Genomic DNA, 54,360 nt, shown 5'->3' on the forward strand with positions numbered 1-54,360 from the left:
GCTGTGGCGGGCCCGCGCCCGCCGCTGTCGATGCCTGCTGCGTCAGGGATGCGGACGCCAAGGCAGCCGGCGCATCGGGCTGCGGCTGCGCCACCGCGCCGGCCACCGAGACGCGAGAGAATATGGCGGCCGGCGTCGATGCCTGAACGATCCGTCCTGCGCAAGGCAATCTGGGCGCTTGGGCTGACCCAGATCATCGGCTACGGCACGCTCTATTACAGCTTCTCGATCCTGGCGCCGGCAATGGCTGGGGAGTTCGGGCTCACGGAAGGCTGGGTGTTCGGCGCGCTGTCGGCCTCGCTGTTTGCCGGCAGCCTGTTCGCGCCGACTGCCGGGCGGTGGGCCGACCGCTTCGGCGCCGGCCGCATCATGACCGTCGGCTCGGTGGCGGCAGCCGTGGCGCTGGCGCTGTGCGCCGTCGCGCCCGACCGCGTGAGCTTCGTTCTGGCATTGCTGGCAATGGAACTGGCCTCCAGCTTTGTCCTCTACAGCGCTGCCTTCGTCGCGATCGTGCAGATCGGGGTTCCCCGGCCGCAACGCAGCATCACCCATCTGACGCTGATCGCCGGGTTTGCCTCGACCCTGTTCTGGCCACTGACCTCGGCGCTGCATGCGCATCTGACATGGCGCGAGGTCTATCTCTTGTTCGCCGCTCTCAATCTCGGGCTCTGCCTGCCGATCCACGCCTGGCTGATGCGCCTGTCCCGCCGCCACGCAACGGCCAGAAGCCAAGAGCGCGAGCCGATCCCTGAAGCGGGCGCGCCGCTCGATCCGCGGCGTGGCCGGGCCGTGTTCCTGCTCATGCTGGCGGGGTTCGCCACCGAGGGCTTCGTGCTGTCGGCGATCCTCATCCACATGGTGCCGCTGACGGCGGCGCTGGGGCTCGGAACAGCAGGCCTCTTCGTCTCGACCCTGTTCGGACCGGCGCAGGTCGCCAGCCGGCTGATCAACATGCTGTTTGGCGGCCGCCTGCAGCAGACGCACCTCGCCGTCATCGCCGCATCGCTGATCACAGCCGGGCTGTGCGCACTGCTGCTGACCACGCCATGGCTGCCCGGCGCCTTCCTGTTCGTGTTGCTGTTCGGCCTCGGCTCCGGCCTCACCAGCATCGTCGGCGGCACCTTGCCACTCGAACTCTTCGGCCGCGAAGGCTATGGTGCGCGGCTCGGATGGGCAAGTGCTGCCCGTCAGTTCACCTCTGCCTTCGCGCCGTTTGCGCTTGCCTTCATGATGGCGCGGGCGTCCGTCGCCAATTCCCTGTGGGTGCTGGTGGTCGTCGCCGCGAGCGGCGTCATCGCCTTCCTCGCCATCGTGTTGCTGAGGCGCCGCGGCCGGGTTGCGTTCGCCATTGGCGGCAATCCGGAAGAGGCGGCCTGACCGCGCCTCAATGTCTGAGAATCTTGCTCAGAAAAGCGCGGCTGCGGTCGGTCTTGGGGTGCGAGAAGAACTCGTCCGGCGTGCCGCTTTCGACGATGGCGCCGGCGTCCATGAACACCACGCGCTGGGCTACCTTGCGGGCAAAGCCCATCTCGTGCGTCACCACCATCATGGTCATGCCTTCCTCGGCGACCGCCACCATCACGTCGAGCACTTCGGAAATCATCTCCGGGTCGAGTGCCGAGGTCGGCTCGTCGAACAGCATGATCTTGGGTCGCATGCCAAGGCAACGCGCGATCGCCACGCGCTGCTGCTGGCCGCCGGAGAGCTGTGCGGGATAGGCATTGACCTTATCGGCGAGTCCAACCTTGGCCAGCAATTCGCGGCCTGCTTTTTCAGCCTCGGCGCGCGGGATCTTGCGGACATGGATTGGGGCGAGCGTGACGTTTTCGAGTGCCGTCTTATGCGGGTAGAGGTTGAACGACTGGAAGACGAAGCCGATCTCGGTGCGCAGCTGCGTCATGTTGGTGGCGGGGTCGCCCAGGCGTTGGCCGTCGACAACGAGGTCGCCGTCCTTGATCGCCTCCAGGCCGTTGACGCAGCGGATCAGCGTGCTCTTGCCCGAGCCGCTCGGGCCGCAGACGACGACCACTTCGCGCGGCTCGACGCTGAGCGTGATATCCTTGAGCACATTGAGCGTGCCGAACCATTTGTTGACGTCGCGAAAGTCGATCATGCCGGTTTTGGCAAGGCCCGTTTTGGTCATGTTTTCTGGACCTTTGGGGTTGGAAGTCACAACTGCACCTCGCCATGCGCCGCGCCCATGCGCTGCTCCAGCCGGCGGGCCAGCATGATCAGCGGATAGCAGACGATGAAATAGCCGACGCCGACGAGGAAGAAGACCAGCAGGCCGTTGGGCACACGCTGCACCACCAGCCAGCCAACCCGGGTGAGGTCGGTGAGCCCGATCGCCGAGACGACGGAAGAATCCTTGATCAGCAGCACATACTGCCCGACCAGCGGCGGCAGCACGATGCGCATCGCCTGTGGGAGGACCACCTGGCGCATGCGCTGCAAGCGCGACAGGCCGGACGCCAGCGCCGCCTCGACCTGACCTGTCGGCACCGAGCGGATGCCGGCGACGACGATCTCGCAGATGAAGCAGGCGGCGAGGTTGGTCAGCGCGATGATGCCGGCGGTGAAGGCATCGAGTTCGATGCCGAACTCAGGCAAGATGAAGAAGATCAGGAAGATCTGCACCAGGAACGGCGTGCCGCGGATCAGGTCGACCCAGGCCCCGATCAAGCCCGAGATCAGCTGGTTGCCGCCGGTCCGCAGAATGCCGAGGCCGAAGCCAAGCAGGGTGCCGAGCACCAGGCTGATCAGTGACAGCATCACGGTCATGCCGAGGCCGCGCAGGGCCAGCGGATAGGAGCCGGCGAGGCTTTGCAGTTGTTGCCAGATCATGTCCGCGCCCCCGCCGTACCGAGCCAGCGGCTGGAGACGCCAGCCAGTCCTTTCAGGCCGTAATAGAGCAGCAGATAGAAGGCGGCGATGGTGAGGAAACCTTCGGCCGGCATGAAGCGGTCGGAGGCGAGCAACTGACCGGCGCGGGTCAGTTCGGAAACCGAAATCAGCGACAGAAGGGCGGAATCCTTGACCAGCACGATCGCCTGGCCAAGCAGCGGCGGGATCGTCACCTTGAAGGCCTGCGGCAGGACGACCAGGCGCATGCGCTGGACATAGGTCATGCCCGAGGCGACGCTGGCTTCGACCTGGCCGCGCGGGATCGACAGGATGCCGGCGCGAATGATTTCAGCGATATAGGCGCCGCTGTTGAGCGACAGCGCGAGAATGCCGACGACCAGCTCAGGCAGGACGAAGCCGAGCCGGGGCAGGCCGAAATAGAGGAAATAGAGCTGCGCCAGCAAGGGTGTGGCGCGTACGGCGTCGATATAGGCCTTGGCCGGCACGCGAAACAGCCAGCCGCGCTGCAGGTTCATGGCGCACAGCACGATGCCGACGATCAGTGCGCCGACAAAGGACAGCGCCGACAGCCAGACGGTCGTGATCAGGCCCTGTCCGAACAGCGGCAGATATTCGACGATGGTGCGGAAACTGAAATTTTCGAGCATCGTTGGGTGCAATCCCCAGAGTGCAGGAAGGGCGAGTAGCGAGTAGCGAATAGCGAGTAGAGAATTGCGAGCAGCAAAAAGCATGGCCGGAACGGCCATTCCCTATTCGCTACTCCCTATTCGCTACTCGCTACTCGCTACTCGCTATTTCAATTCCTCAGTGGTCTTTCTTCCAGGCGTCGGAATTGACCCAGTAGTCGAGGTTCTTCTGCAGGCGTCCGTCGATGGTGACCTGGTTGAGGAACAGGTTCATCCAGACCAGCAGGTCCGGCTCGTCATAGCGGGTGGCGAAGGCAAGCGGCTCCTTCGACAACAGGTCCGGCATGATGGTGAAGCTGCCGGCCGGATAGGCGGTCGACTGGCCCTTGACCGCCGAGACGTCGTTGACGCCGCAATCGGCCTGGCCGTTGTTGACGGCGTCGAGCAGCAGCGGACCGCCGCCCTTGTAGCTCTTGATGTCGGCGTCGGGGAAGGCTTTCTTGGCTTCCTTCTCGCCGGTGGCGCCGAGCAGCACGGCGATCTTGGTGCCCTTGGCCTTGCAGTCCTCAGTGGTCTTGAACTTGCTGTCGGCCTTGGTGAAGACGGTGCTGCCCGTATACATGTAAGGCGTGGTAAAGGCGACCTTCATGCCGCGCGCGAGCGTCGGTGTCATGTCGGCGACCAGAAGGTCGGCCTTGCCCGACAGCAGTGCCGGGATCAGGCCGTCCCAGTCGAAATCGAGGAAGGTGATCTTGACGCCCATTTCCTTGGCCATCATTTCGGCGAGTTCCACCGAACTGCCGGTGCGTTCGCCGTTGGCGCCGACCAGCGAGAAGGGAGGCCCTTGAGTCTGTACGGCGACGCGCAACTCGCCGCGCTTGGTGATGTCGTCGAGCGTACCGGCACTGGCAGCGGCAGTGAGCCCGGCGAGTGCAAGCCCGGCGATGAACAGTCTGGCAATCTTCATTTCGGTATTCCTCCTTGTCTTATTGTTCCACGTTGTTTTTCACCCTTTGGGGTGCTTTTTGAGCGGCAGCGCCGTTGCCGACGGCAGCCACCGTTCGAAAATCTTCCTGCCTCAGTCCCGTGCCACCGTCTCGGAAACCGTGATGCCACGTTTGGCCAGTTCGTCGAAGAACCTGATGTCGGGCACGTCCAGCAGCGGGTTCAAAAGGCCGGGTCTGGTGATCTCACGCCGCGCGAGCATCTGCGCCACGATGCTGGCGGGATAGCCGACGCCGAGGCTCATGCCGAAGAGGCCGGAAACGAGATCGCGCTCGATGATCAGGTCCGACGTCACGGTCTTGGCGCGGCCGCCTTCGAGGCCGGAAAAGACATTGCGCATCACGCAAAGATCCTTTTCGCCCGGGCCGTATTGCAATTGCGGGCCGAGCAGCCGGCCGAGGAATTCGCGCGGGCTGTTGGAGGTGCCGGGCACCTTGTCCTCAGAGAGGAAACCGAGCTCCTTCAACGGCGCCCAGAAGGCCGACCATCCCGGCCAGCGCAGCGTGTAGCGGCCGGAGCGGCGCAGCGCTTTTGCGGCGTCCAGCATCTCGACATAATGCAGCGCATCGCCATTGGGGAAGGCTTCGAGCTTGCCCAGACCCGCAACCTCGATTTCATGGATGAACGGATTGTCGTGCTGCTGGCCGGCCGGCACTGCGACGCGTTTCCCGTCCTCGATCATCACGCTGTCGCGGTTCTGGCTGACCAGGACCATGTCGAAATTCCAGCTCACCTTGTAGCACAGCGGCTTGGCCATCGCCTTCGGCTCGGGGATGCCGCCGCAATAGGAATCGATCGAGGAAATCGAATCGAACTGCCTGGCGGCGCGCGCGTACAGCACGAGGTCGATGCCGGGGTCGAGCCCGCATTCGGTCATGATCGAGACGCCGGCCTGTTCGGCGGCTGGCGCCAGGTCGGCGATCGACTTGGCGTAATTGGTGGTGACCAGCGGCGTGCGCGTGGCGATCGCGGCCTGCACCGCCTGGCGCATCAGCGGCTGCGGCAACAGGTCGATGACGGCGTCGACATCATCAAGCACAGTGGCCAGCGCCGGGCCGATCGCGCCTTCAGGCACCACGAAGCGCACGCGGGCAAGATCGGTCAGGCCGGCAAGCCGGGCCGGGCCATCCGCTGCGGTATCGACGCAGACGATTTCCTCGACGCCGACGCTGGCGACGAGGTCGGCGATTGCCGCCCGGCCTTGCAGGCCGAGGCCGCCTAGTACCGCGATCTTCATGCCGGCTCCTTGCGGTCGTCCGACCAGCAGCCTTCCGGCAGGCTGACCCATTTGTTGCAGGACGCCATGACAACGAAGGTTTCGCTGCGCACGACTTCGCCGGGCTCGCCGGCGCCGGGGATCAGTTCGCTGGTGACGCGGTAGAGATCGGCGACGTCACCGGCCACCGTCACGTCGACGATGATGTCGAAGCGCCCGGTGACCACCGAAGCCGAGTTGACGAAGGGCAGTTCGGAAATGCGCTGTGCCAGTTCGCGGGCCCGGCCGCGCCCCTGGGCATTGATGCCGACAATGGCCGAGATCAGCTCGGGGCGCTCGGTCAGGTTCAGCAGGCCGACGATCTTGAGCAGGTTGCGGTCGAGCAGGTTGCGCAGCCGCGTGCGCACCGTCGGCACCGAAATCGCCAACATCTCGGCGATGCGGTTGATGCCCGGCTGTGCATCCTGCGACAGCTGTTTGACCAGCCGCCGATCGGTCAGATCGAGATGTTCCCGCAAAGTCCCCGTCTTTCACAAAAGGAAAAAACTTTGGCTATTTTTTTGCCAATGTGTAAACAAGCTACGTCACGTATATTTGAAAAGCAAGGCAATGATTCAGCGCTGCTGGGGATAGGTAGTCGCTGTCAGGGCTCAGACCAGCGCTGCCGCCAACAGTTTTGCCTGTGGCGTCAACTCATCGAAGCGGCGGGCACAGAGGTTGAGCTGGCGTGTTGCCCAGTCGTCGGTCAACCGTAGGCTGCGCAGCGTGCGGGCGGAGCGGCGCGCGGCACTTTCGGGCACGATGGCGATGCCGGCGCCCTGGGCGACCAGCCGGCAGACATTGTCGAGGCCGGGCACGCGGATGCGGAAGTGCAGATGGCCGCCAAGGCGGGCGGCCTGACGGGTGATGTGCTCCTGCAAGGGATGGCCGGCGCTCAGGCCGACAAAGGCTTCGCCGAGCAGGTCGCCGAGGTTGGCCGTATTGCCTTCGAGGTCGGGCCAGTCTCGCGCGGCGATCACCATGAGCCTGTCGATGAAGAACGGCTTCTGCTCCAGATGCGAAAGGCCGGCCCAGGTCGCGGCGATGCCGAGATCGGCGGCACCGCTTGCCACCGCCTCTGCGATCTCGTGGCTGGGGCGCTCGTCGAGGTCGATGTCGATGCCGGGATGCGCGACGAGGAAGGCCGGCAGCATGTCGCGCAGCAGCGCGCTGGTGGCGGCCGTGTTGGCCATCAGCCGCACGCGGGCGCGCAAGCCCGTGGCATAGGCGCCGAGGTCGCCGGCCATCGCCTCGATCTGGTTCTGCACCGCCCGCGCATGGTGCAGCAGCGCCTGCCCGGCGGCCGTCGGCACCACGCCGCGCCGCCGCCGCTCTAAAAGCGGCGCGCCGAGGCTTTCCTCCATGCCCTTGATGCGGGCGCTGGCGGAGGCGAGCGCCAGCCCCGCAAGTTCGGCACCATGGGTGATGCTGCCGCGCTCGGCGACCAGCAGGAACAGCCGGAGATCGGTAAGATCGAAGCGCATCTTTCTTCTCCTGCAGGGTTTCAGCCTTCGGCGCAGGCGAAGGCTGACGGCGTAACTTCCACATTGTGGGCGGCCGGCATGTCAGTCAAATCTTTTGCGATGGAGATGCGCGATGAGCGAAAAGGCGACAGGCCGGCATGGACCCGGCATACTTGAAAGCGCGGCGATCGTGCTTGCGATCGCGGTGGCCTCGCTTGCCATGGCGCTAGCGGAGCCCGGCCAGCGCGGTTGCGTGGCGATGGCTGCCCCTGTCCACCATGAAGCAAAACCCGCACCCGACGATGATGCGGCGGACATGCTGTTGCATGACTGATCGAAGCGGCACCCCGAAGGAACGACCGTGCTGAGCGTCGGCGTCATCGCCTGGATCGGCGCGGTCTTCCTTGCCGCGGGCTTCGTCAAGGGTGTCGTCGGCATGGGGCTGCCGACCGTGGCGATGGGGCTGCTGGCGGTAACGATGCCGCCGGCGCAGGCGGCTGCCCTGCTCTTGATCCCGTCGCTGGTCACCAATCTTTGGCAGTTGTTCACCGGCCCATCCTTCGGCGGGCTGTGCAAGCGGTTGTGGACGATGATGGCCGGCGTCGTGCTTGGCACCGTCGCCGGGGCCGGCCTGCTCACCGGCACACACTCTGGCGTTGCCTCGGCCGGGCTCGGTGCGGCGCTGGTGCTTTACGCCATTCTCGGCCTGCTCAAGCTTGGCTTCACCACGCCGGCGCGCCACGAGGCGTTGGTATCACCGCTGGTCGGTGTGGCGACCGGGCTGGTCACCGGCGCCACCGGGGTCTTCGTCATCCCGGCCGTGCCCTATCTGCAATCGCTGCGGCTGGGCCGGGAAGACCTCATCCAAGGCGCTCGGCCTGTCCTTCACCGTGTCGACGGCGGCTCTTGCCCTTGGGTTGTTCAAGGCAGGCGCGTTCGCATCGCCGACAATGCAACTGGCGGGATCGGTCCTGGCGCTTGCGCCGGCGCTCGCCGGCATGTTCGCCGGCCAGGCGCTGCGCCAGGCGATGAGCGTCGAGACGTTTCGCACGGTGTTCTTCGCCGGGCTGCTGATGCTGGGCGGGTATCTGGTCTTGGAGGCCGCGCTCTGGTCTTCGGCATCCTAAGCGGCCGGTGGGGATTGGCGCGGAGCGTGATCATCGGCGTCATGCAGCGTCCCACGGAGGCTTTGTCGTCATGGTGCGGCGCAACCGGTGGTTCGGATGCTGCGGCGCGTCGAGACGTTCCAGAAAAGCGGCGTAGACATCCGGCTCGACAGTAAAGATGTCGCGGTTGAGCAACGTGTCTTCAGTGGCACGCTGCAACGCTTCAAGCATGAAGTCCTTGCGCATGAATGGGCTCCTTCCCTGCGTTAACAGCATAGCATAGCGACGATGTCACTACGATCTGTCGGTCCGGCCGCCCGATGAAAAGTCGCGCCCTCATTCGGCAATCGACCTGATGACGTTGGCCGGGTTTCCCCCGACAAGCGTGTTCGGGGGAACGTTCCTAGTGACCACGGAACCCGCCGCGACAACCGAGTTTTCGCCCACCGTCACGCCGCCGATGACCGTCGCGCCGGCCGCGATCCAGACATTGCGTTCGATCACGATCGGCTTTGCGGTCGTGAAGGCGCGACGCCGCGACGGTTCGAGGGGATGGCCCGAGGTGATGAGGCTGACATTCGGCCCGATCATGACATCGTCGGCGATGTCGAGCCCGCCAAGATCATAAAAGGTGCAGTTCTGATTGATGAAGACATTGCGCCCGACGCGGATATCGGATCCGCCGGTCGTGTAGAAGGGCGGGATCAGCAGGAAGCTGTCGTCGACCTTCCTGCCAATGAGTTCGCTGAACAGGGTCCGGACTTCAGCCGCGTCGTTGAAGGTCAAGCGGTTGAGGCTTGCGGTGGTCGCCATCGCCCGTTTGACGTCGGCCAGCATGGCGGCCGACTGCGGCATTCCGCTGGGAATTATCCTGGTGCGACCCTCGTCCGCCATTCGTCAATTTTCTCCGGCGCGGTCGAACAATGTTGGCGCACGACAGCCGCGCCGGGATGGTCTCCGGCTGTTATTTGAGCATGATTCCGAAAGTCAGTTCCAGCCCGGAAAAACGCCCTATCGCACCACCAGAACCGGGATTTCCGTGTAGGACAGCACTTCCGCCGTCTGGCTGCCGAGAAGCAGCTTGCCCAGTCCGCGGCGGCCGTGCGAAGCCATGACGATCAGGTCGCAGCCCAGGGCCTGCGACAGTTCCAGGATGGCTTCGGCGGGCCGCTTGTCCTCGACATGCACGACCTCCGCGGAGACGCCGACGGCGTTCGCCGACGCCTTGCACTTGTCGAGCACTTCCTTAGCGTGTCGTCCCGCCTCTTCCTTGTAGGCAGCCAGTTCGTTGCCGGCGGCATAGCCGGCCATGGCACCGCCCAAGGCGAAGATCGGGAATGGTTCCGAGACGGTGACGAAGGTGACAGCAGCGCCGAGGCCCTTGGCCAACGTTAGGCCGTGAGTAACGCCCTTGTCGGCCAGTTCCGATCCGTCCGTGGCGATGAGCAGATGTTTGTACATGACGATCTCGACTTGTTGTGCAAGGGCCCGTGCCCTTGTGGTGGCGGGAGCCTTGTGGAGGCCTGGCCTTGATATAGTTGCGGCCTCGGGCCGATCACAGGGCCGGCCCGCCGCCGATCAAGGCCAGGCGACCACGCAGTTTTGTACCAAGCGGATTCCCCTTTGCCGCATCGTTGCGTAAGGTGCTGGCGACACTGAAAGGCATTCCATGAGCAACGCGTATCCCCAAATCCATCTGGTCCGGCATGGTGAGACGGCATGGAGCCTTTCGGGGCAGCATACCGGTCGCACCGACATGCCGTTGACCCCGGTTGGCGAGGCCGCCGCGCGGGGTGTCGCCGATAGGCTCAAGGGGCTGTCTTTTTCGGCCGTATGGTCGAGCCCGTCGCAGCGCGCCTACAACACCAGCGTACTGGCCGGCTTCGACGCGCAGAGCGTCAAGAAGGACGATCTGCAGGAATGGGACTACGGCGCCTATGAGGGGCTGACGACAAAACAGATCCTGGCCGAGCGCCCCGGCTGGAATGTGTTTCGCGATGGTTGTCCAAAGGGCGAGATGGCGGCCGATGTCGGCGCGCGGGCCGACAGGATTATCGCCGGGCTGCGCGAGGCCAATGCCGGCATATTGGTGTTTTCCAGCGCGCATTTCTTGCGCGTGCTGGCGGCGCGCTGGATTGGCCTGCCGCCCGAAGGCGGCGCGCTGCTTGTGCTCGAAACAGCCAGCATCAGCGTGCTCGGCTACGAGCATGATTTGAGCGAGCCGGTCATCCGGAAATGGAACCAGAAGTAGGGCGGCTTTGGCCAGCGGCGCCGCTTCCGCCCTACCTGTCGAATTTCTTGATCGCTTCGGCGGTCACCGGCGTGAAGAAATTCACCAGATTGCCATCGGGGTCGCGAAACAGCAGCGAGCGATTGCCCCAGGGCATTGTGGTTGGCTTCTGCACAGTAACATTCCTGACGAGGTCCGAGAGCCTGGCGAATTCAGCATCGACGTCGCCGACGCGGAACTCGAGGATGACGGTGTGGTTGTCGGCGGGGCGGGCGATGTCGCCGCCAAACAGCATCAAGGTGCGCGTGCTGCCGATCGCCAGCGTGCAGGCCGGTGTCGCCAGTTCTGCGAAGTCTTCCGTGTAGACCGTCACGGGCATGCCCGTGATCTCGCCGTAGAAGCGCACGAGGCGCTGAACGTCCGAAGTGATGATGCGGACAGAGACGAAATTCATTGCTTTGGCTCCTGATCGTTGAAGCCGTGGCCGGCTCCCATCCGACCTATAGGCCAGGCCTCCTGACAGCTTTCCGTCAGGACGGATTGCTGTGAGCCTGCACCAGCGCACGCGCTGCTCACCCCGTCAGCAGCGCCAGTTCCTCCGGTGTCAAACGCCGTGCCGTGCCCTTGGCGAGGTCGCCGAGCGGCAGGCGGCCGATGGCGATGCGGATGAGGCGCAGGACCTCGACGCCGTGCGCGGCGAGCAGGCGACGGATGTGGCGGTTGCGGCCTTCGTCGAGCACGATCTCCAGCCAGGCGGTGCGGCCGCCGCTGCGCAAAAGTTCGATCGAATTCGTGGTCAGGATCTCGCCGTCGACGCTCACGCCCGCGCGCAACGTCTTCAACATCGCCGCGTCCGGCACCGTGCCGACCTGCACGTGATAGGTTTTCGGCAAATGCGAAGCCGGGTCCATCAGCCGGTTGGCAAATCGGGTGTCGTTGGTCATCAGCAGCAGGCCTTCGCTGGCCTTGTCGAGGCGGCCAACCGGCGAGACGAAGGGCAGGTCGAGCCCTTCGAGGCAGGCATAGACGGTGTCGCGCTGCTGCGGGTCGTCGCGGGTGGTGACCAGCCCGCGCGGCTTGTTGAGCATGAGATAGACCTTGCGCTCGGCAACCACCGGCCTGTCGTCGACGACGATGCGGTCGCGGTCGAGGTCGACCCGCAGGGCTGCATTGCGCACGACCTTGCCGCCGACGCGCACGCGGCCCTCCGCGATCAGCACATCCGCCTGCGTGCGCGAGCACAGGCCAAGTTTTGAGAGGGCGCGGTTGAGACTGACGCCTGGCGCCGCCTGCCTGCCGCTCTGCCGTGTCTGCCGTGGTGTCATGCTGCCCGTCTGCGCTGGTGGAGCCGACAGATGCCACGGGCCACGATCGCTTCGCAAGCCGCGCTGCTGCCTTCGCATGCGCCGCACCGCCCGAACGACGATATTGTCGTCGCCGCATCCGCGATAAATTGCAGCGCATGAGTGAGTCTGCCGCACCGATCATCAAGACCGTCGTCATCGCTGCAACGCCTGCCAAGATTTGGCAGGTGCTGACGACGCCCGCGATGATCCCGCAATGGATGTCCGACGAGGCGCTGACCGTCAGCCTCGAGAGACTTGTCGGCGGCGCGATCTTGATACACGGAGTGCTGCACGGAATGCCGTTCGAAAACCACGGAACTATCCGAGCTTTCGCGCAGGAGAGGGCGTTCGCCTACGGTTACTGGAGCACGCTGTCGGCCCCGCGGCTGGCGGACGTGCCCGAAAACCACACGGTGGTCAGCTTCGATCTGGCGCCGGCGGATCAGGGAACGCTGCTGACGCTGACGCTCAGCGATTTTGCCGAACCGGCGATCCGTCCGCATGCCAATCTCTACTGGGGGCCGACCTTGCAGATTCTGAAAGCGGTCTGCGAGCGCGCTTGAGGGCGGGAGTCATTCCCCGCGGACGGGTTATCAGGCCCTTACTCTTTGGGGTGTTGGGCGAGAGCCAGCGCGCGAATACGGTCGGCGACGGCGCTGTCGACCGGGTTGTAGACGGTCAGGCTCAAATCCGGCCGGCCGTCGACCGCGAAGCCCGAATATTCCAGCTCGATATCGCCGAGTTTTGGATGCTTCAGGCGCTTTGTCCCGTCGCCGTGGCTGAGCACGTCGTTTTCGCGCCACAGCGCGTCGAATTCAGGGCTAGCGCTGCAGAGTTCGTCGACGAGTTCGCGCACCTCGGAGACAGCGCCGGCGCGTGCCGCATCGGCACGGAACGAGCCGACCACGAAACGGGCCAGGTTTCGCCAGTCGTGCTGCTTGGCGCGGATGGCGGGGCGCAGGAACATAAAACGCAGGATGTTGCGCTCGCCCTCGGGCAGGGCGCTGTAGTCGGTCAGCACGACCCGCGCGGCGCGGTTCCAGGCAACGACGTCCCACGTAGCGGTCCTGACTATGGCGGGGCTGGCATCGAGCGTGTCGATGAGGCGCTGCAGCCGTGGGCTGACACCCTCGGCACCGGTGTAGCGGACCTCGGGCGGGCGCCCGAGCCCCAGCATGAAAAGATGTTCGCGCTCCGCCTCGGTCAGCAGCAGCCCCTTGGCGATGCGATTGAGGACATCGGCCGAGGGTGCGCCGCCGCGGCCCTGTTCCAGCCACGTGTACCAGGTCGGGCTTATGTTGGCGCGCTGAGCAACCTCTTCCCGGCGCAACCCCGGCGTGCGTCGGCGGCCCGAAAAGCCGAAGGAAGCCGGATCGAGCCGCGTGCGCCGGTCTTTGAGGAACGCTGCCAGCGAGCCGGCGGAATTGGAGGGCATCCTGTTAGCCATTATACCATGATAAGATCACTACTTTAATAGAATAATAGACCAGCAATATTACGCAGGCAACTGTGCAGGAGATTTTGCATGCGTATCTTTCTCACCGGCGCGACCGGTTTCATCGGTTCGGCGCTGGTTCCCGAACTCATCCAGGCGGGCCACCAGGTGGTCGGCGTGACCCGCTCCGACGCCGGCGCCGAGGCGCTGGCTGCTGCTGGTGCCGAGGTGCACCGGGGGACCCTCGAAAATCCCGAGGGGCTGCGCGACGGCGCGGCCAAGGCGGAGGCTGTGATCCACACGGCGTTCGACCACGATTTTTCGCGGTTTGCCGAAAATTGCGAAAAGGACAAGCGCGTCATCGCCGCACTCGGCGCCGCCCTGGCCGGCTCCGACCGGCCGCTGGTGATCACCTCCGGCGTCGGCATGGGCAGCCCTGGGCATGGCGAACTGGCAAGCGAGGACGTCTTCAATGCCAGCCACCCCAATCCGCGCATAGCCTCCGAGCTGGCCGGCAATGCGCTTCTGGAAAACGGCATCAATCTGTCGGTGGTGCGGCTGCCGCAGGTCCACAACCCGGTCAAGCAGGGCCTCATCACGCCGCTCATCGAGATCGCGCGTGAAAAAGGCGTCTCGGCCTATGTCGGCGAAGGCCGCAATCGCTTCTCCGCGGGCCATCTTCTCGACGCGGCGCGGCTTTACCGGCTGGCCGTGGAAAAGCGGCAACCGGGAGCACGCTATCACGCGGTCGGCGAGGAAGGCGTCGAGGTGCGGGCCATCGCCGAGGCGCTTGGCCGGGGCCTGAAATTGCCGGTCGTCTCCATCGCGCCGGAAAGAGCGGCGGAGCATTTCGGCTGGATGGCGATGTTCGCCCCCATGGATCTGCCTGCCTCCAGCGCGCTGACACAGGCACGATTGGGCTGGCATCCGACCGGCCCGACGCTGATCGCCGATCTCGACGCCATGCAATACGCCGTTTGACCGGCTGAAGCGTCGGCGCAGAAGCGGGCCGCCAATCCGGGATAGCCGGGTTGGCGGTCATTTCCGTTCAGCGAGCAACGTCAAGCAGGGGTCACGGCGTAGCGCAGATGGACGAGCCCATGCGCCAAGGCCTCGCAGCTCATCAGGGACAACTGTGTCTTGCCCGCCAGGCCGCTCTCGCCGAATTCGACGAAGGCCTGGTTTGCTGCGCGTCCATCGATCGCGGGCGCGACGAGAAGGCTCAGCTCATCGACGAGTCCGCCTGCGAGGAAGGAGCCGTTGATGCCGGCACCGCCCTCCAACAGCAACCGGCGGATGCCGAGTTCGCTTCCGAGCACCTCAAGCATCGCCGCGAGATCGATGTCCGCCGCTTCCGACACGATATAGGACACGCCGTCGGCGGCAAGCTCGGCCAAATGGCTGTCGGTAACGTCACGCCCAAGCAGCACCACGACGTGGTCGCCGCCGATGTCGGGTTTGGAAAAATGGAGCTTGCCCGAGGCATCGAGCGCCACGGCATAACTGCCCGCATCCCTTTGCGCGAAATGATAGGGCCGGTCGACCTTGCCGACATTGGCTGGTGGGTGCGCGGCGGCTTTGCTCATCTCGGCCATGGTGACGCGGCCGACGATCCAGGCGTCAGCCGCGAGATCACTGTGGATATGCTCGTAGAGGCTCGACCACTCCCCCCGGGTCCCGTCCGGACTTGTCGTGTAGCGGCTTGGATGAAGGCTGCCGTCGAGTGATGCGAGCATATGGCAGATGATTTGCGGCTTCATACGGGTCACGCCGCTTCAAGCGCCATCACTTTTTCAGCGGCCTTTGCGAGAAACCCGGATCGGGTATAGCCATGAGCTTCGGCAAAGGCATCGATCCTTTGGAGAATGTCGTCGGAAAGCGTCACGTTGATACGCACTGTTTTCCTGGTCTGGGTCTGGGCCGAGACCAGGATTGCAACACCGTCGCGATTATCGGCGTCTGCCATCACAGCCTCCAAACTGGAGGGTTCAGGAACAGCCCCGCCATCCTCGACCAACCCTTCGATGTGGAGGGCGAGGGCCTCTTCAGCCATGGACCGGGCGTCATCCAGATCCTTGCCGGCGGTAATCACGCCTGGGAAATCAGGGAAAGACACACCGAAGTCGCTGTCGGCATCCTTATGGATAAGTCCGATATACTGCTTCATGGCCGTCACCTCAGTTTCAGTCCAGATTGTTTTTCGATGCTGCGCAGGGTGCCTATTGGAATATCGCGCTTGGGATGAGGGACGGTGACCCGCCCTAGCCTGTCGCGGTGTTTGAATTGCGCATGACTGCCCCTTCGGGCAACTTCAACCCACCCATCAGCTTCCAACAGGCGGATAATGTCGGCGCTTTTCATGTGTATTTATACACATTTGATGGTGGCCTTTCAATAAGGAATATGAAGTCAGTCAACGCCAAATAGGCCGCAGGAGGCGAAGCGCCGTGTCTATTGTGCTGGGAAGCATGCCCACGATCCAAAAATCCGACAATTCCGATAATTTGCCGAACAGCGCTGTTATATCGAGGTTGCACAAATGGTTGGCCCTGGGTTAGCATCCCTGCGCAGGCGTCGGTGGGAGGCTCTTTTTACAGCGGCGGCCAGCTGGAGCGGCATGCGTTTTCGGGCGCAGGGAGGATGCTCCAACACTTTGAACCGATGCATGATCCTTCCTGAAACCGATCCCGGTTTTCGGGGTCGTGCGTTTTTGTGGAGGAGGATCCCATGAACAGACGTGAATTCCTGCTGTCGTCCGCGGCTTTCGGCGCCATGATGGTCGCCGCGCCCTCGGTGTTTGCGCAGGACAAGCTCACCATCCTTGGCTCGGTGCCCAGTCTCGGCTTTCCGTTCTTCGTGCACATGCTGAACGAGATCAAGGCGGAAGCCGCCACGCAAGGCGTCAGTTTGACCGAAAGCGACGGCCAGAACTCGGCCACAAAGCAGACCGCCGACATCGAGGCCGCCCTGGTGCAGAAGGTCAACGCCATCGTCATCTCCCCGCTCGACGTCAATGCGCTGGCGCCGGCCATCGAGGAAGCGGTCAAGGCCGGCGTTCCCGTGGTGACGATCGACCGCCGTGTCGACGGCGTCGAGGGCATCCTCGCCCATGTCGGCGCCGATAACGTCAAGGGCGGCGAGGCGGAAGCCAACGCCGTGGTGGCTGCGTTCCCCAATGGCGCCAAGCTGTTCCATCTGCAGGGCCAGCCCGGTGCCGGCCCGGCGATCGACCGCAACAAGGGCGTGCACAATGTGCTCGATCCCTTGAAGGACAAGTATCAGATCGTCTTCGAGCAGACCGCCAACTTCGCCCGCGCCGAGGCGCTGTCGGTGACCGAGGCCGGCCTTGCCGCCAACGGCAAGCCGGACGCCATCGTCTGCGCCAATGACGACATGGCGCTGGGCGCCATGGAGGCTTGTGCCGCGCGCAACTTCACCGACGTCAAGATCTACGGCTTCGACGCGCTGCCGGAAGCGTTGGTCGCCGTGCGCGACGGCAAGCTTGCCGGCACCGTCGAGCAGTTTCCCGGCGAGCAGTCGCGCACCGCGGTGCGCATCGCGGTGGCCTTTGCCAAGGACAAGACCGAGCCGAAGGAGAAGCTGGTGCTGCTGACGCCGATCGTCATCGGCAAGGACAATCTCGACAAGGCGGAGCGGATTGGCGAGACGAAGTAGGGGTTTGGCGGGGATCGGCCGATTGGCAAAGCCGGCGGGACAGCGCTCCCCTCTGTCCGGCAGGACAGAGGGGGGCGTTCAAGCGCTGACAGGCGACATCAACTGCATGGAAGGAGCCACCCTTGCCGCCAGCCGCTGAAGCCGCATCGTCCGAACCCATCCTGCTTGCCGTCGAAGGCATCACCAAGCATTTCTCGGGCGTCACCGCGCTCAGCGACGTCTCGCTCGATATCCGCCCCGGCGAGATCCTCGGCCTGCTCGGCGAAAACGGGGCCGGCAAGTCGACGCTCTTGAAAATCCTCTCGGGCGTCATGCCGCCGTCGGGCGGCCGCATCACTTTCGACGGTGCCGATTATCATCCATCCAGCCCGCAGGATGCCAAGCGGCTCGGCATCGTCACCATCTACCAGGAGCTCAGCCTGATCCCGACGCTGACGGTGGCGGAAAACATCTTTATCGGCCGCGCGCCGACCGGTCCGCTCGGGCTGGTCAGTTGGAGGCGGATGGAGCAGGACTCCCGCACGATCATCGCCCGCGTCGGTCTCTCCATAGACCCGATGACGCCGGTGTCGGCGCTGTCGGTGGCCGAACAGCAACTGGTCGAGATCGCCCGCTCCCTGTCGCTGAAAAGCCGGTTGATCATCATGGACGAGCCGACCTCGGCGCTGACCGAGACCGAGGTGCAGCGGTTGCTGTCGATCATGGACCGGCTGCGCAAGGACAAGGTCGCCATCATGTTCGTCACCCACCGGCTGGAGGAAGCCTCCGCCATCTGCGACCGCATGACGGTGCTGCGCGATGGGCGGCTGGCCGGGCATCTCGACCGTGAGGGTGGACCGATCGCCCTGCCCAAAATCATCGAGAAGATGGTTGGCCGCGCGGCGTCCGAGCTCTATGCCCGGCCGGCGCAACGCGCGGTGGCCGGCGATGTCGTGCTGTCGGTGCGCGGCCTGCGCACCGTGCGCGATCCCGAAGCGCCGCACGCCATCGTGCTCGACGGCGTCGACATCGACCTCAAGGCCGGTGAAATCCTTGGCGTTGCCGGGCTTGTCGGGTCGGGCCGCACCGAGCTGGCGCGCGCCATCTTCGGCGCCGACCGTATCGCGGCCGGCACCATCACGCTCGATGGCAAGCCGATCGCCCCGGCATCGCCCGCAGACGCCATTGCGCTCGGCATCGGCCTGCTGCCGGAGGACCGCAAGCACCAGGCGATCTTTGCCGCGCTGGGCATCCTGCCGAATTTCTCCATCGCTTCGCTGGGCAGCTTCAGCAACGGTTTCGGCTTCATGGCCGAGCGGCGCGAGCGCGATGCGCTGTCCGGGTTTCGCAAAATGCTGTCGATCCGCATGGCTTCGGCCGAGCAGGCTATCGAAGGCCTGTCGGGCGGCAACCAGCAGAAGGTGATCCTGGCGCGCTGGCTGGCGCGCGATCCGAAAGTGCTGATCGTCGACGAGCCGACGCGCGGCGTCGATGTCGGCGCCAAGACCGAGGTGCACCAGATCCTGGTGCAGCTTGCGGCGCGCGGCATTGCGGTGATGATGATTTCGTCCGAGCTGCCCGAGGTGCTTGCAGTGTCGGACCGCATCGTCACCATGCGCCGGGGCCGCATCACCGGCCAGATGCCGGGCGTCGAGGCAAACGAGGAAAGACTGATGGAACTGATGGCACTCGACCGCAAGGAGACACTATGAGCGTGGCGGGGGAACAGGATCAGCGCGGCGGCATCAACTTCGCGCGGCTTTTGATGAGCTTCGGGCCGCTGCTGTTCCTGGTGGCGCTGATCATCGTCTTCACCGTGCTGAAGCCGAGCTTCATGGACCCGATCAACCTGTTCAACATCACAAGGCAGATCTCGATCACCGGGCTGATCGCGCTCGGCATGACCTTCGTCATCCTCACCGCCGGCATCGACCTGTCGGTCGGTTCGCTGCTCGCCTTCTGCGGTATGGTCGCCGCCGTGGTCGCCAAGGGTGGCTCCGCCAACACGCTGTCGCTGTCGACGAGCGGCACGCAAGGATTCGGCTGGTTCGCAGCACTCTTGGCCGCCGTCGTTGTGGGCGCTGCTGCCGGCGGGGTGCAAGGGCTTGTCATCACCCGGCTGAAAGTGCCGCCCTTCGTCGTTACGCTGGGCGGGCTGACGGTGTTTCGCGGGCTGACGCTGACCATCTCAAACGGCGGCCCGATCTCGGGCTTCGACGCCTCGATGCGCTGGTTCGGAACCGGGCTGATCGGCCCCGTGCCGGTGCCGGCGCTGATCTTCGCCGCGGCCGCCATCCTGTGCCACATCGTGCTGCGCTACACGCGCTACGGGCGCGCTGTCTATGCCGTCGGCGGCAATGCCGAGGCGGCAAGGCTGTCAGGCCTGCGCGTCGACCGCATCCTGGTCTCAGTCTATGTCATCGTCGGCTTCTTCGCCGGGCTTGCCGCCTTCGTGCTGTCGGCCAGGCTCAACTCCTCGGAAGCGGTAGCCGGCATCGGCTATGAGCTGACGGTCATTTCGGCCGTCGTCATCGGCGGCACCTCGCTGTTCGGCGGCATCGGCTCGGTAGGCGGCACGGTGGTCGGCGCGGCGCTCATCGGCGTGCTGCAGAACGGGCTGCAATTCAACAACGTGTCGTCCTACACGCAAAGCATCGTCATCGGGCTCATCCTGATCCTGGCGGTGGCGTTCGACCGGTGGCTGAAGTCGCGGGTGAGAAGGTGAGGGGGACGGTTCTCCCTTCTCCCCCTGTGGGAGAAGGTGGCCTCGCGAAGCGAGGTCGGATGAGGGATGTTCCAGGGAACGCCAATGGCGCATTCCGTCACGCACCCCTCATCCGTCTCGGCGCTATCGCGCCGATCCACCTTCTCCCACAAGGGGAGAAGGGGAGCCCCCTTTCTTGCAAAACAGCCGTCCTAGAAAGGTTTTGGCGGGTGGCATCGTGAGAGAACCTCATGTTTGCCGATATCATCAGACCGATCACCTTAGGTTTTTCGCTGCTGCGGCGGTTCTGGCCGCAACTCATGGCACTCGTGCTGGCCGGCGTGCTGGTCGGCGATCTCCTCATGCAGCTGGCGGCGAAGGTGGCGCTGGCCAATCACTTCGCCGGGCGCGGCTGACATAGGCGCGCATCGGCTGGACCCGCCAGCGCCCGGCATCGATGACGGCATCGGACGGCAATTGCGGCGGGGCGTGGGCGGGCAGGGCGCCGAAGGCCCCCATCAGGCCGGCCACAAGCAGGGCGGCGATGGTCCCGCGCCGGCCGTTATCCAGGTTTGAAATTTTGAGCGGGCAGTCTTGAACATTCCAAACTATGCACGTCGACGATCAGCCACCCCTGCGCAGTCTAGAAAGAAAAATTGCTGATGGAACCCGCAAATGGCTGGTCCAGCCTCACGCTGCTTCGCGCGCCCATAGAAGATGGCCATGGCGACGAAAATACCGTGCCACCAGCCGTTGTTGCTTGGCCCTGACCAGGTCGGGCAAGCGCCGCTCCTGGCGCCAGCGCGGTATGTTGCGCCAGCAGGCTATGAAGCGGGCTGCGTCCTCTATGGCCTCCTCCGCCGAGAGCGCCGGGCCAATCGCGGCCAGGAACAGCGCCTCCGACGGTTTCAACTCGTCGATCACCGCCTTGCGCCTGACGTGATCCTGACGGGCGTGGGCGATGCCGTTTCGGCGGATGGCTTCGAAGGCTTCAAGTAGGGCCAGGCTGTCGCCGGCGTAACCGCAGGAACGGGCAAAATCGGCGGCAAGGGCGTCCATTATCGCTCCCAGGGCTGATGCAGTGGGCGGGTTCGTGCTCCGACTCACATTGCGTATCCAGTATGAAAGCATAACTCAAATTACCTTAGAAGAAAAACTTCTGGGAAAGTTTGAAAACTGCGACTCGACTCCCGGCGCAAAACACAGGAATATGCGAACAAATCAGGAACAACGATGAGGCAGGGGCGATGGCATTGCCGGGCAGGGAACCAACAATCGCGCATGTCGCCTCGATCTCGGTCGAGTGCGCGGATTGCGGCCGCAACCGTTGGTGGCGACCCGATCAGCTGAAGCGGTTCGGCGTGACGGGGAACACGCCGCTTGCCGCTCTGTCGGGCCGCATCGTCTGCGCGGCCTGCCGTGCCGACGGACTGCCAGGGGCGACCGTTACGATCCAGGCGGCCTTCATCGACGAGCGCCAGCGCGTGCGCAGCGAAGCGCAGATGCTGAGCGATCGCGAGGTGCCGCTGGAGGGAGCGAGGCGGGCTTGAGTCTTGTCGAAGGGTGAACGGCCGGTTCGCGTGAGTGAATTGATCGTGCCAGTGGCACGATCAAAGGCCAGCGAACGCCGGGACGCTGCGAAGCAGCGGGGACCCGGCAGGTGGATCCTGCGCTACCCGGCCCTTCGCGAGCTCAGGGCGTTCAAGGCTCGAAAAGCCAAGCAATTGGCTTTTCGTCCGCTTTGCGGACCGCCTTTCACCCCGCAAGGGGAGAAGGGAAGAAGCGCTCCTCAATACCCCAGCAATTCCTTCAGCGGAATCACGCGCCAGACATGTTTGATGGCGTAGCGGTTGAAGGTCAGCGTCTTCGGCGGATTGTACTGCTCGACCACCAGCTCACCCGCCGTGCGCTTGACCAGCTTCTTGATGAAGGCCTTGCCGTTGCGCTCGTTTTCTTCGGGCAAGGTCTCGATCACCACATGGTCGCCGGGCACCGCGTCGCGGCCGCCGCAATAGATCAGGTCGCCGGGCTCGTAACGCGGCACCATGGAATCCGAGAGCACGTGCAGGGCGAACACCTTCGGCAGGTTGCGCACCCCCGGCGGGCGCTGGACGTAACCCGCCGGCTCGCCGTTGAAGGTGAAATCGCCATCGTCGCCGCCGACGGCCGCGCCCAGCACCTCGATATCCATCGACCCCGCGGGTAGCGGACCGGTATCGGTGACGATCTCCGCATCGGCGACCGGTCCGGCATCGTCGAGAAACACGACCTGCCCTTGACCTAGCGCCACCGGGTCGACGCGCAGGAAGGCGGCGGTCTTCAGGAGGTTCTCGGTCTTGGGCAGATTGCGGCCGGTTTCCCAATTGCCGACGGCGGCGACATCAGTGTCGTTGTGCTCGGCGATGTGGCGCATGACTAGGCCGCGCTGCTTGCGCGCCTTGCGGATCGCCGCCCCGACCTTGATCGACAGTTCCGTTCTTGCCATGGCGACCATGTGAGTGATGAAAGTGGCTCTCGTCTATGAAAGAATGGCTTGCATAAATTTGTGAGTTATGCTTATATACGATTATGCAAAACCTGTCCACCTTTGATGGCGCAATGGCGCCGGCCCCGTGCGCGGTGTGCCCGGCGGCTGTCGCCCCCCTTTCATCCCGGCTGTCCTCCTCCCCGGCCAGGATGAAGCCCGAGGCTCGGTACTTGACTGCACCAGCCCCGGGTCCGGTCCGCCCGTCTCCGGCGACCGGAACGGCCGGAGCCGCCGCTCCCAGCGGCTCCGGCCCCCAATCCGACCGGCATGGCGCCGGCGCTGTTGTTTCGGCTGGCCGCTCCTGCATCCGCACCGAGGACGGCACCGTCATCCTGTTCGACAGGCCAACGGGCAGGGCGGTTTCCGCCCTGGATAGAAACACGGCCGAGGCGCGGCTTCTGCACCTTGCCGGCGGGAAGTCTATCCAATCCGGCTGAGGCTGGTCGGCTGACAGCCGGCTCTTGAAAAACAACCTGACTGCGACCCGGCCACCGGGTCGAACCTTGACGCTGCCCGACGGCGCGCGGCCGAACTTTGGATGGAGCTGGATATGGCAAACTATAGCGACGCGGAATTGCACGAGATCGGCCGCTGGCTGAAGGACGGGCTTTCAGCCTCCAGGATTGCAGTCGCGTTCAGCACGTTGCGCGGTAGCCCGGTGTCGCGCGACGCCATCATCGGCATCGTGCACCGTAACGCCATGCTGGGCGCGATCGGTTTTGCCAATGGCAAGGGGCCGCCGCCGCGAGCCGGACAGGCGGTGGGCAAGCGCGCTGAAAGCAAGCGGGCGACTGGCGCCCCGGGGACTGCGACGCCTGTCGTCGGCAAGATGCATGGCGTGCTTGCCGCCAAGGACATCCCCGCGCGTGAAGTGGCCCGGCCCAGGCGCCATTCGTTCGTGCGCGAGGTGGGCGTGCTGATCGCCGACGGCGTAGCCTATCGCGTGGAGACGCCGGCGCCGCCGCGTACGGCCATCGGCCGGCAGCCGCATGGCGTGGCGATGCGTTTCATCGATTGCCTGTTTTCACGCTGCCGCGCGCCGCTGGATCTGACGGTGGAGGAGGATTCTGAAAACGATCCGCCAAGCAGTCGGCCGGGCGCCGACATGCTGTGCTGCGGCATGCGCACCAGGGCGCTGAAAAGCTATTGCACCTACCATCAGGCGCGGTTTCAGCGCCGCGTATTTGTAGCGGGATGAGCCCGCTCTCCCATTGCTGCGCCAGCCCCCTCATCCGGCCCTTCGGGCCACCTTCTCCCCGCTGGGGAGAAGAGGAGGGCACCGACGGTGCAAGTCTCCCCTCGGGGTCCGAAGGACGGGCGAGACACGTGGCTCGCCCCGGAATGGCCAGCCGAGCGAAGCGGAGGCTGGGTGAGGGGGGCTGCCTCGCACAGAGGTGGAGGATCTGAGATGAATCAAGCCCGAAGCAAAATCGTCAAAACCCTATTTCGGCATCTGCCGGCCCTGCTTGGGCGTGCGGCTCTGCACGCTCCGTGCGTCCATCGCCATGGCCGGGTTGCCTTCGGCGATCAATATGCCGGTCACCCGGGCAAAGCCGGTAAACACTTTCATGGCGTCGGCTTCGGAAATCTGCGCGGCGATCGCCGCGCTGCAGGCGTTCAGCGCACTGCGGTAGACATGGCCGCGTCGCTCAAGCGGCCAACGCTGCAGAAAATCGGCGGCTTCGCTGACGCTGTCGATCTCTTCGATCTCATCTTCCACCCGCACTTTGAGCGGCACTCCGGTTTTCATCGTACCCACGGCGTTCACCTTCGCTTTGCGCGCGGCTCCAACTACCGCATCGATAAACGCGCCCCGCTGGCGGCCGGTTGCATCAATTTTTCGGCCGGCGCGCGATCCTCATGGGCTAGCCACCGCGTCCAGCCAGTCATGGGCGCGGCTTTTGGGCCTGGCCACCAGTATGTTCTGTTGCTTGGCCGCCCTGGTGAAGGCGTCGAACGCAATGCGCTGGCAGCAGGTACCTTCGACGGCGAGCGTAACCAGCCGCGTCGCCTCGAGATAACCAGGTGCTGTCTTGTCGGGCCATTGGTGGCGCAGTGCCTCGGCTGCGCCGGCCACCGAACTGACCAGCATGGTTTTGTTATCGCAAAAGCGCACGGTAACCGGCATGAAGGCTGTCATCGGCGAACCTCACCTTGGCATGGACGCGACATAACGTCGAAAGCTCGCGCCGGTTCCATCAGCCTGGATGCCGGGCGGCAAGGATGCTGGCGCAGCGGCGAGGAGGCGACGACCTCCGGTTCAACGAAGGCCAACCGAACGGCGGCTCTCTCCGCCCTGCCGACCATGTGGGGAGATGCCCAACAGCGCGAAGGATCGCCGCTTTGCCGTTCTCCATCATCCCGAGCCAACCAGGAGCCTCCCATGAGCAAAAGGACCAGACCCGTCAAACCGCAGGCGCCGAAATTGCCGAAGGGCGAGGCCGAGCAGGTGCGCATACGCCGCGAGATCGGCCATGATTTCGCGCTCAGGGATGACGCCTTCGGCCGCAAGCGGCTGGCGGCGGGCACGCTGGAGGCTGCTCGTGTCTACGAGGTGTCGAATGACGGCTACGCCGCCACCGGCGGCATCGTGCGGGTGCGCGCCATCGATGCGCTCGTCGGCATCACCTCGCTGTCGCGCCAGCAGCGCGAGGCAGGTCTGCGCTACCGCGAGGATTTCCGCTGCAGCCAGCAGGCTGATGTCAAGCCGATGCGCTGGACCGAGCGCGTCGACGGCGGCCGCGATGGCGGCGGCATCGCCGACAGTGTGCTCGACGCCGGCAGGGCCTATGCCGCCGCCACAAGAGCGCTAGGCCATTGGGAGGTGGCCGCCGTGGTGCGACAAGTCTGCTGCGCGGACGGTTCCCTCAAGCGCCTGTCCGAGCAGACCGGCGAGGGCCGGAACGTGGTGACAAAGCTGCTGAAGGTGGGGCTGGATTTGTTGGCAGTGCATTACGGGATGATGATGAGGCGGTGAGGGGTGAAATGGATCCGACCGGCGATGCCTGCCGGATCGGTGATCAAGCCCGTTCCACAGATTCGCAATATGTGATGAACAATGCGGACCGGGCGCAGATACCCAGGCGCCTAAAACAGCGCCCGCTCCAGCGGCCCCGCCAGCGTCTCTGCAAAGCCCGTCGCCAGATGGTGCCTGTCACGAAACGCCAGCTTGCCTGATATGACGACGTGGCAGGTGGTCGGGCCGCAGAATTGGTTGGTGAGGTCGATGTAGCGGGTGTCGGGCACGCTGGTCACCACGGCGCGCTCGGCGGCGGCGGTGCTGTCGTTGGCGGCTTCGGCTCTTGGCGTGTCGCAGTGGGGCGAGGGTGCCTCGCGCCACCACAGGGTGCGCGCCACGCAGGAGCCGGCGAAGCTGGCGTTGATCGGCGTGTCGCGGATAACAGCCGTCTCGACACCGGCCCGGCTGAAGGCCTGCAAGGTCGAGCGCAGGCCGGCCTGCCAGCGCGCTACTTCAGCGGTGCGTTCGGCCGCGGGCAGGTCGCGGATCAGATTGCCGATGGAAAATTCGGAGATCACCACCAGGCGCGGCTTGTGGCGGATGATCTCTGATATGGCCTGCTCGCGCCAGGCGTCGCATTCGGTGTAGTCGCGCTTCAGCACCGTGTTGAAGGTGGAGAGCCGCGAGGCGCGGCACGATGATTTGAGATAGGTGATGATCTTTGTGTCGTTGCGCCTGGCTGCTTCGATCAGCGGCGTCGACCACTGGTCGGCGTGCGAATCGCCGAACAGCACGATGGTGCGGGTGGCGTCGGCCGGGCCGAACATGCAGGGTTTCGGCGTCACCGTTTGGAAGTCGGCCAGGCAGTTCTTGTCGACAGCCCGCGCGATGGAAGGTCTTTCGACCGCCTGCTCGATGCCGCGCTGCTCGGGGCCGATGTTGCGCGTGGCCAGATGCGCGTTGGCATAGGCGACCGCCACGCCGGTGCCGGTCAGCATCAGCGCGGGAACCAGCACAAGGCCGGGAAAAGCGCGAAGCGGTTTTGCGCCTGGAATGGCCTTGGGAAAGGCGCGGGCGCCCACCGCCATCCAGGCGCCGCGCCGCGCCGGGTCTTCGATCAAATGATAGGTGAGCACCGACAGCGCGAGCGCCAGCACGCCACAGCCAAGGCGCTGCGGCACGGAAAGCTCCGGCGCCAGCATCCCGGCATAGACGATGACCGGCCAATGCCAGAGATAGAGCGAATAGGAGAGCGTGCCGATCCATTGCAAGGGCGGCAGGGACAAAGCGGTAGCCGGGCCAATGGCTTGCCAGCCGGTCCGCCTATTGCTCTGCGGCCCGCCGACGCCGCTCAGCAGCACCAGCACGGTGCCCGCCACCGGCAGCAACGCGTACCAGCCGGGGAAGGGCAGGTCCTCGCTCAACAGGAGATAGGCGGTCGCGATCAGCGCCAGGCCGAACCAGCCAAGTGCCGCCCGCAGCCAGATGCGATGCTGCAGCAACGCAATGGGGACCAGCGTCGCCAGGCCGCCGGCGGCGAACTCCCAGGCGCGCAGCGGCGAAAAATAGAAGGCCCAGGCCGGCGCCGCGCTGGTCAGCCACTGGCAGGCGGCGAAGGAGGCAAGACCGGCAACGCCGATCACGGCTGCGGCCGTTCGCCGGCCCGGCCGCAGCCAGGCGGCCAGCAGAAGCAGCGCCGGCCAGGCCAGATAGAACTGCTCCTCCACCGACAAAGACCAGAAGTGGATGAAGGGATTGCTGGTGGCGTCGGCGGCGAAATAGTCGAACGACCAGCGCAGCAGCCAGAGATTGATGGCATAGGCGGAGGCGAACATGGCGCCGCGCGAATAGAGCGCCTGCTCCTGCGGCGCCAGGATGAAGTAGCCGGCGGCCAGCGTAACCAGGATGACGAATAAAGCTGCTGGCAGAAGCCGCCGCGCGCGCCTGGCATAGAAGCGCCAAAGGTCGAGCCGGCCGGTCTCGCCGATCTCCTGCATGAGATGGGTTGTTATCAGCCAGCCCGAGATGACGAAGAAGATGTCGACGCCGGCAAAGCCGCCGGGGAGCGCGGTGAGGCCGAAATGGTAGGCGACGACACCGCCGACGGCGAGCGCGCGCAATCCTTGTATGTCCGGCCGGAACGATGCTGCCACGACGGCTCCTTCGTGCAAGGCCCAGCCCCTGCGCAACGTCGGCCGGGCAGGCTGATATCGCAATGCAACAAATTTATCGCAGTGCAACATAGAGCAATTTTATCGCGGTGCAACATAGCAGGAAGGGAAATGGGCCGGCGCGCCGGCCGGGCTTGATCGTTGCGTGGCGGGCTTGTCCGTGCGCTCCGCGGCAGACGCAAAACAGCCCCGCGAAGGGGCTGTTTCTCATCGGGCCGCTGGATTGCTACTTGCTGCCGCCGTTCGCTTTCACGCTGCTGCAGAATTCCGGATGGCTGTTGGCCGCAGTAGCGTCTTTCGCCTCATCCTCGCAGGCCTTCATCATCGCGGTCTGGTCGTCCGGCGTAAGGGCCTTCCAGGCCTTCACGAAATCGTCGTCGCTGACCATCGTCTTCCTGCTGGAGTCGGTGTAGAAGGGCTGCATCTTGGCCGGATCGTCGAGAGCCGACGTGCCGGTGTCGCTCGCGGCAAGCGCCGTACCGGCAACCATCGAGAGCGTCATCGCGCCGAAACAGATCATCTTGATGTTCATGGCGGTACTCCTCCTGTTGCTTTGGGATCGTCGAAGCAACGATCAGCTGGAAAACGACAGGTTTGGGTGAAAGTTCCGGGGTTTTTTGCGCAAAAATCCCGAAACGAAGAAAAATATAGTCGAAAAACTTGAAACTTTCCCCGATTTTTCCCGTAAGAAGCGAGTTTATCGGGTCTCTCGTGCGAGACTGACCACCAGCCGATCGACACTGGGGTCGTCGAGACTGACGATATGGGCCATCTGCAGCGCTCGCCTCATGCTGATCCTGGCGACGTCCTGCCGCATGATGACGGATACAAAGGCCGGCCCTGATCCGGTGAGGGCGATCGCCCTGCCTACCAGAACCGGTTCGGAGATGGGAGCCCACTGCACGGTCATGATTGAGGGCTCGGTGGTCTGGCGCCGGTTGATGCCGGTGAAATAAATCCAGTTCAGGCGCGAGATCGCCACGCCGTAATGGTTGCCGGGTATTCTCGAGCCACCCCGGCCATCGCCCGAAGCCCAGCGCGTCACCCGCCTGAAGGTGACGAGATCGGCCTCGCGCCGCACGAAGGTGACCGAGCGCATCAAAAAGTCGGGTCGGCCGGGCATCGAAAAATAGGTGAAATATGTGCCTCCGGCGATGGCGGGCGACGGCGGCCGCACCATGTTTTCGTACAGGGCCTGGCGCAGCGTTGCGTTGCCGTCGCTCTTGGCTGCCGCGGCGGCCGGCTCACGATACAGCTCATTCTCATCGATCTTGAAATAGTCGCAGATCAGCCTTGCGGTGGCTTTGTTGGGAACCGCCTTGCCTTGCAGATAGCGCTCGAACTGGGTGCGATTGATGCCAAGCTCACGGCACACCGCGCTGACGGAAGCGTGGCGTTGGACCAGCCGCCTGAGATTGGCGGCGAGATTCTCGCGAATTGGCACGACATCTCCCCGACAGACGTACGGACCAGTATTCAAGCGATTGCTTATATACAGTTGCATGCCGTGGCGGCGGCGCGAAGATGGACCTTTGGCCAATAGGCAACGACCCGGTGGCGCGTAGACTGTACGATTCTGACAGTCCGGCTATGCAAGCCGTGTAAATGGGCGTATTTCGATGGCAAGAGCGACCTGAGATCGGCCTCTCGACATCCTGCAATGGAGGGCGGTTTGGATCATACCGGCCTGGTCGAGCTTCTGGACTACACGCAAGCCCAATTGACGAAGATCCGCCAGGCGGTCGCGGCCAGCGATCACGCCGGTGCCATGTTCACCATCGACTGCCTTGTGGGAGCGGCGGCCGAACAGACGAAGTGCAAGCTTGCAAGTCTGGAGCATGCCGGGTTGCCGATAGCCAAGGATGGACCGATCGACGGGGATGGGCCGATTGGCCGGGGCGCATTTGAAGGCGGTGCGGCACCGCCCGGCAAAGCGACATCGGGCAAGCCGGATGCCGGCGGCAACCGCTCCTGATCAGGCCGCGCCGATCTCGCCGATCAGCCTTGCATATTCGGCCTCGGCTTCGCCGTAACTGCCATTGGCGAGTTCCAGCAGCCCGGCGCGGTCGCGAATGACGATCTCGCCCCGACGCGAGCGGATCAACGCGCGGCCTTCAAGCAGTTGGAGGGCGACGGTGACGCCTGGCCGCCTGACACCAAGCATGATGGCCAGGAATTCGTGGGTGATGGCGAGATGTTCGCCGGGCACGCGGTCATCGCACATGAGCAGCCAGCGCGCCAGCCGCTCCTCGAGCTTCAGCCGCGCGTTGACGAGCGCGGTGCAGCCGGCCTGGGTCTGTAGCGCGTTGACGAAGCGCAGCAGGAACATGCGCAAGGTTGCACTTGCCGCCAATGCTGCCTTGAAAGCGCCGGCTTCGATGCGGATCGCTTCGCCTTCGAGTTGGACATAACAGACATGCGGCGCACGGTCGTCGCCCATCACCAGGGCGTATCCGGTCATGCCTTCGAAGCCGATGAAGCCCACTTCGGCCTCTTGGCCGCTCGCGGTGCTGGCGACCACCGAACCGATGCCCTGTTCGATGAAGTAGACGGCCTCGATCGGAATATTCGGGGTCACCAGCATCATACGCAGCGGCAAGTCGCAGCGCTGCATGTGCGGCTCGAGCAACGCCAGATCATCCGCAGGCATGCGCCGCAGCAGCTGATTTTGGTATTGATGGTTTTTGGTGAGATCAGACATGGCGTGGCCCAATGCAGGGCAAGAGCCATCCAATCTCCCAGCCGTCCGTGCCCGTAAAAACGTACGGACGATCGCCTATGTATAGGGGCTCTGAACGAAGAAAGATATCAATGCGATATGAAATTCGAAGCACGGCGCCCCCCAACGCCGTTCGCATATGAAAAGATCGGCCTGAATGTTAGTGTCGGAAACGTACCAAGCGCCACTTGGTACAAAACCGACATATTTCATGAGAGCGCTGAATCACGGTGAGGGTCGATGAAATCCGCCGGCTAATGACAAAGGCGCCATGTCGCGCCGGGCCCGAGAACCGTTCGAAAAGTGGGGCAGAGCGGCGGGAGAATTGTACGATATTTACTGTGATGAAGGCCGATGTTGACTCTTGCTCAGCCCGATTTCATTTTTTGACCCACAGCGTCAAGGAAGTGGTCGCTGCTCCGAAAGGGGCTTCTTATGTCGAGCCTTCATAAGCGCAATCCTGGTTTCCATCCTTCCGATCTGCAACTGTGCCAGCGCGTCTTCGATCGGGTCTGCCTGGAGCGCAAACTCGATCGCATGTCGGGGGAGTCGGACGTGCAGCTTCTGGCGGCCACGGTGTTTTCGCTGTTTCAGAATGGCTGCCGCAATGAAGGCGAGTTGCTTGAGAGTTTCCGGCGGACGCGCCAATGACCAAAGCCAGGATCACGTCCGCGGCACCGGTAGCCGAAAACGAACCTTACGACGCTGCGGTCTTCGCCCGGAAATACGGCATGTCGCGGAAGGCCGCGGAGGTCGTGCTGTCCGCGAACGGACCGTCCAGAACGGCTTGTGACGCTGCCGCCCGCTCTTTTATGGAAGCGGTCGCCCGCAGGGCGAAGAGCAGCCGTGGACACTGAAGCTGCGCCTGGAGCGGCTGCCGTACCGCCCGCCCCGGGTGCGTCCGATGCTAACCTTCATTGGATGCCGCGAGGTGTCAGCCTGCCGGGCCTGTCGGGCCTATTACGCCTGAATTGGCTTGCTGCGCCGTCACGGCGGAGAGTTTCTGCCGTTTGAGCAGCATCGGCTTTTCATAGATATTCTTCATGCGTGGCCTCCCTCCGCAAAGTTCGATTGCGGCAGCGTCATCGCCGGCCGCGCCCTTGTCAAGCCGACCTTGTCGAGGGCCGGCCAACCGGGACGAAAACCCACGCCTCAATTCCTGTCGGCCGGCTTGGAACGCATGCGCGAAACCGTCTCGCGCTCGGCGCGCTTTGAGCGCAGCGGCGGCAGGCCGCGGTCGATCAGGTCCATGTCCTCAAGCACCATATCGCCCATGCGCTTGAAGGCGATGTCGAGCGCGCCGGCGCGGTGAGCCGAGCGCAGAAAGCCGGGCAGGGTGCGCACCGGATGGTCCCGCGCCAGCGGTTCTTCGGGGAAAACGTCGCTGGCGGCGACGATGTGGCCGCTCTTCACCGCCGCCATCAGCGCCGGGAAGTCCACCACGCCGGCGCGGCTGAGCAGGATGAAGGCGGCGCCCTTGCGCATGCCGGCAAAGGCCTCGGCACCGAGAAAACCCTGGTTCTCGCTGGTCACCGAGGCAACGACGAAGATGAAGTCGCTGGTCGACAGCACCTCGTCGAGAGAGGCCGGCTCGACGCCATTGTCGATGAGGATCGATGGCGGCAGCCAGGGATCGAAGACTTTGGTGCGGGTGCGGAAGCCCGACAGCAGCCGGTTGAGCGCCCGGCCGAGATCGCCGAAACCGATGATCCCGACATCCGCGCCGGACAGGAGCCGCGCCGTCTGGTTGCCGTCGCCGCCCCACAGTTCCTGTCCCTGGCGGAAGGCGAGGTCGGCATCGACGATGTCGCGGGCGAGGTTGAGCGCCATGGCAAGGCCAAGCTCTGCGACCGGCTCGGCGAACACCAGGCCGGTGGTGACGACATGGATGCCGCGCGCGAACAAGGTCTCGTAGGGCATGTTGTTGATGAGGTTGGTCTCGACATTGAAGACGCAGCGCAGCGCCTTCATCCGCTCGAGCGTTTCGGGCGATATGGGCGGCTGGCCGATGATATAGCGCGCCTCGGCCAGCACGTCGGCCGGCAGTTTCGCGACGCCGTCAGCGGTCGTCTCGACAATGCGATAGTGAGCCTTGAGCCGCGCCAGCTGCCGGGCTGTGAAGATCAGGTCGAGCGTGCGTGGTTCCGGCGCACTGATAACCAGCGGCAAGGCGCTGTTGGACATGACTATCCCCTCTGTTCCCGATGGCCAAAATACCCTGGATGAAACGATTTACAACATCGCGCGGGGAGGCGAGACGGGGCGCTGTTGCAAGCGCGTTCAGCACAGCCCTTGGGCAGGACCAAGCGGGGCCAGACGGAACACTAGCCGTCTCTAAAAGTTGATGCGTGCGGCAAGTGGTGCCCTCCATCGCCTGCCGAAGATCGAGGCCTCCAATCGGCCCGCGCCTTTCTGCCGAGAGAGCGCGGGCTTACGCCATGCCGGGCACCCGCCGCTGTCCCAAATGCCGGACCTTGCGGCCGATGATCATCAGCCGGCGCGCGGTGTTGTTGCGCAGGCGCCTTGCGCGCCATTCCAGTCCGGTGTCGGCGGTGATCGACTTGGCATAGTAACTCACCCGCATGCCATCCTCATCGGCAGCCACCTTGACCGGGTCGTCATAGAAGGCGTTGATCTTGTCAGCCGCCATGCCTGGTGTTTCGAGCCATCGTGGAATGTGAACCGAATGGAGCTGATCGACATCGGTCATCACCCGGCCGATGCCGACGCCCGGTGTCGGACACGTGGTACAGAAAGCATCGCCGATGAAGATGACCCCGTCGCGGCGATGGCCTTGCGTGGTGCTCAGGCTGATCTGCCTGACCTCGACAGGACTTGCGACTTCGAAGTTGCCGCATCGCGCCGCTATTTCGGGCATCAGTTCGCAGAGCATCTTTTGCGGTTCCTGGCGAAACGCCCGCGTCCACGGCTCGGCCACTTGCCGATAGCCGAACATGTTCGCCCGCATCTTGTCGCCGAGGGGAAAGATGCTGATGTAGGCGATACGGTCGGCAGCCCGCCTGCTGTAGCAGGTGACGGACTGATGACCGAAATCACGCGGGGAGATGGCGAGGTCGAATCCCATCGACAGTGAATGCGCCTTCGATTGCTCGATACGCTCGACGCCGACGGCGCGCCGCACCGCCTCGCCGTGGCCGGTTGCCACCACCAGCAGGCGGGCATCGATGACGGCGCCGTCGGCCAGCACAAGCCGCTGCCGGTCCGGTCCAGTCGAGACCTCGGTCACCTTGCCGACCGTCAGCGGTACTTGCGCAGGCAAGGCGTCGCGCAGGCCATTGATCAACGCGCCATAGGAGAATGTGAATTCAGCCTTCTTCTCATGCGCGAAGAACTGGCCGAGGCGGAAGATATGCGTGTCGGTCGTCGAGGTGACGAGGCTCTTGAGTGTCGCATCGAGGCCGAGCTTTTCGAACAGAAGCATCTGATCCATGCCGATCTTCTCGGCCCGGAATTCCTCGTGGTGGACGCGGTGCGGGTCAATCAGCGCCACCTTGCGCCCGGCTTGTCCCAACAGCATTGCCAAGGTGGTGCCGGCCATTCCGGCGCCGACGATCGCCACATCGACTTGGGCCGGGCCAGCCTCTGAGATACTCATTTTGCTGCCCTTTCTGGTGGCAACTGCACGTTTCACAATCTCCGGTAGAAAATATCTTCCGGAGCTAAATCAACCGCAAGCAACCGGAGCGCGTGCCTGGTAGTAACCAATGTTTAGGTTAATCGCGGGTCCGCTGCTTCCAGCGCGGTGCGATCGCCGAGCCATCGATGAACTCAAAGCCGCCAGCCTCGTTGAGCGTGTGAAGTTTACGCCCGCTCCATAGCGCACCTGGATTTAAGATGGTTTCAACGACCTGCTCCATGCCGATCAAATCAAGGTGAGAAATGCGTGCGATGCCAAGCGCCGCGCCATAGCTCCTGCGGCAGTCCTGCACCGGGCGCAGCAGGTCGTTGCCGCGCCTGACGATGCGGCCGGCCGGCCGCGCCGAGGCAATGTCGATCAGCACGGGATTTTTGGGATGCGGCGTCCAGGGGCCGCGAAAATTCGGCGCCGACCATAGGTGCAGCGCGTCGGAGAAGGCGCCGCCACCGTCGCGGACGGTGGCGAACAGCCACCAGGCGCCGCCATGCTCGACAAGCGTGGCGTCGCTGGCCACGACACCGGACAGAAGCGTCGCCTCCTTGACCCATCCACCGGGGAAGGCGGTGGCCCGGTAGAGATCGACGGTGCCGTTGGCGCAGCTTTCCGGCACCATCCAGACTTCGCCGTCGCGCTCGAAGACGAAGGGGTAGGAGAGATGGTAGGGCAGATCCAGCACCGGTTCAGGTCGTCCGAGCGGGCCTGCCGGGCCGAAGGGCACGGCGGAGATGATGGCTTTGCCGAGCCGGTGAATATAGTCCTCGACGAACAGGGTCAGCTGGCCCTGGTAGAGGATGGGAAACGGATCGGCGTAGAAGCGGCTGCCATCGTCCGGCAGCTCTTGCCAACCCGACGCCGGATGGGCACGCAGGTCGAACAGATCGGAGCCCCCGGTTTGCCGCCAGCCGACCTTCCAATGCGGCGCGTTGTAGCAAAGGTGATAGATCTTCTGGACGATCCGCCGCGCCAGCGCCTTGCCGGCTCTGACCCCAAGCTTGCCGGCCGAGGGCATTGGCGGCGGGCTGCCTGCCTGCGCCGGCTCTGGCAGATCGGGCACCGACTTTGCCGCGCCTGACATGGCAGCGACGATCAGGCTTGCTGTGCGCGCCAGCATATCCTGGAAGGACGCCAGCGCGATGCCGCCATATTCTGTGCCCAGACGCCCGGCCGCGATCGCAACGCCGTTCTCCTCGATGCGGGCAAGTGGCGTGCGGCCGGCGAGGATCGAGGCCAGCAAGGCCGCTTCGCCGCTGGCGCCGTCATAGGTGACGTGCCAGACGCGTGTGCTTTCCAGCCTGACATCGCCGCAGAGGTCGATGACCAGGTCGGGCGAAGCGGGGGACTGCCGATAGGGCGCGAGCGCCGAAAGCGGCACACGCTTGGCCAGTCCATCATGGGCCAGTCCATCATGGGGCAGTCCGTGGATCGCCGTTTCGAGTTGAAACAGGGCTGCGGCGCTGCGCGGAATGCCGCTGCCCGCCGGCCTGACATCGACGGACAGTTCGTCGCCGAGCGCGGCAAGGCGCTCCAGCAGCGTGAGATGAAAGGCGCGGACACAGTCTCCGTCCAGGCGTAGACTTATCTGCATGGTGGAGGCCCGAAAACGCGGTGCCCGGCCTTGCCGGCCAGGCCGGTCCGGTCAAATTGTAACCCCATCTGCATCCGTCTCCGCTCGCCGCGTAACCAACACCTCGATATGTATATTTTTAAGCAAACCGCGTGCCAAAATTCACGTCACCTCTCAACATAATTAACAATGTTTTAACAGTTGGAGGAATAGCTAGGTTAGCGCCGCAACTGACCTTGCCGGCATATGGAGTATTGTCGGAGGCAGCCATGCAATCATCCCTGCCCATGGTTCCTCAGCAACACTCTCCGGATGCGGCACGCGCGGGATCATACGCAGCTTCGACTGTCGAACTGGGCGACCTGAAGCGCATCCTGGTGCGCCGCCGGTTCTGGATCTTCGGCACTGTCGCACTGCTGACGGTGGTCGCCCTTCTCTACGGTCTTTTCACGCCCGCGCTCTACAGCTCGGCGGCGGAAATCCTCATCGATCCGCAGGACCTGCAGGTGGTCACCAACGACGTCAATCCCAGCCGTATCTCGCCCGATGGCGGCATCACGCAGGTCGAGAGCCAGGTCAGCGTGGTCCAGTCGACAGGCGTGCTGATGCGGGCGATCGCGGCGACAAACCTGACGCAGGATCCGGAATTCAACGGGCAGGGCTTGCTGTCGCGCCTGCTCGGTTCGGCATCGGCCGAAGGCGACAGGTCGGTGCAGACACTCGACGCGCTGCGCCGGCGCCTGGCGGTCAAGCGGGCCGACAAGGTCCTGGTCCTCGACGTCATCGTCACCGCCAAGAGCGCCGACAAGGCCGCCCTCCTGGCCAACGCCATCGCGCAGGCCTACCTGGTCGATCAGGCGAGCGCGCGCGCGAAAATGGCCAGGGACGCCTCCGAGTCGATCACCGCCCGGCTGGACGAGCAGCGCAAACGCGTCCAGCAGGCCGAGAATGCCGTCGAGGCCTACAAGTCCGCCAACAACATGGTGATGGCGGCAGGCAACCTGGTCAGCGACCAGGAACTGACCGAGATCAACACGCAGCTTGCGGCGGCGCAGAGCCGCACCGCGGCGCTGAAGGCGCAGGTCGACCAGATGCGTCGGCAGAGCGGCACGGCGGACGCAACCTCGGAGGCGATGCGCTCGGCGGTGATCTCGAGCCTGCGGGCGCAAGAGGCGACGCTGGTCGACCAGGTCTCGCAGCTCGGCACGGAGCTGGGGCCGCGTCATCCTTCGCTGATCGCAGCCCAGCAGCAGCTGCGCGACACGCGCCAGCTGATCGCGCGCGAGCTCGGCCGCATCGCCACCGCCACCGAGACGGACTACGAACGGGCGCTGGCCAACCAGCAGGCGCTGGAAGCCAAGGTCGCCGGCATGAAGAGCAAGTCGCTCGACACCGACCAGGCCTCGGTGCGGCTGCGCGAATTGCAGCGCGATCTCGAGGCGCTGCGTTCCGTCTACTCGAACTATCTCCAGCGCGCCCAGGAGACGCGCGAGCAGATCAATGTCGACAGCACCAATGCGCGCATCATCTCCAATGCCATGCCCGCCTTGAAGAAAAGCTGGCCGCCTTTGCCGCTGCTGTTGCTGGGCGCGATATTCGGCGGCCTCGGGCTCGGCACCGGTCTGGCGCTGATCGCCGAATATTCCTCGCCGACGGTGCTTTCCAGCGCGCAGATGCAGTCGGCCATCGACGCGCCGGTGCTGGGCGTGGTGCCGGCAAATTCAGGCACTGGGTGGCGCTGGTGGCCTTTCGGCGCAAGTTCGGCCGCCGCCTCCAGCCAGAAGACCGACGCCGTTGTCGGCCTTGCGCTGAGGCGCATGTTCAGTTCGGGCCAGCGTCCGGCGGACTGGCCGCTGGTGTCTTCCATCCTGGTGACATCGTCGCCGGGCGAGGGCGCGCAGCGCAGCCGGGTGGCGCGGCTGCTGGCCAATGCCGCGGCGTCCAGGGGCAGCCGGGTGCTGTTCATCGATGCCAATGCCGGCGGCGGCGACCAGAAGGATCCGCAGCCGGGGATCCTCGATGTGCTGCGCGGCGAGTACGCCTTTGAGGCCGTCAGCCATTACGCCGCCGGCAGCAACGTTGCCGTGCTGGGCAGGGGCCGCTCAAAGGCGGTTTTCCAGGAAGCGCATGGCATCTATTTTGCGCAGCAGATGCTGGCCCGGGCCAGCCGGAGCTTCGAACTCGTCGTCATCGACGGCGGCGCGCTGGCCGACAATCTCAATGCCTCGCCGCTGGTTGCCATGGCCGACGAGATCGTACTCGTCGCCACGCTGAACGCCACCCCGATGCGCGACGTCACGACGACCGCGCAGGCGGTTTCCGTCATGGGGCGGTTGCCGACGGCCGCCTTGCTGGTCGACGAGGCCGCCTGATATGGCTGCCAGTTGGAGCGCAAGCGCTTCGAACCATGGTGCTGCCGCACCCCGCGCCGGCACGTCGCTCGATGCGCTGACGCGCTTCGGACTGATCGCGGCGGTAGCGGTGCTGTTCGGCATCTCGGGCGGCATGCTGTGGCTGGTCGGCTACAATTATGATGGCCTGTTCGGCAACCCGGCGACCAAGATCCACCCGTCCACCTATCTCATCGTCCTCTTGTTTGCCTGGCGCTCCTGTGCGTCAGGCAATCCGGTCGGCTATATCGTCCATCTCGCCGACAGGCGGCCGGCCAGCGCGCTGATGGCCGCCATATCGATCGTGCTTTTGTTCGTCGTCATCGCCAGGCAGCGGCCCGGCATGGCTGGCATGATCGATACGTTCGTGGCCGCGGCACTTCTGGTGCTGATGCTCAGCGAGGACGACGAACGGACATTCGCCGGGCTGCAGACCGTCGTTCACGTTGTCATGACGGCGAATGCGCTGCTTGCCCTTTTCGAGTTCGCCACCAAGACGCTTATCTTCCCCTACCGCCTCGACGGCGTGGCGTTTTCCACCGATCTGCGCTCGAGCGCTCTGCAGGGGCATCCGCTCGCCAATGCCATGGTGACGTCGATCTACGTGCTTGCGCTGCTCTCCGGTGCCAGATCCCTGTCGACGCCTGTGCGGATAGGGTTGATCGGCCTGCAATGCGCGGCACTTGTCGCGTTCGGCGGCCGTTCGGCGATGGTGATGACGATTGTGCTGGGCGGTTGCTACCTGCTTTCCAAGGGCATCAGCAAATTGCGCCGGGGACGAGTCAATCTCCTGGGTGCGGCACTCGGCTTCATGCTTGCCGCGCTGCTGCCGGTCGTCATCATCGTGGCGGCATATTATGGCTTTTTCGACGCGCTGCTGGAGCGCTTCGTGTCGGACAGCGGCAGCGCCAATGCCCGCGTCGAGATGTTCGAGCTCTTCAAGCACCTGGAATTACGCGATCTGATCGTGGGGCCGGATGTCGACCTGATCGACAGCCTGCGCCGCATCAACGGTCTCGAACAGGGCATCGAGAACCCGATTATCCGCACCGTCCTCTATCAGGGCGCCTTCTTCACCCTTTTGCTGACGTTCGGCTTCGTGCTGTTCCTGTTCGAGGTGGCGCGCCGCTGCCATCCCGGCATCTGGCTGCCGATGCTGGGCTGGGTCATTCTGATCAACACCTCGGAAAGCGTCGCGTCGAAGACGACGCTGCTGACCAAGTTCGTAGTGCTGGCGCTGGTGCTTTACCGGCCGACGCGGGCAGCGTTCAGGCCGGTCAGTCCGCCGGCATGGTCAGGCCAAGCGCCGCGATGATATCGGGGTCCAGTGCCCGGGTGGTGTCGTCCATCATGCCCATGCCATCGAAGAGATCCCACAGTGCCCAGGCGAAGCCGAGTTCCTCGGCGCTCCGCCTGACATCGGCGATGTAGCGCGCGCGATCCGGATTGGGTGCGGCGACATAGCGGGCGTCGGTGCGCAGCGCGCCGAACTCGCCCATGATGATGCGTTCCGGCGCAAGGCCGTGGCCGTCGGCCCAGTCGCGAACCTGGCGAAGATATTTGTCGACAAACCAGCGGTCGGGCCGGGCATCGAAATAGACTTTCAGCACACGCTCGGTCTCGGCATAGGCTGCCTGCTTGGCGTCTTCAGGGATTTCGGCGTCCTGCGCCATGCGCGCCCTGACCGATGCCAGCGTCTGTTCCAGCGAGCCGGCGGATGCCGGCCACGGCACATTGTTGAGCGACCGGTAGACGGGCTCGCGCATCCAGGGTGCCCCCTGATGGCTGAACAGATAGGGCTCATAGAAGTGGAAGGTGAACAGGATCGGCTCGAACGGGGACAGCGGTGCCGGATCGAGCGCGGTCAGTCCGCTCACCATCGAGCCGCAGCCGCCGGTGACGACCAGCGGCAGGGTCGCGGCCGATGCTCTTGCCGCCGTCAGAAGCGAAAGCTGGATCTGCGACCAGACGTTCGACGCGCAGGCCTGCGCCGGCTCGTTGACCGGCTCGAGCGCCACCCTGCCGGGCTGGAACCGCGCCAGCCTGCCGGCAAGCTCGCCGACCAGCCCGCGGTAGAGATCGAACGCGGGTGCGGCGGTGCTGGAGACCATGCGGTCGGGGTTCCAGTAATGGGTGGCGGCATTGGCCTGGATGTTGACGATGATGCCGAGACCGGCGTGGAGGGTGGCCGTGACGGCGGCATCCAGCATGTCCAGCAACCGGCCGCGCGTGATGGCGTCGGCGGCCAGGAAAGGGCCGGGATCAACAGGCAGTCGGATGAAATCGAGCCCGGTCCTGCGCAGCCGACGCAGGTCGTCCGGGGTCGGCACCGGCCGTTGCGACTGGAAGGGCGGCCAGTCATAGTCGGTGCGCGGAGCGGGAAATTCGCGTGTCAGCGAGAACCAGGGCCAGGCGTTGACGCCGCGCCGAAATCGCGGCCCGGCGGCTGCGCGAGCGATTGGTGCGACCGGGAGCCAGCCGAGAGCCGCCGCGGTGGACAGCGCCGTCCGCAGCACCCGCCGGCGCGACCAGCCTGTCATACGGTTCCTGGCGATGCATGATCCATCGCGGTGGTCTTGGCGGCGGTCATGCCGAGCAAATGATAGGCCTCATTTTCATAGGCAAGCAGGACATCGTCCCAGCGAAAGGCTTCGCGGGCGCGCGCCCTGGCGGCAACGCCGCAGGCCTTGACCAAGGCGTCATCGTCCAGCGCCTGCTGCATCCGCTTGGCGCAACTGTCCTTGTCGGTGAAGTAGATCGCCGCAGCGCCGGCGGTCCATCTGTTGTAGGGATTGTCGTGGGCGATCACCATGTTGCCGGCCGCCAGCGCCTCGACCAGCGAGGGGTTGGTGCCGCCGACCGTGTGGCCATGCAGATAGGCGCGGGCGTGGTATCTGAGCGCCTTGACCGTCGCCTGGTCGTAAATGGCGCCCGGCAGGACCACCGAGCCATTCGCCGCCTTGCGGATGGCGGCATGATAGGGGATGTCGTCGGACAGCGTTCCCAGCACCACCAGCTTCATGTCGCGCTTGGCGGAGCAAAAAGCTTCGACGATCGGCAGGATGTTGTTGTCGGGTTCGATGCGCGCGATCGAGACCAGATAGCGCCCGGGCTCGAGGCCGAGCGCCCGGACCGGCGCCTCGGGCGCTGATGTCACCGGATCGGCGCCATAGGCAATGGTGGCGATGGCGCTGCGCGGCCGGCGCGTCGCCAGGTGATCTGCGATGGCGGGATGATCGGCGACCAGCCGATGCGAGGCCCATGCGCCGATCCATTCGTTGAGCCAGAACCAGGTTCGCGCCGCCATTCCCCATTTGGGGCGGCGCCACTCGATGCCGTCCATGTTGGTGAAGATCTTGCGTCGCTTCAGCCTGAGCCAGGTCAGGAAGACCGCGCCATTGTAGCCGAGCACCAGGCAAACGCCCGGTCGCCGGGCGGCGTCGCGGGCGCATTGCCAGTCGAATTCCAGCGTCGCGCGCGGTCCCTTGGAGGCGACCTGGATGTGAATGAGCTCGATGCCGCGCCAGGTTTCGCTGCGCACCCTCTGGTCGATCCGCTCGACTTCATCCTGGCAGTAGACGCCGACCTTCCAACCGCGCCCGACAAGAAACAGCGCCAGTTTTTCGGCAAAGGTTTCAAAGCCGCCATGGGCCGCGGGTATGCCGCGGGTCCCCAGGATCAGAATGGCGGGCGTTTCTGGTTTCATGGCCGGCGGCACTTTCACATGTCTCATATATTAGATATTGCTTAATTTATAATGAGCAGGTGGCAACTTCCGTGCCACCTCCCGATTTAGGTATCCTGCGAGGGATCATCGCGCGGGGTTGTAAAAAAACGGTGTTGAAGCCGATGGTTGTTTCATTCTCGGTCAACCCTTCTGTGCGTAGCTGTATCGAAACGAAGCAATGCCTGGGGCGTACGGCCGGCAGTCGGGCGTATCGAACCAGGCATGATTCTTGCGGACGGACTTCTGCCACAATCGCCCAGCGCGATGGTTGTAGCACCCGGCGGGATATAAAGATGCGGATTGCCTGCGTTCATCAGGGTTATGAACTCTATGGTTCTGACCGCAGCTTCGCGGAGAGCGTTGCCGCGTTGCGCGCCGCGTTTCCGTCTGCCGACATCGAAGTGGTTTTACCGCGTAGCGGGCCGATCGTGCGGATCCTGGAAGCGCATGCCAGCCGGATCGTCTTCGAACCGCTGTGGGTGCTGAGGCGCCAGGCCATTGCGCGCCTTGCGACCGTCGAGATGGCGCGATTGCCGGTTGCCGTGTTCAGGGCGTGGCGGCGCCTCAAGGAATGCGACCTCGTTTATGTCAACACCTCGATCGTGGCCGACTACGCGCTGGCCGCACGCCTTCTTCCCCAAAAGGCCGTCCTGCACATCCACGAAATCCCCGAAGGCGCCATGCGCAGGATACTCGTCGGCCTGATGCGCTGGAGCCATGCCGATCTGATCTTCAACTCGCGCGCGACGCGCGCCGCTTTCGGCGATCCCATAACCGCGCGCACGCATGTCGTCTACAACGGCGTTGCCGGGCCGGCGGCCGTCGAACCGACCACCTATGACGGCAAGCGCCCATTGCGGGTGCTGCTGCTTGGCCGTATCAACCGGATCAAGGGGCAGGAAATCCTGCTGGAGGCGATCGCCGCGATGCCGGCGGAACTCCAGGCGAGGATCGAGGTGCGGCTGGTCGGCGGCGCCTTCGAAAGCACCGAGCGCGAGCGTGCTTTGGCCGAACTGGTCGAGACGATGGGTCTCACCGGGCGCGTCAATGTCTTGCCCTTCGTGCCTGACCCTTCGGAGCACTACCGCTGGGCCGACATCGTCACCGTGCCGTCCCGGCGTCCCGAGTCGCTGGGCCGCGTCGCCATCGAGGCGATGGCCTATGGCCGGCCGCCGCTTGTGTCGGCGATCGGCGGGCTGGTGGAAGTGGTCAGCGACGGGGAGACCGGCTGGCATGTTCCGCCCGGCGACGCAGCAGCTCTTGGCGCGAAATTGCAGGAGATCATCCTCGCCCCTGAGGCCTGGCGCGGGTTTGTCGCTGCCGGGCGCGCGCGCTACGAGGCAATCTTCAGCGAGCCGGTCGCGGCCGCGGCGATCACCGCGATCGCCGCCGACAAGCTGAAGACGACCATCGCGCGGCCGGGCAGGGTGCCTGCTGCCCGCGAAGCGGAGACGCGGCCGTGAAGCTAGCGTTTCCGAGCCATCTGGTTCGACGCCTCGTGCTGATGATCGGCGGCGAGGCGATGCAGAGCGGCTTTCATTTTGCCCTCAACATCATGCTGTTGCACATGCTGTCGGCGCAGGGCTACGGCCTCTTCGCCATCGGCATGGTGATGGGCGGTGTCGGCCTGTCCTATATCAGGTCGCTCACCGCCGTTCCCGCCAGCATCTGGATGAGCAAGAGCACCAACAGCGCCGGCGTCGATACCTATGACGTGGCGTTCGGAACGGCGGCGCTGATCGTGGCGTTGCTGATGGCCGTCGGCACGGCAGTCCTGATGCATGTCCTTGGCGATCCAAGCGGAATTGCCGCCGGCTGCTTCGTCGGTGCCTGGTCGTTGCGCAGCCATATGCGCACGGCTTTCTTCGCACGGCGCCAGCAGGTTGTCGTCTCCGTCAGCGATGGCGCGTTTACAGTCGCCGGCTGTGTCCTGACCGGGCTGTCGATCTGGTTGGTCCAAGACCCGCTGCAGACCGTGTTCTATGCACTAGCCGCGGCAAATGTATTCGGCATTTTCGTCCTGGTCCGGCTGGCGCGGCGCTCGCTTCGCATCAGCTTCCGCATGCCGACGCGGCGACGCTATGTCAGACTGTGGCCCCAGCTGCGCTGGTCGGCATTCAGCGCGACCACCACCAACATCCAGGGTCAATGTCTGGCGCTGCTGGTCGCCGGCATTGCCGGTCCTGCCGCCTACGCACCGCTGGCGGCGGTTCTGGTGCTGTTTGCCCCGCTGCGCATCATCAGCCTTGCTTTCGTCAACATGACGCAGCCGGATCTCGCCAGGCTGATGCGGAACAATGAAACAGGCCGTGTCTGGACGCAGGCCAAGATCTGGGCGCTCGTCATGGGGTTTGGCGGCCTTGCATATGGATGCGCCATCATGTTCGTCCTGCCGATGATAAAATCCCAGGCTCTCCAGGACGCTTCGACCTGGTTCATCGGACTTTTCGTGATCGCGAATTTTGTCCCGATCATGCTCTATATCATGCCCCGTATCGTGCTTGAGATACTCGGCGATTTTCGGATCGTCGCGTTCACCACGACGGGCGGCGCGGTCGTCGGGCTGGCACTGATCGCGGCCCTGCTGGCAATCGCGTCTCCGCCGTGGGCGTTGTTGGGTTCCGCCGTCTCGGAGATGTTCGTGCTCGTGGCGTCATGGTATTTCGCGCATCACCGCATGTGGAATATCGAGCATCCCGACGAGGCGCGCGACAGCCGGTTGGGCGCGTGGCGGCGCACGCTGTCGTTCGCCACGGCAAAGCGATAGGAAAAAACATGGCAGTCCAGGCGGTGCAAATTGCTGCGGTGACCGGCTCGCCCGATGGCCAGTCCTCCCATCCGGCCATCGTCGTCGCCAACGATGCATACACGGCGCGGCTCCACACCAGCCTGGAAGCGGCCAGGCCGCTCTGGCTGCGCCTCCAGGCGGACGGTGTGTGCACCGCCCACCAGAATTATGCCTGGGCCGAGGGGATCGTAGCGCGGCTGATGCCTGAAGGTGCCGAACTGCTCATCGTGGAGGTAAACGACGCCGTGACGGGCGTGCCGCGAATGCTGGTGCCGTTGATACGGCGACCGGCTTTCCGCCATCGGGTGATCGAGTGGCTGAGCTGTGGCGTTTGCGACTATTCGGCACCGTTGCTGGCCGATGCGAGCCCGTGGACGACGCAGTCGGCGCAGGCCGCGTGGGCCGCGGTGCGCTCCGTGCTGCCGCCGGCGGACCGTATCCAGATCAGGGGAATTCCGCAATCGATCAGCGGTGTCGCCAATCCGCTGGCCCTGCTGGCGGCCACGCGCGATTCCCTGCATACCAGCTTCGGCCTCGCCATCGACGGCGATCCGGAAACCGTCCTCAAGCGCCTATGCCGGCCATCCTTCGTCAAGGCTTTCAACAAGGACTGGCGTCGCCTCGAACGGCTTGGCGGCGTGGAACTGGTCGAAGCCAACACGCCGGCCCTGGTGGAGGTCATCTTCGCCGGCCTGGTCCGGATGCGGCTCAGCCGCTTTCGCGAACTGGGCCGCTTCGACCTGCTGACGCAGGCGGCGGTTGTCGATTTCTATCGAAACGCTGCTCTCGAGGGCCTGTCGGATGGGTCGGTGCGGCTCTTCGGGTTGCGTGTGGGTGAAGCTCTTATCGCGGTCCAATACCTGCTGATCCATCAAGTCACCGTTCATGCTCTGCTGATCTCAATCGATCAGGGCGCGGTGCCCAATGTCTCGCCGGGACTTCTGATCATGGGCAAGTTGATGAACTGGGCGCGCGGGCGCGATTTCAATTATTTCGACCTGTCGGTAGGCAACCAGAGTTATAAGGAACATATGGGTGCCTTGGGTTCGGGTCTGCGCGAGCTTTGCCACGGGATTACGGTGCGAGGCAGCGCCGTGAGCGCAGCCATCGAGATCCGCAACCGGGCCGAGGTGTTCGTGCGCTCCAAACCTCGGCTGCTGAAGAGGCTCCAGGGACTGATGCGGGGTTTGCGGCGCCTGCGCGGGGGATCAGAATGACGGGAGAAGCATGTGGCAAGCTACGCGGCGGGAACGACTCCGATAAAGGATTTGCCCGGTGGGCCGGTTTCCCCGACTGTCGCCAACGTTGATGCAACCCCGCACTTCACGGCTCGGCTGCACACCAGCTTCGACACCGTAAGGCTGCTATGGCTGCTCCTTGAAGCTCACGGCGTCTGCACTGCCCACCAGCATTATGCCTGGGTCGAAGGAATCGCCGCACGGCTGATGCCCAAAGACGCGGATCTGATCCTCGTCGAGGTGAGTGACGCAGTGACCGGCGCGCCGGCCATGCTGTTGCCGCTGATGCGGCGCCGGGCCTTCGGCCACCACGTGATCGAATGGCTGAGCTGTCGCGTGTGCGACTACTCAGTGCCGCTGCTGGCGGATGGGATAGAGTGGACCAGGCAGAGTGCCGACGCCATGTGGGCGGCGGTCCGTGCCGTGCTGCCACCGGCGGATCGCATCCATATCGCGGGAATTCCGCAGCAGGTCCACGGCGTGGCCAATCCGCTGGCATTGCTTTCGGTGGCGCGGGACTCCATCCAGGTCAGCTCCGGCCTCGTCCTGCATGGCGATCCGGAGACGCTCATCAAGCGGATCTGCAAGCCGTCCTTCGCCAAGGCCTTCCGCAAGCATTGTCGCGGCTTCGAACAGCTTGGTGGCCTCGCTCTGATCGAGGCCGACACGCCTGATCTGACCGAGGAGCTCCTGGATGCGCTGTTGGAACTGCGGCTCAAGCGTTTTCGTGAGCTCGGGCGTTTCGACCTCCTGACGCAGGCGCCGGTCGTCGATTTTTACCGCGCCGCGGCGCTGCAAGGTCTGTCCAATGGATCGGTGCGGCTCTTCGGACTACGCGTCGGTGAAGCCTGGCTCGCCTCCATCTATGTGCTGGTCAGAAAAGGCACACTTCACGCCCTCCTGCTCGGCATCGACCAGAATGCGGTCGCCAATGTCTCACCCGGCCTGACGACGATGGGCAAGCTGATGATGTGGGGATGCGAGCGGGGCTTCGACTATTTCGACCTGTCGGTCGGCGGCCAGGGCTACAAGCAACATATCGGTGCCTCGAGCTCGGTACTGGCCGAGATCTGCGAACCGGTGACGGTGCGGGGCAGGGCTGCGAACGCAGCCATTTTGCTGCGCAGCCGGGTCGAAGGCATGACGCGGTCGCGTCCCCGGCTGCTCAAGGCCGTCCAGGGCCTGACGCGCCGCTTGCGGCGATTGAAGGACTGAGGACGAGCGTTTGCCGGTCCTGCGATGCAGAGCACCAAGGCCGGGCAGGCAAGCTTGTTGACAGGGTCGGTTAACTCTATATCTGAAAGCGCGGCTTGACGTTCAGAAATGAGTGTCACGGGCGGATTTTTTTAAGTTGGCGTTTTCGGCAGATCATCTCGATGAATGCAAGTTTAGGAGATGGGATACGTTCCATCCTCATTATCCAAACGAAGTACATTGGAGATGTCGTTCTGACATCTGCTTTGGTTCGCAATCTACGTCTTTCTTATCCACAAGCATCGGTGACCATGCTTTGTGCGCCGGGTCTCAAGGAGTTCATCGTCGCGCAAGGGATCGCCGATGTTGCCGTTGGCTTTGAATCCCGTGGCAGAGGAAGGACTCTGCGCAAGCGTTTGAGCGACTATCGTGGCGTCATCTCTGATCTGCGGCGTCGAAGATTTGATCTTAGCATCGACCTTACCGATTCAAAAACCTCGCGGATCATGCATCGTTTGATCGGCGCTCCACTTCGCGTCGGCTTCGATCCTTCCGAGCATCCGATGAAGTTCTGGGAAATCCAGCTTGCAAACGTTCTCGCCGCGACCTTCGGAGATGGCGGACCGCATTATCTCTACAGGAACCTGTCTCCTCTCCGCGCCCTTGGGCTGGATTGTGAGGATCCAACACCTCGGCTGCAGCCGACCAGTACTGCCCAGGAAGAGTGTGCCAGGCTTCTTGCGGAAAACGCTTTGGCGAAGAAGTCGTACGTGGCAGTGCATGCCGGCGCGAGGTTCGAAGGACGTTGTTGGCCGCCGCAACATTTTGCTGCGGTCATCGACGAAGTATACGCCAAAACCGGGCTGCGATCCCTCCTTGTTGGCGGGCCGGATGAAGGGCTTGCCGCGCAAAGGATCCTTGAAGTGGCAGCATCGCCGGTCGCAAGTGTCGTCGGAAAAGCCTCGCTTGAGGTCCTGACGGCATTGTTGGCCGAAGCGTCGATCTTTCTTGGCAATGAGAGCGGCCCGATGCACATCGCGGCCTCTGTCGGAACTCCAGCGGTGGGGCTGTACGGTCTGACGTCGCCAGAGCAATGGGGCCCGTTCGGTGTTCCCAACCGGACGCTCCAGCCGCCCATGCCTTGCCCATGCATCGCTCCAGGTGTGTGTAAAGAAAACAACGCCGGTGGGGTCTATTGCGTCCAGCGGCTCCAGGTTGCCGATGTTGCGGCGGTGACACTCGATCTCATCGGCACGGAAGTTCAAAAATCTGCTCATTCGGGCATGCCGGCCGCGTAGCAGGGCGGCAGCGACGGGCGATTGTTTGGCGGCGCGCTTCACGTCTTGATTCAGGCCGAGGCTCAAACATCTTCAAAAGATTGGCAAATTTGACCGGGCCGCATCCTGCGCTGTCCGCGAAATTGACAGGACGGCGCGTCTCCGCCATCCTTGACCCCAGTCGTCAGGCTGCCGGCAGCGGCCGCGTTGTGTGTCTGGGGCGACCGAGGGCAGTGTCATGTTCAGTCCCGTCACAGGTCAGAATTCCAAGCGCGCCGCGGTGCGCAAGGCGCTCGATCGTCACAAGGTCTACATCACCGCGCAGCGTTTTTCGGCAGGCACCTACCAGGCCCGGGTTCTGGTCGACGGCGAGGCCTATTGGGTCGACGAATTCCGGCTGAGCCAGCTGCAGCAAGGACTGTCGCCGGCGGAGCTCGAGTTGACGCCGGCTGCTGACGATTGAGCGCGCCTGGCTTGTTCCTGGCCTCCGTGCTTCGACCTTTGCCATGACCACCCCGCCAAAGCTCCAATCCTACCGCGCGAGGCGAGAATTTTCCAAAACGCCGGAACCGGCAGGCGGTCTCATCACGGATGAAGGCAACCGCTTCGTCGTGCACAAGCACCACGCCACCGCAGACCATTATGATCTGCGCCTACAGGTCGGCGATGTCTTGAAAAGCTGGGCGGTGCCGCGCGGCCCTTCGCTCAATCCGGCCGACAAAAGACTGGCGGTCGAGACCGAGGATCATCCGCTCGAATATATCGACTTCGAGGGTGTCATTCCCGAAGGCGAGTATGGCGGCGGGCCGATGATCGTCTGGGATACCGGCAGCTGGGCGCCGATGGACGATGTCGAAAAGAGTTTGCGCACCGGCGCCTTCAAGTTCCGGCTGGCCGGCGACAAGCTCAATGGCGGCTGGATGCTGACCCGGCTGAAGCCGAAACCCGGCGAAGACGAAAACAAGAAGAACTGGCTGCTGTTCAAGGAGCGCGACCTCGCCGCCGACACCGCGCTTGACATCCTCACGGGCCGGCCGGAAAGCGTCAAATCCGGATTGCGCATCGAGGAGCTGGCGGCGCCGGCGAAGCCAGCCGCCAAACCCGCGCCCAGACAGGGATCGCTGAAGCCCGGCACGCTGCCGGGTGCGTTCAAGGCCCCCATGCTTGCCCGTATCGAGCCGCAACTGGCGACGCAGGTGCCAAAACCACCGGATGGCGAGGACACCCAACAGGTCTGGCTGCACGAAATCAAATTCGACGGCTACCGCACCATGGCGCATCTTACTGAGGGCGCGGTCAAGCTGATCACCCGTGGCGGCATCGACTGGACGAAGCGCTATGGCGACCTGCCGCATGCGTTCGCCAAACTGCCGTGCCGCGACGCCATCGTCGACGGCGAGATCGTGGTGCTCGATGCCAAGGGCATCAGCCGTTTCGCGCTGCTGCAGGATGCGCTGGCGCAGGGCGCCGGCAGCATGCTCCATTTCTACGCCTTCGATCTTCTCCATCTCGACGGCTGGGACCTGACCAAGGCGCCGCTGGTCCGGCGCAAGGCGCTGCTGGCGCAGATGCTGTCGGGCCTCGGCGCCAATTCCGCCATCCAGTTCTCCGACCATGTCGAGGGCTCGGGGCAGGGGCTCTACGACCAGGCGGCGGAACTGGGGCTGGAGGGTGTCGTCTCCAAGCGCGCCACGGCCATCTATCAGAGCGGCCGAAGCAAAAGCTGGACCAAGACCAAGGCGTTGCTGTCGGACGACTTCGTCATCGCAGGCTTCACCATCTCCGATGCGGCCGAAGGGCTGGCGGCGCTCGGCATGGCAGAGTTTGAGGATGGTGAATTGCATTATCGCGGCAAGGTCGGCACTGGTTTCGATGCCGCCACCGCCGGTGAGTTGCTCGCCAGGCTGGAGCCGCTGCGGGAAGGCGCCACCGCGCCCGAGGGCGTCCCGCGCGAAATAATGCGCGAGATGAACTGGGTGCGCCCGCTGCTGTCGGCGCGCATCCATTACGCCAACCGCACATCGGACAACGCACTGCGCCACGGCGTCTTCCGCGGTTTGAGAGATGTCGGCCTGTCGACGCCGGTCTCGTCCAAACGCAAGCGGCTGATCGCCGAGGCCGACCTTGCCACCATCTGGGTGACCAATCCGACGCGCCGGCTGTTCGGCAAGACCGGCCCGACCAAGCTCGACATCGCCGTCTATTATGCGCTGGTCGGCGATTTCATGCTGCCGCACATTCTCGGCCGGCCGGTGTCGCTGGTGCGCTGCCCGACCGGCCTGCCGAAGGATTGCTTCTTCCAGCGCCACGCCTTCACCGGCATGCCGCCCTCGGTGGTGACATTCGAGGCGACAAATTCCGAGGGCGAGACCAAATCCTATCTCTCGGTCGAAGGCGCGAAAGGGTATCTGGCGCTGGCGCAGTTCGGCGTCGTCGAGTTCCATACCTGGGGCACTCACCGCACCAGCCTCGACAGACCCGACCAGATCGTCCTCGACCTCGATCCGGGAGAAGGGATCACCTGGCGCGAGGTGGTCGAGGCCGCGGTGCACATCAAGGACGAATTGGAGCGCCTGGGGCTGGTGCCGTTCGCCAAGACCTCCGGCGGCAACGGCATCCACATCACCGTGCCGGTGACGGGCAAGCAGAACTGGAAGAAACTGCACCAGGCGACCAGCGCCATCGCCACGCATCTGGCGACAACGGCGCCGGACACATTCACCACCACCATGGGCAAGGACAACCGCAAGAAGCGCATCTTCATCGACTACCACCGCAATGCGCGCGGCCACACCTCCGCGGCACCTTACTCGCTGCGCGCCCGCACCAATCTGCCGGCCTCTACCCCGGTGAGCTGGAGCGACCTCGAATCCATCGATGCGCCGCAGGATCTGAACTATTCCTCCCTGCCGGGGCTGCTGGCGACGTCGGGTGATCCGTGGGCCGAGATCGACGAGTTCGCGCGGGATCTGCCAGTGTTCGAGGGGACGGGGAAGTAGTCGCGAGATGAGGGCGCAGTCCCGCCAGCGTCTCAATTCCAAGTCCATCGACGCTTCCGACAATTTGAATTATTCTCTCCGCCACGACCTCAAAGACGTACCGGAAGATTTCGTCAGGGATTTGCCTGTATCGTGTGGGGTCGGTGTAGGATTTCCTCAGCGCCAATCGTCCTTCGGACGAAAAGCGCTGCAGCAAATGTCAGTGCATGGCCGCGTAGGAGTGTTTCATGGCGCCCAGGGCAAGTTGGAAAGGTTACCTCAAACTCAGCCTCGTGAGCTGTCCGGTGCGGCTATATCCCGCCACCAGCGCCAGCGAGCGCATCAGCTTCAACCAGTTGCACAAGAAGACCCATAACCGCATCAACATGAAACCGGTCGACCCCGAATTGGGGCTCGTCGAGCGTGCTGATCTGGTCAAGGGCTACGAATACGAGGACAAGCAGTACATCATCATCGATGATGCCGACCTCGATGCGGTGCGCATCGAATCCAATCACACGATGAACATCGAGGCCTTCGTCGACGAGGACGAGGTCGACGTCATCTATCAGGATGCGCCCTACTACATGGCGCCCGACGGTGCGATGGCGGAAGAGACCTTTGCCGTGCTGCGCGAAGCGATGCGCAAATCCGGCAAGCTGGCGATCGCCCGCCTGGTGCTGTCCAGCCGCGAGCGCGTGGTGACGATCGGCGCGCGCGAGAACGGCATGTTCGTGTGCACCTTGAGGAACCCGAACGAAGTGCGCGGGACGGCTGAATATTTCGGCAACATCCCGGCTGGCAAGCCCGACCCCGAAATGCTGCAGCTCGCCGAAGCGCTGATCAAGCAGAAGGAAACCACCTTCGATCCGAAGAATTATGAGGACCGCTACGAGGCGGCACTCATGACGATGATCCGCGAGAAGCTGAAAGGCCACAAGCCGATCATCGCGGCGGCACCCGAGCGCGGCAATGTCATCAACCTGATGGATGCGCTGAAGGCGAGCCTGTCGCAATCGAAGCCGCCGGCCAAATCGAAGAGCAAGGCCGACGAGGTTGCCAAGCCCGCCGCGAAGAAGGCGGCAGCGGGTGGTGCTGCTGAAAATCCGTTGAAGGCCAATCTGCTGAAGGCGGTCGGCAAGAGCAAGAAATGACGGCACCGGCCGGCGCTGTTTTCGGCACGATAGGCGCACTGGCGGCTTTTCCGCTCAGGCTGGCTGCGCGGGAAGTGGAACGCCGGCACGGCCAGCTGCGGCGCGGTATCACCAGGCGCACCACGCATGTCGTCTTCGGCCGGACACTTCTCGCCAGGGCAGGCCTCGTCAAAAACGGCGATGCCGGGATCGAGCGCAGTGTCGCCGCCGAGCGCGCGGCCGGTCGAACGCTGATCAGCGAGAACGGATTCCTGCGCCTTCTCGGACTGATGAAGACACCGGAGGCGTCTTCGCTGTCGCGGCAATCGCTGATCGATCAGTCGCGGCTATCAGGCTCCGACCTCGATTTTTTGTCGCTGTTCGATGCGTTCGAGCATGACACAGAACCTTATTCCTTCCGCGACCTGATCCTGGCGCGCAAATATGCCGGGCTCATCGCCGGCGGCGCGACATGGGCGGCGATCGCGCGCTCCGTCCACCGCTCCGGCCCGGTGGCGTCGCTGACCGCCAAGTCGCTCAATGTCGGCTCGCAGCATGGGCGCGCCGACGCGATCTATCTCGAAGGCGGCCAGAGCGAACTCGATGGGCAGTTGCTGTTCGATCTCGGAACAGCCGGGGCAGAGGGTGACGACACGCTGGAGGAGCTGTTCGCCGAGGCGGAAGCGGCGGAGGAGCAGGGCGACCATGATGGGGCCGCCGCGCTCTACCAGCGCTGTCTCGCCATCGATCCGAGCGATGCGATTGCCGCCTTCAACCGCGCCAACTGCCTGCGCGCCGGCGGCCACGCGGTGGACGCCGCTCATGACTATATCAATGCGATAAAACTCGACCCGGCCTTCGTCGAGGCGTGGTTCAACCTGGCCGGACTGATGAGCGAGCAAGGTCGCGAAGCCTCGGCGCGAAGGCACCTGCAGAAAGCGATCACGCTCGACAAGACCTATGCCGATCCGGTGTTCAACCTCGCCCGACTGGAATTCGACGCCGGCAATCTGCCGGAGGCGCGGCGGCTGTGGGTGCGCTATCTCGAACTCGACGCGGATTCGGAATGGGCGCGGGTTGCAGCCAAGGGCGTGCAGTTCGTGGATCTGCAGCTGGCGCGGACGGCGGGGTGAGCATGATTGGCAAAGGCCGCGATGACAGCCAATCTCCCCCCTTGCGGGGGAGATGTCCGGCAAGACAGAGGGGGGCGCTGTCCCGCCAACAGATCGGCCAATTTTGGCGCGTGTTCTCGCACGCAAGCATGACCGAAGGCTGGCATTCCTTCACGCCCCCCTCTGCCCTGCCGGGCATCTCCCCCACGAGGGGGGAGATCAGCAGCGTCGCCGTCGCGCCGGACATCACAGCATGACCCACTTCCTCTTCGACGGTCCCGACACCGCGCCCACCACCATCCTGCTTGCCCATGGTGCGGGCGCGTCGATGGATTCGCCTTCGATGACCGCCACCGCCAAGGCGCTGGCCGCGGCCGGCTTACAGGTCGCGCGCTTTGAATTCCACTACATGGCTGCCCGCCGCTACGGCCACCGCAAACCGCCGCCGCGGGCCGAGACGGTGAATCCGGAATATATCAAGGCGACAGCCGACCTCAGGGCAAAGGGCGTGACGGGACCGCTGATCATCGGCGGCAAGTCGATGGGTGGGCGCGTCGCCTCCATGGTCGCCGACGAGATGTTTGCCAAGGGGGAGATTTCAGGGCTGGTCTGCCTCGGCTATCCCTTCCATCCGCCGGCCAAGCCCGAGCAATTGCGCACCAAACACCTTGCCGATCTGAAGACGCCGACGCTGATCTTCCAGGGTACCCGCGACGAGTTCGGCACCAGGGACGAGGTTGCGACTTATGACCTTTCCGATCGCATCGAGGTGATCTGGCTGGAGGATGGCGACCATGATCTCAAGCCACGCAAGAGCATCTCGGGATTTTCGGCGGCCGACCATCTGAAGACGCTGGCCGAGACGGTCAAGGCGTGGTCGGGTCGGATCGCTTCCTGAAGCGATGAAGATCGCCTCCTTCAACATCAACAACATCAACAGCCGGCTTGAAAACCTGCTGGGATGGCTGGCTGTGGCAAAGCCCGATGTCGTGTGCCTGCAGGAGCTGAAGGCGCGCGACATGCAGTTTCCGCGCTCGGCATTGGCGGCGGCCGGCTATGGCGCGGTGTGGAAGGGCGAGCCGACGTGGAACGGTGTTGCCATCCTGGCGCGGGGTTCGGAACCGGTGCTGACCCGCGATGCCTTGCCCGGCGACGATGCCGACAGGCAGAGCCGCTATATCGAGGCGGCGGTGAACGGCATCATCGTCGCTTGTCTCTATGCGCCGAACGGCAATC

General features: G+C 64.2%; 58 protein-coding genes and 1 pseudogene (1 of these 59 only partly in view). 29 read left to right on the forward strand and 30 right to left on the reverse strand.

Features of this window, described 5'->3' with window-relative positions:
* The first annotated feature begins 138 nt into the window (after positions 1-138).
* The gene (arsK, locus tag EOB80_RS02505) at positions 139-1,377 is read left to right on the forward strand and encodes an arsenite efflux MFS transporter ArsK (RefSeq protein WP_127326545.1); all 1,239 of its coding nucleotides are present in this window, start codon (positions 139-141) and stop codon (positions 1,375-1,377) included.
* 7 nt (positions 1,378-1,384) lie between these two features.
* Here arsK and EOB80_RS02510 read toward each other — a convergent pair whose 3' ends face one another.
* From EOB80_RS02510 to EOB80_RS02540, 7 genes are all read right to left on the reverse strand, one after another.
* On the reverse strand, positions 1,385-2,113 hold the full coding sequence (locus EOB80_RS02510) for an amino acid ABC transporter ATP-binding protein (protein WP_164762493.1): 729 nt from the start codon (positions 2,111-2,113) through the stop codon (positions 1,385-1,387).
* Between the two features lie 56 nt (positions 2,114-2,169).
* Positions 2,170-2,844 carry an amino acid ABC transporter permease gene (locus tag EOB80_RS02515; RefSeq protein ID WP_127326547.1) on the reverse strand — a complete coding sequence of 225 codons (675 nt, stop codon included), beginning with the start codon at positions 2,842-2,844 and terminating at the stop codon, positions 2,170-2,172.
* On the reverse strand, positions 2,841-3,512 hold the full coding sequence (locus EOB80_RS02520; RefSeq protein WP_127271796.1) for an amino acid ABC transporter permease: 672 nt from the start codon (positions 3,510-3,512) through the stop codon (positions 2,841-2,843). Before EOB80_RS02520 ends, EOB80_RS02515 begins: the two co-directional genes overlap by 4 nt.
* A 157-nt stretch (positions 3,513-3,669) precedes the next feature.
* Complete coding sequence (locus tag EOB80_RS02525) at positions 3,670-4,458, reverse strand: ABC transporter substrate-binding protein (RefSeq protein WP_127326548.1); 789 nt, start codon at positions 4,456-4,458, stop codon at positions 3,670-3,672.
* A gap of 111 nt (positions 4,459-4,569) precedes the next feature.
* Complete coding sequence (locus tag EOB80_RS02530) at positions 4,570-5,733, reverse strand: saccharopine dehydrogenase family protein (protein WP_127326549.1); 1,164 nt, start codon at positions 5,731-5,733, stop codon at positions 4,570-4,572.
* Positions 5,730-6,230 (reverse strand): Lrp/AsnC family transcriptional regulator, encoded by a 501-nt coding sequence (locus EOB80_RS02535; RefSeq protein WP_127271168.1) that lies wholly within the window; start codon positions 6,228-6,230, stop codon positions 5,730-5,732. Before EOB80_RS02535 ends, EOB80_RS02530 begins: the two co-directional genes overlap by 4 nt.
* A 132-nt stretch (positions 6,231-6,362) precedes the next feature.
* Positions 6,363-7,235 (reverse strand): LysR substrate-binding domain-containing protein, encoded by an 873-nt coding sequence (locus tag EOB80_RS02540; protein WP_127326550.1) that lies wholly within the window; start codon positions 7,233-7,235, stop codon positions 6,363-6,365.
* 112 nt (positions 7,236-7,347) lie between these two features.
* On the opposite strand from EOB80_RS02540, the gene EOB80_RS02545 reads away from it, so the two are divergent.
* Positions 7,348-7,548, forward strand: coding sequence for a hypothetical protein (locus EOB80_RS02545; protein ID WP_127326551.1), 201 nt, complete (start codon positions 7,348-7,350; stop codon positions 7,546-7,548).
* 27 nt (positions 7,549-7,575) lie between these two features.
* Positions 7,576-8,341, forward strand: a pseudogene (locus EOB80_RS02550) (sulfite exporter TauE/SafE family protein).
* 39 nt (positions 8,342-8,380) lie between these two features.
* On the opposite strand, the gene EOB80_RS02555 reads toward EOB80_RS02550, so the two are convergent.
* From EOB80_RS02555 to EOB80_RS02565, 3 genes are all read right to left on the reverse strand, one after another.
* Positions 8,381-8,596: a DUF1778 domain-containing protein gene (locus EOB80_RS02555; protein ID WP_127322507.1), complete on the reverse strand. Its 216-nt coding sequence runs from the start codon at positions 8,594-8,596 to the stop codon at positions 8,381-8,383.
* A 60-nt stretch (positions 8,597-8,656) separates the two neighbouring features.
* Positions 8,657-9,175, reverse strand: a complete 519-nt coding sequence (locus tag EOB80_RS02560) for a sugar O-acetyltransferase (protein ID WP_127408821.1) — start codon at positions 9,173-9,175, stop codon at positions 8,657-8,659.
* A gap of 156 nt (positions 9,176-9,331) precedes the next feature.
* A complete protein-coding gene (locus EOB80_RS02565; protein ID WP_127267216.1) occupies positions 9,332-9,781 on the reverse strand; it encodes a universal stress protein in 450 nt (149 codons plus the stop codon).
* A 208-nt stretch (positions 9,782-9,989) separates the two neighbouring features.
* Here EOB80_RS02565 and EOB80_RS02570 point away from each other — a divergent pair, with 208 nt between their 5' ends.
* The gene (locus EOB80_RS02570) at positions 9,990-10,571 is read left to right on the forward strand and encodes a histidine phosphatase family protein (RefSeq protein ID WP_127267215.1); all 582 of its coding nucleotides are present in this window, start codon (positions 9,990-9,992) and stop codon (positions 10,569-10,571) included.
* A gap of 31 nt (positions 10,572-10,602) precedes the next feature.
* Here EOB80_RS02570 and EOB80_RS02575 read toward each other — a convergent pair whose 3' ends face one another.
* On the reverse strand, positions 10,603-11,004 hold the full coding sequence (locus EOB80_RS02575) for a VOC family protein (RefSeq protein ID WP_127267214.1): 402 nt from the start codon (positions 11,002-11,004) through the stop codon (positions 10,603-10,605).
* A gap of 118 nt (positions 11,005-11,122) precedes the next feature.
* Entirely contained in the window at positions 11,123-11,875 is a 753-nt protein-coding gene (locus EOB80_RS02580) for a pseudouridine synthase (protein WP_127326552.1), read from the reverse strand.
* A 137-nt stretch (positions 11,876-12,012) separates the two neighbouring features.
* Between EOB80_RS02580 and EOB80_RS02585 the strand changes: the two genes are divergently transcribed.
* The gene (locus EOB80_RS02585; protein WP_127326553.1) at positions 12,013-12,459 is read left to right on the forward strand and encodes an SRPBCC domain-containing protein; all 447 of its coding nucleotides are present in this window, start codon (positions 12,013-12,015) and stop codon (positions 12,457-12,459) included.
* A 38-nt stretch (positions 12,460-12,497) separates the two neighbouring features.
* On the opposite strand, the gene EOB80_RS02590 is transcribed toward EOB80_RS02585, so the two are convergent.
* A complete protein-coding gene (locus EOB80_RS02590; protein WP_164762486.1) occupies positions 12,498-13,331 on the reverse strand; it encodes a helix-turn-helix transcriptional regulator in 834 nt (277 codons plus the stop codon).
* Positions 13,332-13,421: 90 nt separating this feature from the next.
* Between EOB80_RS02590 and EOB80_RS02595 the strand changes: the two genes are divergently transcribed.
* Entirely contained in the window at positions 13,422-14,312 is an 891-nt protein-coding gene (locus EOB80_RS02595; RefSeq protein ID WP_127326555.1) for an SDR family oxidoreductase, read from the forward strand.
* 80 nt (positions 14,313-14,392) lie between these two features.
* Here the strand turns inward: EOB80_RS02595 and EOB80_RS02600 are convergent, their stop codons facing one another.
* From EOB80_RS02600 to EOB80_RS02610, 3 genes are read right to left on the reverse strand one after another with little or no spacing between them, the layout of a single operon-like run.
* A complete protein-coding gene (locus EOB80_RS02600) occupies positions 14,393-15,091 on the reverse strand; it encodes a RibD family protein (RefSeq protein WP_127326631.1) in 699 nt (232 codons plus the stop codon).
* A gap of 5 nt (positions 15,092-15,096) precedes the next feature.
* Positions 15,097-15,498 carry a type II toxin-antitoxin system HicB family antitoxin gene (locus EOB80_RS02605; protein WP_127322197.1) on the reverse strand — a complete coding sequence of 134 codons (402 nt, stop codon included), beginning with the start codon at positions 15,496-15,498 and terminating at the stop codon, positions 15,097-15,099.
* 5 nt (positions 15,499-15,503) lie between these two features.
* Positions 15,504-15,692 carry a type II toxin-antitoxin system HicA family toxin gene (locus EOB80_RS02610; RefSeq protein WP_127326556.1) on the reverse strand — a complete coding sequence of 63 codons (189 nt, stop codon included), beginning with the start codon at positions 15,690-15,692 and terminating at the stop codon, positions 15,504-15,506.
* A 366-nt stretch (positions 15,693-16,058) separates the two neighbouring features.
* Here EOB80_RS02610 and EOB80_RS02615 point away from each other — a divergent pair, with 366 nt between their 5' ends.
* The 4 genes from EOB80_RS02615 to EOB80_RS34420 all read left to right on the forward strand — a co-directional run bounded on the left by EOB80_RS02615 (position 16,059) and on the right by EOB80_RS34420 (position 20,105).
* Complete coding sequence (locus tag EOB80_RS02615) at positions 16,059-17,006, forward strand: substrate-binding domain-containing protein (protein WP_127326557.1); 948 nt, start codon at positions 16,059-16,061, stop codon at positions 17,004-17,006.
* 122 nt (positions 17,007-17,128) lie between these two features.
* Positions 17,129-18,697 (forward strand): sugar ABC transporter ATP-binding protein, encoded by a 1,569-nt coding sequence (locus EOB80_RS02620; protein WP_127326558.1) that lies wholly within the window; start codon positions 17,129-17,131, stop codon positions 18,695-18,697.
* Entirely contained in the window at positions 18,694-19,710 is a 1,017-nt protein-coding gene (locus EOB80_RS02625) for an ABC transporter permease (protein WP_027035281.1), read from the forward strand. The genes EOB80_RS02620 and EOB80_RS02625 overlap by 4 nt, the downstream gene beginning before the upstream one ends.
* 230 nt (positions 19,711-19,940) lie before the next feature.
* Entirely contained in the window at positions 19,941-20,105 is a 165-nt protein-coding gene (locus EOB80_RS34420; RefSeq protein WP_164748889.1) for a hypothetical protein, read from the forward strand.
* A gap of 274 nt (positions 20,106-20,379) precedes the next feature.
* On the opposite strand, the gene EOB80_RS02635 is transcribed toward EOB80_RS34420, so the two are convergent.
* Complete coding sequence (locus EOB80_RS02635) at positions 20,380-20,748, reverse strand: hypothetical protein (RefSeq protein ID WP_127326559.1); 369 nt, start codon at positions 20,746-20,748, stop codon at positions 20,380-20,382.
* A 188-nt stretch (positions 20,749-20,936) separates the two neighbouring features.
* On the opposite strand from EOB80_RS02635, the gene EOB80_RS02640 reads away from it, so the two are divergent.
* A complete protein-coding gene (locus EOB80_RS02640; protein ID WP_127268738.1) occupies positions 20,937-21,239 on the forward strand; it encodes a hypothetical protein in 303 nt (100 codons plus the stop codon).
* A gap of 239 nt (positions 21,240-21,478) precedes the next feature.
* On the opposite strand, the gene EOB80_RS02645 is transcribed toward EOB80_RS02640, so the two are convergent.
* Positions 21,479-22,183 carry a helix-turn-helix transcriptional regulator gene (locus tag EOB80_RS02645; RefSeq protein WP_127326560.1) on the reverse strand — a complete coding sequence of 235 codons (705 nt, stop codon included), beginning with the start codon at positions 22,181-22,183 and terminating at the stop codon, positions 21,479-21,481.
* Positions 22,184-22,386: 203 nt separating this feature from the next.
* Here EOB80_RS02645 and EOB80_RS02650 point away from each other — a divergent pair, with 203 nt between their 5' ends.
* Complete coding sequence (locus EOB80_RS02650) at positions 22,387-22,653, forward strand: hypothetical protein (RefSeq protein ID WP_245466227.1); 267 nt, start codon at positions 22,387-22,389, stop codon at positions 22,651-22,653.
* A 113-nt stretch (positions 22,654-22,766) separates the two neighbouring features.
* Entirely contained in the window at positions 22,767-23,414 is a 648-nt protein-coding gene (locus tag EOB80_RS02655) for a GcrA cell cycle regulator (protein ID WP_127326562.1), read from the forward strand.
* A gap of 243 nt (positions 23,415-23,657) precedes the next feature.
* Here the strand turns inward: EOB80_RS02655 and EOB80_RS02660 are convergent, their stop codons facing one another.
* Together EOB80_RS02660 and EOB80_RS02665 are read right to left on the reverse strand one after the other, a co-directional pair.
* Positions 23,658-23,966 carry a DUF982 domain-containing protein gene (locus tag EOB80_RS02660; protein ID WP_164754123.1) on the reverse strand — a complete coding sequence of 103 codons (309 nt, stop codon included), beginning with the start codon at positions 23,964-23,966 and terminating at the stop codon, positions 23,658-23,660.
* A 108-nt stretch (positions 23,967-24,074) separates the two neighbouring features.
* Complete coding sequence (locus EOB80_RS02665; RefSeq protein ID WP_127326564.1) at positions 24,075-24,356, reverse strand: DUF982 domain-containing protein; 282 nt, start codon at positions 24,354-24,356, stop codon at positions 24,075-24,077.
* Positions 24,357-24,599: 243 nt separating this feature from the next.
* Here EOB80_RS02665 and EOB80_RS02670 point away from each other — a divergent pair, with 243 nt between their 5' ends.
* Complete coding sequence (locus EOB80_RS02670) at positions 24,600-25,193, forward strand: DUF6456 domain-containing protein (RefSeq protein WP_127321050.1); 594 nt, start codon at positions 24,600-24,602, stop codon at positions 25,191-25,193.
* A gap of 110 nt (positions 25,194-25,303) precedes the next feature.
* Here EOB80_RS02670 and EOB80_RS02675 read toward each other — a convergent pair whose 3' ends face one another.
* From EOB80_RS02675 to EOB80_RS02685, 3 genes are all read right to left on the reverse strand, one after another.
* Complete coding sequence (locus tag EOB80_RS02675; protein ID WP_127326565.1) at positions 25,304-27,328, reverse strand: acyltransferase family protein; 2,025 nt, start codon at positions 27,326-27,328, stop codon at positions 25,304-25,306.
* A gap of 244 nt (positions 27,329-27,572) precedes the next feature.
* Positions 27,573-27,878 carry a hypothetical protein gene (locus EOB80_RS02680; RefSeq protein ID WP_127270646.1) on the reverse strand — a complete coding sequence of 102 codons (306 nt, stop codon included), beginning with the start codon at positions 27,876-27,878 and terminating at the stop codon, positions 27,573-27,575.
* A gap of 165 nt (positions 27,879-28,043) precedes the next feature.
* A complete protein-coding gene (locus tag EOB80_RS02685) occupies positions 28,044-28,790 on the reverse strand; it encodes a helix-turn-helix transcriptional regulator (RefSeq protein WP_127326566.1) in 747 nt (248 codons plus the stop codon).
* Between the two features lie 228 nt (positions 28,791-29,018).
* Here EOB80_RS02685 and EOB80_RS02690 point away from each other — a divergent pair, with 228 nt between their 5' ends.
* On the forward strand, positions 29,019-29,321 hold the full coding sequence (locus EOB80_RS02690; RefSeq protein WP_127326567.1) for a hypothetical protein: 303 nt from the start codon (positions 29,019-29,021) through the stop codon (positions 29,319-29,321).
* On the opposite strand, the gene EOB80_RS02695 is transcribed toward EOB80_RS02690, so the two are convergent.
* Entirely contained in the window at positions 29,322-30,047 is a 726-nt protein-coding gene (locus EOB80_RS02695) for a Crp/Fnr family transcriptional regulator (RefSeq protein ID WP_127326568.1), read from the reverse strand.
* Between the two features lie 453 nt (positions 30,048-30,500).
* On the opposite strand from EOB80_RS02695, the gene EOB80_RS02700 reads away from it, so the two are divergent.
* On the forward strand, positions 30,501-30,716 hold the full coding sequence (locus tag EOB80_RS02700; protein WP_127321045.1) for a hypothetical protein: 216 nt from the start codon (positions 30,501-30,503) through the stop codon (positions 30,714-30,716).
* Positions 30,717-30,999: 283 nt separating this feature from the next.
* On the opposite strand, the gene EOB80_RS02710 is transcribed toward EOB80_RS02700, so the two are convergent.
* From EOB80_RS02710 to EOB80_RS02725, 4 genes are all read right to left on the reverse strand, one after another.
* Complete coding sequence (locus EOB80_RS02710) at positions 31,000-31,110, reverse strand: putative RiPP precursor (protein ID WP_127326569.1); 111 nt, start codon at positions 31,108-31,110, stop codon at positions 31,000-31,002.
* Between the two features lie 107 nt (positions 31,111-31,217).
* Complete coding sequence (locus tag EOB80_RS02715; protein ID WP_127326570.1) at positions 31,218-32,249, reverse strand: hydroxyacid dehydrogenase; 1,032 nt, start codon at positions 32,247-32,249, stop codon at positions 31,218-31,220.
* A 247-nt stretch (positions 32,250-32,496) separates the two neighbouring features.
* Positions 32,497-33,681, reverse strand: coding sequence for an NAD(P)/FAD-dependent oxidoreductase (locus EOB80_RS02720; RefSeq protein ID WP_127326571.1), 1,185 nt, complete (start codon positions 33,679-33,681; stop codon positions 32,497-32,499).
* A gap of 118 nt (positions 33,682-33,799) precedes the next feature.
* Complete coding sequence (locus tag EOB80_RS02725) at positions 33,800-35,308, reverse strand: formyl transferase (RefSeq protein WP_127326572.1); 1,509 nt, start codon at positions 35,306-35,308, stop codon at positions 33,800-33,802.
* Between the two features lie 248 nt (positions 35,309-35,556).
* Between EOB80_RS02725 and EOB80_RS02730 the strand changes: the two genes are divergently transcribed.
* Complete coding sequence (locus tag EOB80_RS02730; protein WP_127326573.1) at positions 35,557-37,659, forward strand: exopolysaccharide transport family protein; 2,103 nt, start codon at positions 35,557-35,559, stop codon at positions 37,657-37,659.
* A 1-nt stretch (position 37,660) separates the two neighbouring features.
* A complete protein-coding gene (locus EOB80_RS02735; protein ID WP_127326574.1) occupies positions 37,661-38,992 on the forward strand; it encodes a VpsF family polysaccharide biosynthesis protein in 1,332 nt (443 codons plus the stop codon).
* Here the strand turns inward: EOB80_RS02735 and EOB80_RS02740 are convergent.
* On the reverse strand, positions 38,955-40,217 hold the full coding sequence (locus EOB80_RS02740; RefSeq protein WP_127326575.1) for a cellulase family glycosylhydrolase: 1,263 nt from the start codon (positions 40,215-40,217) through the stop codon (positions 38,955-38,957). The genes EOB80_RS02735 and EOB80_RS02740 overlap by 38 nt on opposite strands.
* A complete protein-coding gene (locus tag EOB80_RS02745; protein WP_164762487.1) occupies positions 40,214-41,383 on the reverse strand; it encodes a DUF1972 domain-containing protein in 1,170 nt (389 codons plus the stop codon). Before EOB80_RS02745 ends, EOB80_RS02740 begins: the two co-directional genes overlap by 4 nt.
* A 314-nt stretch (positions 41,384-41,697) precedes the next feature.
* Here EOB80_RS02745 and EOB80_RS02750 point away from each other — a divergent pair, with 314 nt between their 5' ends.
* From EOB80_RS02750 to EOB80_RS02800, 11 genes are all read left to right on the forward strand, one after another.
* Positions 41,698-42,867 (forward strand): glycosyltransferase, encoded by a 1,170-nt coding sequence (locus EOB80_RS02750; protein ID WP_127326577.1) that lies wholly within the window; start codon positions 41,698-41,700, stop codon positions 42,865-42,867.
* A complete protein-coding gene (locus EOB80_RS02755) occupies positions 42,864-44,171 on the forward strand; it encodes a hypothetical protein (protein WP_127326578.1) in 1,308 nt (435 codons plus the stop codon). Before EOB80_RS02750 ends, EOB80_RS02755 begins: the two co-directional genes overlap by 4 nt.
* A gap of 8 nt (positions 44,172-44,179) precedes the next feature.
* Positions 44,180-45,409 carry a GNAT family N-acetyltransferase gene (locus EOB80_RS02760; protein ID WP_127326579.1) on the forward strand — a complete coding sequence of 410 codons (1,230 nt, stop codon included), beginning with the start codon at positions 44,180-44,182 and terminating at the stop codon, positions 45,407-45,409.
* Positions 45,410-45,421: 12 nt separating this feature from the next.
* A complete protein-coding gene (locus EOB80_RS02765) occupies positions 45,422-46,645 on the forward strand; it encodes a GNAT family N-acetyltransferase (protein WP_127326580.1) in 1,224 nt (407 codons plus the stop codon).
* A gap of 95 nt (positions 46,646-46,740) precedes the next feature.
* The gene (locus EOB80_RS02770; protein WP_348629489.1) at positions 46,741-47,922 is read left to right on the forward strand and encodes a glycosyltransferase family 9 protein; all 1,182 of its coding nucleotides are present in this window, start codon (positions 46,741-46,743) and stop codon (positions 47,920-47,922) included.
* Between the two features lie 217 nt (positions 47,923-48,139).
* Entirely contained in the window at positions 48,140-48,364 is a 225-nt protein-coding gene (locus EOB80_RS02775) for a hypothetical protein (RefSeq protein WP_023813316.1), read from the forward strand.
* Between the two features lie 43 nt (positions 48,365-48,407).
* Positions 48,408-50,900, forward strand: a complete 2,493-nt coding sequence (gene ligD / locus EOB80_RS02780) for a DNA ligase D (RefSeq protein WP_127326581.1) — start codon at positions 48,408-48,410, stop codon at positions 50,898-50,900.
* 227 nt (positions 50,901-51,127) lie between these two features.
* Positions 51,128-52,033 (forward strand): Ku protein, encoded by a 906-nt coding sequence (locus EOB80_RS02785; protein WP_024501732.1) that lies wholly within the window; start codon positions 51,128-51,130, stop codon positions 52,031-52,033.
* The gene (locus EOB80_RS02790; protein WP_127326582.1) at positions 52,030-53,145 is read left to right on the forward strand and encodes a tetratricopeptide repeat protein; all 1,116 of its coding nucleotides are present in this window, start codon (positions 52,030-52,032) and stop codon (positions 53,143-53,145) included. Before EOB80_RS02785 ends, EOB80_RS02790 begins: the two co-directional genes overlap by 4 nt.
* A gap of 232 nt (positions 53,146-53,377) precedes the next feature.
* Entirely contained in the window at positions 53,378-54,022 is a 645-nt protein-coding gene (locus tag EOB80_RS02795; protein ID WP_127317991.1) for an alpha/beta fold hydrolase, read from the forward strand.
* A 4-nt stretch (positions 54,023-54,026) separates the two neighbouring features.
* Positions 54,027-54,360: the 5' portion of an exodeoxyribonuclease III gene (locus tag EOB80_RS02800; protein WP_127326583.1), read on the forward strand. 437 nt of this gene lie beyond the right edge of the window; the window shows 334 of its 771 coding nt (coding positions 1-334); its start codon is at positions 54,027-54,029; the stop codon falls past the right edge of the window.

Origin of the sequence: Mesorhizobium sp. M7A.F.Ca.MR.245.00.0.0, from assembly GCF_003997415.1 — a bacterium.
Classification (GTDB): Bacteria; Pseudomonadota; Alphaproteobacteria; order Rhizobiales; family Rhizobiaceae; genus Mesorhizobium.

What these genes read in the sequence shown, in the direction of transcription:
- arsK (WP_127326545.1), top strand. Translation starts at nt 139, where the DNA reads ATGCCTGAACGATCCGTCCTGCGCAAGGCAATCTGGGCGCTTGGGCTG.
- EOB80_RS02510 (WP_164762493.1), bottom strand. Translation starts at nt 2,113, where the DNA reads ATGATCGACTTTCGCGACGTCAACAAATGGTTCGGCACGCTCAATGTG.
- EOB80_RS02515 (WP_127326547.1), bottom strand. Translation starts at nt 2,844, where the DNA reads ATGATCTGGCAACAACTGCAAAGCCTCGCCGGCTCCTATCCGCTGGCC.
- EOB80_RS02520 (WP_127271796.1), bottom strand. Translation starts at nt 3,512, where the DNA reads ATGCTCGAAAATTTCAGTTTCCGCACCATCGTCGAATATCTGCCGCTG.
- EOB80_RS02525 (WP_127326548.1), bottom strand. Translation starts at nt 4,458, where the DNA reads ATGAAGATTGCCAGACTGTTCATCGCCGGGCTTGCACTCGCCGGGCTC.
- EOB80_RS02530 (WP_127326549.1), bottom strand. Translation starts at nt 5,733, where the DNA reads ATGAAGATCGCGGTACTAGGCGGCCTCGGCCTGCAAGGCCGGGCGGCA.
- EOB80_RS02540 (WP_127326550.1), bottom strand. Translation starts at nt 7,235, where the DNA reads ATGCGCTTCGATCTTACCGATCTCCGGCTGTTCCTGCTGGTCGCCGAG.
- EOB80_RS02545 (WP_127326551.1), top strand. Translation starts at nt 7,348, where the DNA reads ATGAGCGAAAAGGCGACAGGCCGGCATGGACCCGGCATACTTGAAAGC.
- EOB80_RS02555 (WP_127322507.1), bottom strand. Translation starts at nt 8,596, where the DNA reads ATGCTGTTAACGCAGGGAAGGAGCCCATTCATGCGCAAGGACTTCATG.
- EOB80_RS02560 (WP_127408821.1), bottom strand. Translation starts at nt 9,175, where the DNA reads ATGCCGCAGTCGGCCGCCATGCTGGCCGACGTCAAACGGGCGATGGCG.
- EOB80_RS02565 (WP_127267216.1), bottom strand. Translation starts at nt 9,781, where the DNA reads ATGTACAAACATCTGCTCATCGCCACGGACGGATCGGAACTGGCCGAC.
- EOB80_RS02570 (WP_127267215.1), top strand. Translation starts at nt 9,990, where the DNA reads ATGAGCAACGCGTATCCCCAAATCCATCTGGTCCGGCATGGTGAGACG.
- EOB80_RS02575 (WP_127267214.1), bottom strand. Translation starts at nt 11,004, where the DNA reads ATGAATTTCGTCTCTGTCCGCATCATCACTTCGGACGTTCAGCGCCTC.
- EOB80_RS02580 (WP_127326552.1), bottom strand. Translation starts at nt 11,875, where the DNA reads ATGACACCACGGCAGACACGGCAGAGCGGCAGGCAGGCGGCGCCAGGC.
- EOB80_RS02585 (WP_127326553.1), top strand. Translation starts at nt 12,013, where the DNA reads ATGAGTGAGTCTGCCGCACCGATCATCAAGACCGTCGTCATCGCTGCA.
- EOB80_RS02590 (WP_164762486.1), bottom strand. Translation starts at nt 13,331, where the DNA reads ATGCCCTCCAATTCCGCCGGCTCGCTGGCAGCGTTCCTCAAAGACCGG.
- EOB80_RS02595 (WP_127326555.1), top strand. Translation starts at nt 13,422, where the DNA reads ATGCGTATCTTTCTCACCGGCGCGACCGGTTTCATCGGTTCGGCGCTG.
- EOB80_RS02600 (WP_127326631.1), bottom strand. Translation starts at nt 15,091, where the DNA reads ATGAAGCCGCAAATCATCTGCCATATGCTCGCATCACTCGACGGCAGC.
- EOB80_RS02605 (WP_127322197.1), bottom strand. Translation starts at nt 15,498, where the DNA reads ATGAAGCAGTATATCGGACTTATCCATAAGGATGCCGACAGCGACTTC.
- EOB80_RS02610 (WP_127326556.1), bottom strand. Translation starts at nt 15,692, where the DNA reads ATGAAAAGCGCCGACATTATCCGCCTGTTGGAAGCTGATGGGTGGGTT.
- EOB80_RS02615 (WP_127326557.1), top strand. Translation starts at nt 16,059, where the DNA reads ATGAACAGACGTGAATTCCTGCTGTCGTCCGCGGCTTTCGGCGCCATG.
- EOB80_RS02625 (WP_027035281.1), top strand. Translation starts at nt 18,694, where the DNA reads ATGAGCGTGGCGGGGGAACAGGATCAGCGCGGCGGCATCAACTTCGCG.
- EOB80_RS34420 (WP_164748889.1), top strand. Translation starts at nt 19,941, where the DNA reads ATGTTTGCCGATATCATCAGACCGATCACCTTAGGTTTTTCGCTGCTG.
- EOB80_RS02635 (WP_127326559.1), bottom strand. Translation starts at nt 20,748, where the DNA reads ATGGACGCCCTTGCCGCCGATTTTGCCCGTTCCTGCGGTTACGCCGGC.
- EOB80_RS02640 (WP_127268738.1), top strand. Translation starts at nt 20,937, where the DNA reads ATGGCATTGCCGGGCAGGGAACCAACAATCGCGCATGTCGCCTCGATC.
- EOB80_RS02645 (WP_127326560.1), bottom strand. Translation starts at nt 22,183, where the DNA reads ATGGTCGCCATGGCAAGAACGGAACTGTCGATCAAGGTCGGGGCGGCG.
- EOB80_RS02655 (WP_127326562.1), top strand. Translation starts at nt 22,767, where the DNA reads ATGGCAAACTATAGCGACGCGGAATTGCACGAGATCGGCCGCTGGCTG.
- EOB80_RS02660 (WP_164754123.1), bottom strand. Translation starts at nt 23,966, where the DNA reads ATGAAAACCGGAGTGCCGCTCAAAGTGCGGGTGGAAGATGAGATCGAA.
- EOB80_RS02665 (WP_127326564.1), bottom strand. Translation starts at nt 24,356, where the DNA reads ATGACAGCCTTCATGCCGGTTACCGTGCGCTTTTGCGATAACAAAACC.
- EOB80_RS02670 (WP_127321050.1), top strand. Translation starts at nt 24,600, where the DNA reads ATGAGCAAAAGGACCAGACCCGTCAAACCGCAGGCGCCGAAATTGCCG.
- EOB80_RS02680 (WP_127270646.1), bottom strand. Translation starts at nt 27,878, where the DNA reads ATGAACATCAAGATGATCTGTTTCGGCGCGATGACGCTCTCGATGGTT.
- EOB80_RS02695 (WP_127326568.1), bottom strand. Translation starts at nt 30,047, where the DNA reads ATGTCTGATCTCACCAAAAACCATCAATACCAAAATCAGCTGCTGCGG.
- EOB80_RS02700 (WP_127321045.1), top strand. Translation starts at nt 30,501, where the DNA reads ATGTCGAGCCTTCATAAGCGCAATCCTGGTTTCCATCCTTCCGATCTG.
- EOB80_RS02710 (WP_127326569.1), bottom strand. Translation starts at nt 31,110, where the DNA reads ATGAAGAATATCTATGAAAAGCCGATGCTGCTCAAACGGCAGAAACTC.
- EOB80_RS02715 (WP_127326570.1), bottom strand. Translation starts at nt 32,249, where the DNA reads ATGTCCAACAGCGCCTTGCCGCTGGTTATCAGTGCGCCGGAACCACGC.
- EOB80_RS02720 (WP_127326571.1), bottom strand. Translation starts at nt 33,681, where the DNA reads ATGAGTATCTCAGAGGCTGGCCCGGCCCAAGTCGATGTGGCGATCGTC.
- EOB80_RS02725 (WP_127326572.1), bottom strand. Translation starts at nt 35,308, where the DNA reads ATGCAGATAAGTCTACGCCTGGACGGAGACTGTGTCCGCGCCTTTCAT.
- EOB80_RS02730 (WP_127326573.1), top strand. Translation starts at nt 35,557, where the DNA reads ATGCAATCATCCCTGCCCATGGTTCCTCAGCAACACTCTCCGGATGCG.
- EOB80_RS02735 (WP_127326574.1), top strand. Translation starts at nt 37,661, where the DNA reads ATGGCTGCCAGTTGGAGCGCAAGCGCTTCGAACCATGGTGCTGCCGCA.
- EOB80_RS02740 (WP_127326575.1), bottom strand. Translation starts at nt 40,217, where the DNA reads ATGACAGGCTGGTCGCGCCGGCGGGTGCTGCGGACGGCGCTGTCCACC.
- EOB80_RS02745 (WP_164762487.1), bottom strand. Translation starts at nt 41,383, where the DNA reads ATGAAACCAGAAACGCCCGCCATTCTGATCCTGGGGACCCGCGGCATA.
- EOB80_RS02750 (WP_127326577.1), top strand. Translation starts at nt 41,698, where the DNA reads ATGCGGATTGCCTGCGTTCATCAGGGTTATGAACTCTATGGTTCTGAC.
- EOB80_RS02760 (WP_127326579.1), top strand. Translation starts at nt 44,180, where the DNA reads ATGGCAGTCCAGGCGGTGCAAATTGCTGCGGTGACCGGCTCGCCCGAT.
- EOB80_RS02775 (WP_023813316.1), top strand. Translation starts at nt 48,140, where the DNA reads ATGTTCAGTCCCGTCACAGGTCAGAATTCCAAGCGCGCCGCGGTGCGC.
- ligD (WP_127326581.1), top strand. Translation starts at nt 48,408, where the DNA reads ATGACCACCCCGCCAAAGCTCCAATCCTACCGCGCGAGGCGAGAATTT.
- EOB80_RS02785 (WP_024501732.1), top strand. Translation starts at nt 51,128, where the DNA reads ATGGCGCCCAGGGCAAGTTGGAAAGGTTACCTCAAACTCAGCCTCGTG.
- EOB80_RS02790 (WP_127326582.1), top strand. Translation starts at nt 52,030, where the DNA reads ATGACGGCACCGGCCGGCGCTGTTTTCGGCACGATAGGCGCACTGGCG.
- EOB80_RS02795 (WP_127317991.1), top strand. Translation starts at nt 53,378, where the DNA reads ATGACCCACTTCCTCTTCGACGGTCCCGACACCGCGCCCACCACCATC.